41 protein-coding genes (2 of these 41 cut by a window edge) are annotated in these 57,671 nt (G+C 49.1%); 35 read left to right on the top strand and 6 right to left on the bottom strand.

Annotated elements, in window-relative coordinates; all coding sequences use genetic code 11:
- The 6 genes from H583_RS0124295 to H583_RS0124265 all read left to right on the top strand — a co-directional run.
- On the top strand, positions 1-415 hold the end of the coding sequence (locus H583_RS0124295) for a helix-turn-helix domain-containing protein (RefSeq protein ID WP_028562755.1). Its footprint begins 1,142 nt before the window's first position; 415 of the gene's 1,557 nt are visible here — the last part of the coding sequence; its start codon lies off the left edge, out of view; it ends in the stop codon at positions 413-415.
- Between the two features lie 6 nt (positions 416-421).
- Positions 422-2,170 (top strand): sensor histidine kinase, encoded by a 1,749-nt coding sequence (locus tag H583_RS34120; RefSeq protein WP_051236933.1) that lies wholly within the window; start codon positions 422-424, stop codon positions 2,168-2,170.
- A 583-nt stretch (positions 2,171-2,753) separates the two neighbouring features.
- Positions 2,754-4,001, top strand: a complete 1,248-nt coding sequence (locus H583_RS0124280; protein ID WP_028562754.1) for an RICIN domain-containing protein — start codon at positions 2,754-2,756, stop codon at positions 3,999-4,001.
- 382 nt (positions 4,002-4,383) lie between these two features.
- Positions 4,384-13,341, top strand: coding sequence for a hemoblobin-interacting domain-containing protein (locus H583_RS0124275; protein WP_028562753.1), 8,958 nt, complete (start codon positions 4,384-4,386; stop codon positions 13,339-13,341).
- Between the two features lie 113 nt (positions 13,342-13,454).
- Positions 13,455-17,162 (top strand): discoidin domain-containing protein, encoded by a 3,708-nt coding sequence (locus H583_RS0124270; protein WP_036710905.1) that lies wholly within the window; start codon positions 13,455-13,457, stop codon positions 17,160-17,162.
- Positions 17,163-17,443: 281 nt separating this feature from the next.
- Positions 17,444-18,361: an aminoglycoside phosphotransferase family protein gene (locus tag H583_RS0124265; RefSeq protein ID WP_028562751.1), complete on the top strand. Its 918-nt coding sequence runs from the start codon at positions 17,444-17,446 to the stop codon at positions 18,359-18,361.
- A gap of 130 nt (positions 18,362-18,491) precedes the next feature.
- Here the strand turns inward: H583_RS0124265 and H583_RS0124260 are convergent, their stop codons facing one another.
- Entirely contained in the window at positions 18,492-18,842 is a 351-nt protein-coding gene (locus H583_RS0124260) for a hypothetical protein (protein WP_028562750.1), read from the bottom strand.
- 198 nt (positions 18,843-19,040) lie between these two features.
- On the opposite strand from H583_RS0124260, the gene H583_RS0124255 reads away from it, so the two are divergent.
- The 16 genes from H583_RS0124255 to H583_RS0124180 all read left to right on the top strand — a co-directional run bounded on the left by H583_RS0124255 (position 19,041) and on the right by H583_RS0124180 (position 35,790).
- The gene (locus tag H583_RS0124255; RefSeq protein WP_028562749.1) at positions 19,041-19,532 is read left to right on the top strand and encodes an NUDIX hydrolase; all 492 of its coding nucleotides are present in this window, start codon (positions 19,041-19,043) and stop codon (positions 19,530-19,532) included.
- A gap of 343 nt (positions 19,533-19,875) precedes the next feature.
- Positions 19,876-20,874: a phosphotransferase gene (locus H583_RS0124250; RefSeq protein ID WP_028562748.1), complete on the top strand. Its 999-nt coding sequence runs from the start codon at positions 19,876-19,878 to the stop codon at positions 20,872-20,874.
- A 29-nt stretch (positions 20,875-20,903) separates the two neighbouring features.
- The gene (locus tag H583_RS0124245; RefSeq protein WP_028562747.1) at positions 20,904-21,311 is read left to right on the top strand and encodes a VOC family protein; all 408 of its coding nucleotides are present in this window, start codon (positions 20,904-20,906) and stop codon (positions 21,309-21,311) included.
- Positions 21,312-21,480: 169 nt separating this feature from the next.
- Complete coding sequence (locus H583_RS0124240; protein WP_051236931.1) at positions 21,481-21,909, top strand: hypothetical protein; 429 nt, start codon at positions 21,481-21,483, stop codon at positions 21,907-21,909.
- Between the two features lie 58 nt (positions 21,910-21,967).
- Entirely contained in the window at positions 21,968-22,987 is a 1,020-nt protein-coding gene (locus H583_RS0124235; protein WP_028562745.1) for an alpha/beta hydrolase, read from the top strand.
- Positions 22,988-23,121: 134 nt separating this feature from the next.
- Entirely contained in the window at positions 23,122-23,298 is a 177-nt protein-coding gene (locus H583_RS37690; protein WP_154665975.1) for a GNAT family N-acetyltransferase, read from the top strand.
- A 237-nt stretch (positions 23,299-23,535) separates the two neighbouring features.
- Positions 23,536-23,883, top strand: coding sequence for a Na-translocating system protein MpsC family protein (locus tag H583_RS0124230; RefSeq protein WP_028562744.1), 348 nt, complete (start codon positions 23,536-23,538; stop codon positions 23,881-23,883).
- Positions 23,884-24,153: 270 nt separating this feature from the next.
- Positions 24,154-25,233, top strand: a complete 1,080-nt coding sequence (locus H583_RS0124225) for an ABC transporter substrate-binding protein (RefSeq protein ID WP_028562743.1) — start codon at positions 24,154-24,156, stop codon at positions 25,231-25,233.
- A gap of 112 nt (positions 25,234-25,345) precedes the next feature.
- Entirely contained in the window at positions 25,346-26,275 is a 930-nt protein-coding gene (locus tag H583_RS0124220) for a nucleoside hydrolase (protein ID WP_028562742.1), read from the top strand.
- Positions 26,276-26,302: 27 nt separating this feature from the next.
- A complete protein-coding gene (locus H583_RS0124215) occupies positions 26,303-27,127 on the top strand; it encodes an ABC transporter permease (protein WP_028562741.1) in 825 nt (274 codons plus the stop codon).
- 2 nt (positions 27,128-27,129) lie between these two features.
- Positions 27,130-27,918: an ABC transporter permease gene (locus H583_RS0124210; RefSeq protein WP_028562740.1), complete on the top strand. Its 789-nt coding sequence runs from the start codon at positions 27,130-27,132 to the stop codon at positions 27,916-27,918.
- Positions 27,919-27,933: 15 nt separating this feature from the next.
- On the top strand, positions 27,934-28,995 hold the full coding sequence (locus H583_RS0124205; protein WP_028562739.1) for an ABC transporter ATP-binding protein: 1,062 nt from the start codon (positions 27,934-27,936) through the stop codon (positions 28,993-28,995).
- 28 nt (positions 28,996-29,023) lie between these two features.
- On the top strand, positions 29,024-30,739 hold the full coding sequence (locus tag H583_RS0124200; protein WP_028562738.1) for an adenine deaminase C-terminal domain-containing protein: 1,716 nt from the start codon (positions 29,024-29,026) through the stop codon (positions 30,737-30,739).
- Positions 30,740-31,385: 646 nt separating this feature from the next.
- Entirely contained in the window at positions 31,386-31,646 is a 261-nt protein-coding gene (locus tag H583_RS0124190) for a hypothetical protein (RefSeq protein ID WP_028562736.1), read from the top strand.
- Positions 31,647-31,757: 111 nt separating this feature from the next.
- The gene (locus tag H583_RS0124185; RefSeq protein WP_028562735.1) at positions 31,758-34,928 is read left to right on the top strand and encodes a GNAT family N-acetyltransferase; all 3,171 of its coding nucleotides are present in this window, start codon (positions 31,758-31,760) and stop codon (positions 34,926-34,928) included.
- Entirely contained in the window at positions 34,915-35,790 is an 876-nt protein-coding gene (locus tag H583_RS0124180) for an amidohydrolase family protein (protein ID WP_028562734.1), read from the top strand. Before H583_RS0124185 ends, H583_RS0124180 begins: the two co-directional genes overlap by 14 nt.
- A 273-nt stretch (positions 35,791-36,063) precedes the next feature.
- On the opposite strand, the gene H583_RS0124175 is transcribed toward H583_RS0124180, so the two are convergent.
- From H583_RS0124175 to H583_RS0124160, 4 genes are read right to left on the bottom strand one after another with little or no spacing between them, the layout of a single operon-like run.
- Positions 36,064-36,870 carry an ABC transporter ATP-binding protein gene (locus H583_RS0124175; protein ID WP_028562733.1) on the bottom strand — a complete coding sequence of 269 codons (807 nt, stop codon included), beginning with the start codon at positions 36,868-36,870 and terminating at the stop codon, positions 36,064-36,066.
- A complete protein-coding gene (locus tag H583_RS0124170) occupies positions 36,870-37,901 on the bottom strand; it encodes a FecCD family ABC transporter permease (RefSeq protein ID WP_028562732.1) in 1,032 nt (343 codons plus the stop codon). Before H583_RS0124170 ends, H583_RS0124175 begins: the two co-directional genes overlap by 1 nt.
- Complete coding sequence (locus tag H583_RS0124165; RefSeq protein ID WP_028562731.1) at positions 37,898-38,938, bottom strand: FecCD family ABC transporter permease; 1,041 nt, start codon at positions 38,936-38,938, stop codon at positions 37,898-37,900. The genes H583_RS0124170 and H583_RS0124165 overlap by 4 nt, the downstream gene beginning before the upstream one ends.
- On the bottom strand, positions 38,931-40,001 hold the full coding sequence (locus tag H583_RS0124160) for an iron-siderophore ABC transporter substrate-binding protein (RefSeq protein WP_028562730.1): 1,071 nt from the start codon (positions 39,999-40,001) through the stop codon (positions 38,931-38,933). Before H583_RS0124160 ends, H583_RS0124165 begins: the two co-directional genes overlap by 8 nt.
- A 325-nt stretch (positions 40,002-40,326) precedes the next feature.
- On the opposite strand from H583_RS0124160, the gene gpmA reads away from it, so the two are divergent.
- On the top strand, positions 40,327-41,052 hold the full coding sequence (gene gpmA / locus H583_RS0124155) for a 2,3-diphosphoglycerate-dependent phosphoglycerate mutase (protein WP_036710903.1): 726 nt from the start codon (positions 40,327-40,329) through the stop codon (positions 41,050-41,052).
- Positions 41,053-41,100: 48 nt separating this feature from the next.
- On the opposite strand, the gene H583_RS34115 is transcribed toward gpmA, so the two are convergent.
- Positions 41,101-41,619, bottom strand: coding sequence for an SMI1/KNR4 family protein (locus H583_RS34115; RefSeq protein WP_051236929.1), 519 nt, complete (start codon positions 41,617-41,619; stop codon positions 41,101-41,103).
- 146 nt (positions 41,620-41,765) lie between these two features.
- On the opposite strand from H583_RS34115, the gene H583_RS0124145 reads away from it, so the two are divergent.
- The 12 genes from H583_RS0124145 to H583_RS0124085 form a co-directional block, all read left to right on the top strand.
- On the top strand, positions 41,766-42,986 hold the full coding sequence (locus H583_RS0124145; RefSeq protein ID WP_028562728.1) for a GntR family transcriptional regulator: 1,221 nt from the start codon (positions 41,766-41,768) through the stop codon (positions 42,984-42,986).
- 295 nt (positions 42,987-43,281) lie between these two features.
- Entirely contained in the window at positions 43,282-46,371 is a 3,090-nt protein-coding gene (locus H583_RS0124135; RefSeq protein WP_028562727.1) for an alpha-mannosidase, read from the top strand.
- 119 nt (positions 46,372-46,490) lie between these two features.
- Entirely contained in the window at positions 46,491-47,402 is a 912-nt protein-coding gene (locus H583_RS0124130; RefSeq protein ID WP_154665974.1) for an ABC transporter permease, read from the top strand.
- A 7-nt stretch (positions 47,403-47,409) separates the two neighbouring features.
- Positions 47,410-48,309 (top strand): carbohydrate ABC transporter permease, encoded by a 900-nt coding sequence (locus H583_RS0124125; RefSeq protein WP_245585994.1) that lies wholly within the window; start codon positions 47,410-47,412, stop codon positions 48,307-48,309.
- A gap of 102 nt (positions 48,310-48,411) precedes the next feature.
- Positions 48,412-50,064: an extracellular solute-binding protein gene (locus tag H583_RS0124120; protein ID WP_028562724.1), complete on the top strand. Its 1,653-nt coding sequence runs from the start codon at positions 48,412-48,414 to the stop codon at positions 50,062-50,064.
- A gap of 500 nt (positions 50,065-50,564) precedes the next feature.
- Complete coding sequence (locus H583_RS0124115) at positions 50,565-51,110, top strand: SMI1/KNR4 family protein (RefSeq protein WP_161631214.1); 546 nt, start codon at positions 50,565-50,567, stop codon at positions 51,108-51,110.
- Positions 51,111-51,553: 443 nt separating this feature from the next.
- Positions 51,554-52,210: a hypothetical protein gene (locus H583_RS34110; RefSeq protein ID WP_051236926.1), complete on the top strand. Its 657-nt coding sequence runs from the start codon at positions 51,554-51,556 to the stop codon at positions 52,208-52,210.
- A 284-nt stretch (positions 52,211-52,494) separates the two neighbouring features.
- On the top strand, positions 52,495-54,327 hold the full coding sequence (locus H583_RS34105; RefSeq protein WP_036710900.1) for a sensor histidine kinase: 1,833 nt from the start codon (positions 52,495-52,497) through the stop codon (positions 54,325-54,327).
- Positions 54,320-55,120, top strand: a complete 801-nt coding sequence (locus tag H583_RS0124100; protein ID WP_028562722.1) for a response regulator transcription factor — start codon at positions 54,320-54,322, stop codon at positions 55,118-55,120. The genes H583_RS34105 and H583_RS0124100 overlap by 8 nt, the downstream gene beginning before the upstream one ends.
- 110 nt (positions 55,121-55,230) lie before the next feature.
- On the top strand, positions 55,231-56,529 hold the full coding sequence (locus tag H583_RS0124095) for an ABC transporter substrate-binding protein (RefSeq protein WP_028562721.1): 1,299 nt from the start codon (positions 55,231-55,233) through the stop codon (positions 56,527-56,529).
- Between the two features lie 299 nt (positions 56,530-56,828).
- A complete protein-coding gene (locus tag H583_RS0124090; protein WP_028562720.1) occupies positions 56,829-57,521 on the top strand; it encodes a hypothetical protein in 693 nt (230 codons plus the stop codon).
- A gap of 96 nt (positions 57,522-57,617) precedes the next feature.
- Positions 57,618-57,671 carry the start of a carbohydrate ABC transporter permease gene (locus H583_RS0124085; protein ID WP_081667572.1) on the top strand. The gene runs 780 nt beyond the window's last position, so only the first 54 of its 834 coding nucleotides appear in the window; the start codon lies at positions 57,618-57,620; the stop codon falls past the right edge of the window.

Genomic DNA, 57,671 nt, shown 5'->3' with positions numbered 1-57,671 from the left:
TGTGGAGCGGTTCGAGACCATTGATGATATCAAATCATGGCTGCGAAGAACTGCATTTGAGCTGTCTGAAATTATGTATATGAAAAAGCAAAAGCGGACGTGGAAGCTGCTTCCGGAAATTGAATGCTATGTCAGGACGCATCTATCCGGGGAGATTACGATCAAAAATGCGGCAGTCCGTTTTGCCTATTCGCCCAATCATTTTGGCGTGCTGTTCAAGGAGCAGGTCGGCATGAGCTTTAACGACTTTGTCGTAAAGGAAAGAATGAACCGCGCCAAGCAGTTGCTGGAATCCCCGCAGCTTAAAGTGTATGAGATAGCGGAAGAGGTTGGTTACAACAGTCTGACTTACTTCAGCAGAACGTTCAGGGAAATGTTCGGCATGACGCCGGGAGATTACAGAAAGCAGGGTTAGACGCTGATGAACAAGAGCCGGTTGAAATATTTGCCGATACGTTACAAATTGCTGATCTCCTACGCCTTGCTGATCATCGTGCCCGTTGTGATCATTGGCAGTTATGCCTACCTCTCGTCTGCGCGGGCGATTGAGCAGAATACCCGCAACAATCTGGAGGTCGCGGTCCACCAAATCGGCAATAATGTCCAGTACCGGATCGATGATATAAGCCGTACCTCGCGCGAGCTATATGATGATCAGCTGCTGGCGCGATACATGTCCGGCTATTATCTCAATTGGGAACGCTACCAGGTTACGACCCAGTATGTCTATCCGCGGCTGGAATCGGCTGTTCATCTGCCGAAGCAGCGGGTGCGTCTTGTTATCTACCTGAATGAACCGACGCTTGGCGAAAAGTATTATGAAGAAACCGAGCAGAATCTGGAGGCGGGGGAACGGCTTTATGAAATCCGCTATTTGGACCGGATTCGCAATGAAGCCTGGTTCCGCTCATTAAATATCCCTATTGACGGCTATGAGTGGAAGCGGGCAGGGATGGATGAACGGTATGGCTATATCTCTCTCCTGCAGCCGCTGATTAATTACGAAACCTTCGAGACAATTGGACTTGCCCGAGTATCGGTGAAACTGCATGATATATTTGAAGATGTAGACTTGAACCAGCTGGGAGACGGGACCCGAATATTTGTTATGGATCAGGAGCAGAAGCTGCTTTACTCCAGCGCAGATGATATGACGAACCTGGATGTGCCAAAGCTGCTTGGCGATGACAGCAGCTTTCTGAAAATAACGGCGGATATTAATCATTTGCCGGTGACGCTTGTCGCACTTATTCCAGTCGACTCGTTTAAAGAAAATTCCCGTCAGGTCCGTAACGTAACCATTCTCATTTGTATTCTCAGTGTTGTAGCGATGACATTTATCAGCTCTCTAATTGCCAATATGTTCTCCAAAAGGATGAGCAAGCTTACCCTGTCGCTGCAGGCGTTTAAGCAGGGAGAGTACAATCGCCGGATTTCTTACCGGGGGCGGGATGAATTTGCGGATATTGCAGAGTCATTTAATGATATGGCATCGACGACCCAGGCACTGATTGACGAAGTGTACATTAGCCGTCTTGGGAAGAAGGAGGCTGAACTGCAAATCCTGCATGCCCAGATCAACCCTCATTTCCTGTACAATACATTCTCATCCATTAGCCGGATGGCGAAGCTGGGTGAAATTGAGAAGCTGCATGAGATTATCCGGGAGCTGGCGAAATTCTACCGGCTGACACTTAACAAGGGTGAAATGCTGATTTCAATCGGTAAGGAACTGCAAATTATCAAGGCCTATCTGAATATTCAAAACATCAAACACGCTGGTCGCATCAAGAGCATGATCGAGGCAGAGCCGGAGACGGCAAATTGCCAGACGGTCAAATTTGTCCTTCAACCTTTCGTGGAAAACGTGCTGGAGCATGCCTGGTTTGACGATGAAATTGAGATCCGAATTCGCGTTTTCCAGAAGGGCACTGAGATTGTACTGGAGGTTGAGGATAACGGGCTGGGCATGAAGCCGGAGAGGATCCAGGCTATTTGGGGGCAGGGGCAGGAGAAGGTCGGCTACGGCATCAGTAATGTCGATCAGCGGATCAAGCTGCACTTCGGCAAAGAGTACGGGGTTGTAATTGAAAGCGAGGTCGGCAAGGGAACTGTAGTCCGCATTGTCATTCCCGCAAAAGAGCACAGAGAAGACGAGACTGCCGGATAAATCGGAGGTGGTCTTGTCTTTTTTTAATTTTTGTTTGGCTGGAAGGAGCGGCTGCTGCGGGATGAAGGGTTTCTTCCGACTGCTGTTAAAGACCGGTTTTTTTGAATGATCACTCTCATTAGGTATAAAACCGGTCTTTAAAGGCAGCCACTGCCGTTTCTCCATAAACCCTTCATCCCTCCGCTGGCCCTTCGCCGCGCTTACATTATAAAAAGACAAGAACGGGAGGGACAAAGGAAAACTGAGCATCATAATATGATTTATTCTGCTTTCAAGAACAATACCAACCTTGAAAACATTGCATGCGCATTTCCGGCGCCAAACAGAATAACGCCGCCAGAGCAAGCACTGGCGTAATGCACGACATGGAGAACACCTGCATTCGACAAGACTTGGCCCAAAACGACCTGTTAAACTGTTTAAATCAAGTCTTTTTAACTATTTTTAGAAAATGAATGTCATGATAAACTCATATTGTAAGCGCTTTAAAAAAATAGATGGGTAGTCAAGGAGGTGTGATTTAACGTTTTTTTGTCGTCGGAATGGATAATTTGCAGTCCAAAATTTTCGAGGAGGAATCAAGATGATTAGATGGTTCAAAAGCACGAAGTCATACGCCATGCTTCTCGTAGCTGCTCTTATTGTGACCTTGTTGCCAGCCCCTAGTGCGAACGCGGCCTATTCGCTTGTCTGGAGTGATGAATTCAACGGAACATCCATTAATACCAACAACTGGACTTTTGAGATCGGCACCGGATCGAACGGCTGGGGCAACAATGAGCTGCAATATTATACAAACCGCCCGGAAAATGCCCGGATCGAAAATGGCAACCTCGTCATTGAAGCAAGGCAGGAATCATACGGTGGCCGGAATTATACTTCGGCACGTCTGAAAACTCAGGGCAAACAAACCTTCAAGTATGGAAAAATTGAAGCGCGGATCAAAATGCCGAAAGGCCAGGGGATTTGGCCGGCATTCTGGACACTTGGCTCAGATATCACTACGGTCGGATGGCCGAGAAGCGGCGAGATCGACATTATGGAGCATGTCAATAATGAAAACAATACGTACGGGTATATCCATTGGTTTAACAACGGCAATGTATCTTATGGCGGAGCGAGCCATACGATCGATGTGACCGATTATCATGTCTACTCGATCGAATGGACACCGAGCTCAATCAAGTGGTTTGTGGATGGCATCCAATTCCGGGAAGCCAATATTGCGAATAATATAAATGGGACAGGGGCATTTCATAAAGAGCATTTCCTGCTGCTCAACATGGCGATTGGGGGCAACTGGCCGGGTTCTCCGAACAGCTCAACCGCGTTCCCTGCCAAGATGTATGTCGATTATGTCCGGGTCTATCAGGATATCGCTGCTCCTTCTCCCGGTATTGTATCGGGTGGAACATACAAACTGATTAACCCGAACAGCGGCAAAGCTTTGGATGTGGCCTCAGCCGGTACGGCGCCTGGCACGAACGTGCAGTTATGGACGGACAACGGAACAACAGCACAATTGTGGACAACTTACCGCAATGCCAACGGAACTTACAAATTAGTAAATGTAAATAGCGGCCTCGCTCTTGACGTGGCGGGGGCCGGAACTGCGGACGGCACGAATGTGAATGTCTGGACGGATAACGGGAGTGGAGCACAGACCTGGAACATCGTCCAGAATGCCGACGGAACATATAAGCTAGTTAACCCGAACAGTGGCAAAGCATTGGACGTAGCCTCAACAGGGACGGCCAACGGCACGAACGTGCAAATCTGGAACGATAATGGTTCCGCTGCTCAGAAGTGGAATCTGGTTCGCGTACAATAAGTTGTAACAAAAGGCTGGAGAAGCTGCGGCAAATGCGGCTTCTTCAGCCTTTATCCGTGCCTTTCAACTTGTCGCCTCTCCATCCGTTTTCGGCTGTTGTCGTAACTCGGACGAGAGGTATTTCTTCTTTCTCCAGTCGTTTTCAACACAATCAGGGCAAGAACGATAACGCCGCCTTGATTGAAACAGACTTTTTTTGCTTTGAGGGTTCATGCCTCTTGAGAGTGACGATCGGTATAATTTCATAATCCTATTTTAAAATGTGGATGTTCTTTAAATACTTACAACTTTCGTTGATTTATTCAGTCGGAATGAAAGCGTATCCATTTTATAATAAGGTAAAACTGGCGTACGATGCCATCAGGCAGGAGTTGAATATGGAATGAACAGGAAAGGGAAAAGGCTTGTGTCCGTAGCTTTATGCCTGCTGCTGAGTATTAGCAGCATGCCGGCGTTTGCATCTCCCCGGACAGATGATTTGCAGGGGCACTGGGCGGAAAAGCAAACAAGGAAATGGATTGAGAAGGGATTGGCAAGCGGAACGGGAGGAGGGAAATTTGAGCCTGACCGCGGAGTGGCGCGGGGAGAGTTTGCAAAGCTGGTGAACACTGTATTCGGTTTTAAGAGCAGCAAAAGCTCTGCTTTCACAGATGTAGATTCCAACGCCTGGTACGGACCACAGGCAGCGGCAGCGCTGGAAGCAGGCTTTATGAGCGGTTACCCGGACGGCAGCTTCAAGCCGCAGGCGGTTATCACGAGACAGGAAGCCGCCAAGGCGGTAGCTGGATTATTCCATGTACCGTCTGCTGGTGAGCAGGTGTTGGACAATTATCGGGATCAGGCAGATGTTCAGTCTTATGCCAGAGCTTCACTGGCAAGCTTGCTGTCCGCCGGTTATTTGAAGGGCTACGCGGATGGATCGCTGCAGCCGTCAAAAGCAATCACCAGGGCGGAAGCGGTTACACTTCTTGATCGTCTTGCGGGAGAGGTACTGAACACACACGGAACGGCTACGCTTGGAGAGACTGCGGGCAGCGTCCTCATCAATACTACAGGCGTAAGACTGAAAGATACCGTCATTAACGGAAATATACTGCTGACGGCCGGAATTGGCGAGGGGGATGCCTGGCTGGAAAAGGTAACGGTCAAGAAAGCTGTCTATGTCGGCGGCGGCGGGCCGAACAGCATACATATTGCCGACTCCCGCATCCAATCCCTTGTGGGCGATCATCCGAAATCCAAGGTGCGGGTTGTCATCTCCGGCGATTCCGAGATTCAAAATGCTTCTGTAGGCAGCAATATGCTCCTGGAACTGGATCAGAACGCCAAGATTGATAGCTTGGTTGTAGAGGAAGAATCAGAAGCTGCAGCAATTACTGCGAAAGGGACGATTGGCTCGCTTAAGGTGCTGTCAGCGTCTGTGCTGATCAATGACAGCCGCATCGAGAAAGGGGCGGAGCTTGCTGTCAAAGACGGTGTCGTTATGAAGGCCGACGGCACGCCTCTGAAGCCTCAAGGAAGCAGCAGCTCGGTATATGTTTCGGGCGGTGGAAGTTTGTCAATCCCTCCGCAGCTCACTCCGGCTGCATCAGGCAATATTGCGGGGAGCAGCATCGCAATTACATTCCCGGACAATGCAGCCTGGCGCGGAGCAATCCGCAGCATTACGGCGGGCGGCAAGGCAGTCTCTGCGGGCAACTACACGATCGCGCCCGGTGTTATCACTCTGCATGCACCGGTATTTGAAAGAAAGGGTGACTATGCGATAGAGGTAAATGCCTCAGGGTACAACAAGGCTTCTGTAACGCAAAAGATGGGCGAGTGGAAGCTGAGCTGGAACGATGAGTTTGACGGAAATGCTGCTCAGCCGGATACGAATGGCGTAGACTTGACGAAGTGGGGCTACCAGGAAGGGACAGGATCACAGTATGGTCTGGACGGCTGGGGCAACAATGAACAGCAGTATTACCGCAAGGAAAATATTAAGGTTGAAGGCGGCAAGCTGCTTCTCAATGCAAGGAAGGAAGCCGTCGGCGGCAAAAATTACACATCCGGACGTTTGTATACGGAACCAACCTTTTCTCAGACGTATGGCCGCTTTGAGGCGAAAATCAAGCTTCCGGCCGGACAGGGATTGTGGCCGGCGTTCTGGATGATGCCGAAGGACAGCGAGTATGGAACATGGGCATCGTCCGGTGAGCTGGACATTATGGAAGTAAGAGGGAGACTGCCGGGTGAGGTGGACGGTACGATTCATTTTGGCAAGCAATGGCCCAATAATAAATCTGCAGGAGCCAGTTATCATTTCAAGGCAGGAACAGATATTACGGATGAGCATGTCTACGCTGTAGAGTGGGAGCCTGGTGAAATCCGCTGGTATGTAGACGGCGAGCTGTACCAGACCCAGAATAATTGGGACAGCACGGGCGCAAATCAGCCTGCCAAGTTTGCCTATCCCGCACCATTTGATAAGCCCTTCTATATGATTCTGAATCTGGCAATCGGCGGAAATTACGATAATGGTGTCATGCCGACAGATGATCTGCTGCCGGCCACGATGGAAGTTGACTATGTACGGGTCTATGAGCTTGATGGTATTCCTTACCGTACGCCGCAGGAGCCGGTCGTTGTCAAGGAGCCGCTGCCTGAAGGTGTCAAACAGCCAATAGACGGAAATCTGGTCTATGATCCTTCATACAGCCGTGACCCGAAAGCCATCACACAGCCGAATGTTGGATTGGACCCGCAATATTGGAACTTTGTCACGATTGATACGTTTGGTGGAAGCGGCACAATCACCAAAGATCAAGTTGACGGCAAGCCGTTTGCTAAAATCGATATTAGCAATAGCGGCAATGCTGCGCATGCTATACAGCTTATTCAGAATGTGACGCTGGGCAAGGGCCGCTGGTATAAGCTGAGCTTCGATGCAAAATCGGACAGCAGCCGCAATCTTGCAGTTAAGCTGGGCGGGGGAGAGACGCGCGGATGGTCCTCTTACTCCGATACTCTGGAAGCCAAACTGGGTACAGCGGTGCAAAGCTATGAGCTGGTATTCCAGATGATGCCGGATACGGATGTGCTGGCACGGCTGGAATTTAACCTAGGGCTTAACCGGAGTCCGGTCTGGATCGGCAATGTGAAGCTGGTGGAGACAGAAGAGACAGACCCTTTCCGTGAAGATGCGCCTAAAGAGCCGCTCAACGGCAACCATGTCTATAACGGAAAATTCAATCTCGGCCGTATGGACCGGATGACCTATTGGAAATTGGAAACGGATACGGGCACAGCAGCAAGTGCTGCCGTGAAAGAAGGGCAGCTTCATATCGCGATCAACAAGAGCGGTTCAGAGCCTGGATCAATCAGGCTCGTTCAGAACGGCATTCAGCTCATTGAAGAAAATGACTATCAATTAACGTTCAAAGCAAAAGCGGATACACCGCGCAGTATTCGTGCCGCGCTTCAGCAAGAGGACGGTACTGCCGCTGCCGATATGCAAAAGCTTGCCTTGACTACAGAGTGGCAGGATGTGACAGCGAACTTTACAACAGCAGCCGGCGGTAATGATTCTGGCGGCAAGCTGGTCTTCCAGCTTGGCGGTGAGCAGGCAGGGCTTGCGATTGAAGATATTCGTCTTATCCGGCTGACGGATAACCATATAGGTGAGTTGCCGCTTGAGGAACAGTTCCCGCTCAAGAACGGAGATTTTTCAGCTGGCAAAACCAATTGGAGCGAGCATGTGCAGGGACGGTATGACGGCTATGGTTCCAAGGCGGAATTAAAAGCCGAAGACGGAGAAATGCGAATCGGCATTGATGACGAGGGCAACAATCCATGGGATATCATGCTCATGCAAAATGATTTCCCGCTGCATAAGGGGCAAGTTTATGTGGTATCGGCGGACTTGAAATCAACGGCGGAACGCGGCGCCGAAATCGTGGTTGATGCCGAAAATCACCGTTATGTATCTGAACATGTGAACCTGACAAAAGACTGGCAGACGTTCAGCTATGAACTGCCGGTAACAGCGGACTTGACAACCTCCTTCAAACTGCTGCTCGGCAAGCTGGAAGGTGCAGCCCAGCTGAATGCGCATGAAGTGTCAGTCAGACAGGTGCGCGTTGAGTTGAAAGATGCGCGGACCAAAGCATTTCCGCTGCGCAATGGTGATTTTACAGACGGAATGAACGGCTGGAGCAGGCATGTTCAAGGCGATTATGAAGGCGATTCTAGCGCAGTTATAGAAGTGGTCAACGGCGGGCTGAAGGCGGCTATTGAGAGCCACGGGGTTAACCCGTGGGATGTCATGCTCATTCAAGAGCCGGTTCAGCTGTACAAAGATAAAACCTATATCCTCTCCTTCGATGCCCGCTCGACAATGCCCAGAGATATTGAGGTGGCGGCAGAGAACAACAGCTATCATCGTTATTTGAACTGGAAGGTGCAGTTAGACAGCACAACACAGACGTATCATAGCGAGTTCACACCGGATAAGGATGATATCACCGGTCTGAAGTTTCTGCTTGGCAAACCGGCTGAAGGCGTACCGGGTGCGCATGATGTCTGGTTCGATAATATCCGCCTGGAGGTGAAGGGGGCGAAGGAAGCGGCAGGGGAGAAGGTGAAGCCGGGGAATGATATCAGCCTCCCGGCTGCTCCTTCCCTGACTTCTGATGCTGCTGACAATGCAGTTGGCTACGATATCGACATTACGTTCACAGATAATGCCGCCTGGAGGCAGGCCATTCGCAGCGTACTTGTTAATAATGAAGCTGTGGAACCTTCCTCCTATAAGTTGTCTTCAGGCAAGCTGACGCTGGACTACAGCCTGTTCCCGGAAGCGGGGAGTTATCGGATTATTGTTCGTGCCGATGGCTATGAACAGACAGAAGTCGCCCAGCAGATCGAAGAAAAGGTTATGTGGAGCCTGGTGTGGCAGGATGAATTCGACGGCAGCGGGGACAATCTGGATACAAATGGCGTAGACCTGGACAAATGGGGCTATCAGCAGGGGACCGGGTCCGATTACGGACTGGTCGATTGGGGAAATAACGAGCAGCAGTATTATCGGAAGGAAAATATCAAGGTACAGGATGGCAAGCTCATCCTTGAAGCCAAGGGCGACGGCTATGGCGGCAAAAGCTATACATCAGGACGGTTGTTCACCGCGGACACCTTTACGAAGGCCTACGGAAAATTCGAGGCGCGGATGAAGCTTCCGGCAGGACAGGGATTATGGCCGGCCTTCTGGATGATGCCGAAGGATAGTGAATACGGTGTTTGGGCCTCATCGGGTGAGTTGGATATTATGGAAGCCAGAGGGAGACTGCCGGGAGAGGTTGACGGCACGATACATTATGGAAAGCAATGGCCGAATAACAAGTCGACCGGAGCCTCCTACAAGTTCCCGGCAGGGGAGAGCTTCGAGACCTTTCATACGTATGGGGTAGAGTGGGAGCCGGGCGAAATCCGCTGGTATGTAGACGGGCAGCTCTATCAGACGGTGAATGACTGGTATAGCTGGGAGCAGGGGCAACCGGACAAATATGCATATCCGGCTCCATTTGACAGACCGTTCTATATGATTATGAATCTGGCGGTTGGCGGGATGTACGACGGTAACAGGCTGCCTGATCCATCTGTGCTCCCGGCCAGGATGGAAGTGGACTATGTGCGGGTATATGAGCTGACCGGGCGCGATTATCTGGAGCCAGCCGAGCCTGTCATCGTGAAGGAGCCGATTCCGGATAACGGGAAGCCGGAGGCAGATGGCAATCTGCTCTATGATCTGAATTTCGAGCATGGGATTACAGACATTGCTTCATTGGATACACCGCTGCATCCGCTCTATTGGAACTTCCTGCATACGAGCAATTTTGGTGGTGCAGGATCGGTTAATATCGATACGATTGAAGGCAAAAAATTTGCGAAGGCAACAATTACGAGTGGCGGCAACGCGGCTCATGCGCTTCAGCTTATTCAATATGCAACGCTGGTAAAGGGGCGCATCTATGAGCTGAGCTTTGATGCGAAGGCTGCTGCTGCCCGTTCCATCAGCGTTAAATTCGGCGGAGACGACGACAACGGCTGGGCTGCATATTCGGATAATTTTGATGTGCCGCTGAAAGATACGGTGCAGCGATACACCTACCGTTTTGTTATGGAGCAGGCTACCGACCTGACCGCCCGTCTGGAGTATAACCTTGGGCTGAATACAAATGCAGTCTGGATCGGAAATGCGGTGCTCAGGGAAGTGGATGTCCTGTCCGAACCAAATGCCGCCAAAGAGCCGCTCGATAACGGCAACCACATTTATAACGGTTCGTTCGATCTGGGGACAGTGGACCGGATGAAATATTGGGAGCTTGAGCAATCAGGCAGCGCTTCAGCACTGGCGGCTGTTGATCCGGTGAGAAGACAGCTGGAGCTCAACATTAAGGATGGCGGGAGTGCGATTGACTCGGTTCGTCTGATTCAGAAGGGCCTTCAATTGCTGCAAAATGATGAATACAAGCTGACCTTTGATGCGAAAGCACTGACACCCCGCACAATTGGCGTAAAGCTTCTGAACCGTGACGGCTCAGTCGTCTATCTGGCAAATGAGGCGGTCATGCTGGATACCAATATGTCACAGCGGGAGCTGGTCTTCACCGTACCGCCAAATGAAACTGAACGGCAAGCAGTGCTTGTGTTCGAGCTTGGAGGCGCCAATTCAACACTTACATTAGATAATGTAAAGCTGATTCGTACGACGAACCACAATGTTGATTATTCAGGGGTGGAGCTGTTCCCGCTGGATAATGGCGATTTCTCAGCAGGCCTCACGGGCTGGGTGCCGTTCACCCAGGGTGCTGCTGCTGCATTTACGGCAGAAGACGGCGTTGCGAAGATTGCCATTGCAAACGCAGGCTCCGAAGCCTGGAATGTCATGCTGATGCAGGAGAACCTGCCGCTTTCCAAGGGAATGACCTATGTGTTGTCCTTCCGTGCCAGATCAACGGCAGCCCGGGATATGGAGGCCGTACTGGAAAATGCGTCCTACACGCGCAGATTTGATTCCGGCTCTATACAGGTGACAGGGGATTGGAAGACCTATCATTATGAATTCAAAATGGCTGCCGATGACAGTGTGACCTTCAAACTGCTGCTCGGCAAAACGGCACATAGTCCGGCGGGTGCGCATGATCTGTTTATTGATGATGTTGTGCTGGAGGTCAAGAATGCGCCGGTCAAGCGCCCGCCCACCTTGATGACAAGTCCTGAAGGGGCGCTTGCAGGCCAAACGGTGGAGCTGCGATTTGCAGATCATCCGCAATGGCGTACAGCCGTCTCCGAAATATGGATTGACGGAAACAGGCTTGAATCCGGGCAGTTCGAGGTACTTTCCGGCATGATCCGCATCGCGCCAAGTGCAATGCCAGTCGACAAGCTCTACAGGATTACCGTAAAAGCAAGCGGCTTCGCGGATGTGACCATTCAGCAGCAGGTGCTTGCAAGTGACGGCAATCTGGTGTTGAACGGCGGATTTGCCCGCGGGACTGCAGATTGGGAGCATTGGATGGGAGAAGGCGGAGATTCCAAATTTGCTGTGGAAGATGGTGCCGCCCGAATGGATATTTACTATCACGGAGGCCTGCATCCACAATGGGGCGTACCGGTATCATGGTCGACGCAATTGATGCAAAGCGGCATTAAGCTGGAGGCAGGCAAGTCTTATGAGCTAAGCTTTCGTGCATGGTCGTCTGCGGACCGCCCGTTTCTCGTTGAACTGGGAGGCTACAACAGTAATCAGCAGGATGCATTCTCGCTAACAGGGGACGCATCGGCTGTATTCACGAAGAGCATGCAGCCTGCCCGGGCGACAACGCTGTCGCTTAAATTCCTGCTAGGCAATGTCATTGAGGGCGGGACGGTTACGCCGGATGAGCCGCATACGATCTTTATCGACGATGTCTCCATTAAGGAGGTCAAAGCGCCTCCAGTACTTGCAGCCGATCAATCCGATAACAAGCTTGGACAGCATATTGAACTTGAGTTTGCCGATCTGGAGGCTTGGCGGCAAGCAATTGAAGCGGTCATCTTGGACGGCGTCCCTGTCCCGGCCGACAAGATTCACATTGAAGCAGGGAAGATAACACTTGACTCCTCCTTGTTCAGCAAAGCGAAGAGCTATTCAATCTCTATCTTGGCATCCGGTTACGGGCCTGCCGAGATTACACAGGAGATTCGCACAGATGCGGCGAATGTGGCACTTCACAAGACAGCCAGCGCTTCAAGCGCCAGACAGGCAGCAGCAAATGCATTCGACGGCAACTCAGGCACGCGCTGGGAATCCGATCCATCCGATCCGCAGTGGATCGCGGTTGATCTTGGCCGGGTTCATGTCTTGGAAAGCGTGGTTCTTCATTGGGAAGGTGCGTTCGCTAAAGCTTATAACCTTCAGGTTTCTTCCGCTGCATCACCGTCCGAATCGGATTGGACCGATATTTATTCGGAAACAAACGGCAGCGCGGGACTGAAGCGAATTGAGCTTAATGGTGAAGAAGCCAGACATGTCCGCTTGCTCGGTACCGCCAGAGGCACGGAGTGGGGGTATTCCTTGTGGGAATTCGAAGTGTATGGGAAAGCAGCTGGTCCGGCGCTCAAGAGTCCGCCAGCATTGATTGCTGACGATTCCAATAACCGGATCGGGCAGCCGATGGAGCTTGTATTCCCGTCCGATACCGAATGGGAGCATGCCGTTCAGGCAGTATATGTGAATGGAAGCCAACTGACTGCTGAAGATCAGTACACACTCATTTCCGGCAAGCTGATCCTTTCAGCGGAGTTGTTTTTGACAGCCGGCAGCTACACGATTACTGTTGAAGCTGATGGATATGACCCGGCAGAAGTCATTCAGCCGGTGACAGAGCCGCAGAATTTGGCGCTCCGTAAGCCGGTTGCAGCTTCAAGCGGCCTTAACCCGCAATTTGTGACGGATGGCGATTCCGGGTCCCGCTGGGAAGCGGACTGGCAGCGTAACGAGCTGCCGCCTTTCCAGCCGGAATGGATATATATTGATTTGGAATCTACACAAACACTGGAGTCAATCCGGCTTGTATGGGAGACAGCCTATGCGCGGGCATTGCTGATTCAGACGGCTCCGGAAAGCAGTGACCTGTCAGCAGATAGTGCTGACTGGCAGACTGTACAATCGCTTGATCGTACCCTTGCTGTTAATGGCAAATTCACAGAGACTGTTCTACTTAACAATGCAGAGGGACGATATGTAAGAATTTATATGACAGCCAAAGGACTTGAACCGTATGGTCCCTCGCTGTATGAAGTGGAGTTGTTTTAAACCCAAACGAATAATCATACATGGATTCACGCAACCGCAGCTGCTTCTGCTGCCTCTGGGGGGAGGAGCGGCTGCTTGCGATAAATATCTTATATTTTAGAAGGAGGATTCTGATGGACTTGAGAAGGAAAATGAAAGGTAGAGGCTGGGTAAGAAAGGGAATGCTGTATACACTGATTGCGGCTTTGGTGGTGACGCTGGCTGCTGTGCCGGCGCCGGTGAAAACGTATGCGGCGGATTCGTATTTGCTGTCGTTGAATCGTACGGCGTATGCATCCTCATCAGAAGGCGGAAACACAGCTAATTTGGCGGTAGACGGCAATCCGGGATCCCGCTGGTCAAGTGAGTGGGGCAAGGATCTGCAGTGGATTTATGTTGATTTGGGAGCTCCGGCTGTCATTGACAGAGTGAAAATTCAATGGGAGGGCGCATACGCCACTTCTTATAAAGTACAGACGTCCAATGACGAAATGAACTGGACGGATATCTATTCCACTACAACCGGAAGTGGAGGTCTTGATGAGCTGACGGTGTCAGGCAATGGACGTTTCGTCCGTGTGCTTGGGCTTCAGCGGGCGCTTTCCCCTTACGGCTATTCCATCCATGAACTGGAGATTTACGGCACCGGGGGCGTCAATCAGCCGCCATTGAATTACGGGCCGAATGCAGCGCTTAACCGCCCGGTAACGGCATCCTCCTATGAGCAGTCCGACTATTTGCCGCCAGGCGCTACATTGCCTCAAAATGCAGTGGACGGCAATTCCGCGACCCGCTGGGGATCAAATCATACGAATAATGAGTGGATTTATGTGGACCTGGGCAGCAAGCGGACAATCGGCCGCATCGTGCTGAACTGGGAATCAGCAGGGCGTATCTTTGATCTGGATGTCTCTGATGACGCTTCCAATTGGACGACGGTCTACCGTGAGATGCTTGGCGATGGCGGCAAGCAGGATATTCCGGTCTATACTTCCGGCCGCTATGTCCGCATGAAGGGGATCAGTCGCGCATCGAGCTTTGGCTATTCCTTGTTTGATTTTGAAGTGTACGACTATGTGGAAGGCCATCCGAAGCCGGTTCATAGCATCCCTGCCTTGCCGACACCAGTTGTGGTTCAGGCAGGAGCAGGAAGTTACTTGACCAGGGACATCCAGATGCCGCAACCGAAATATCCGGCTAACAAGGCGGCGAGCGTAACGACGCCTATTGATTCTAACGGCTGGTGGCAATCTCTTATGGTGAAGAAGCTTGGTGATCCGATTATTACACTGCCGCTGAAATCAGAATTCACCCCGCAAGGGCTAGGTATACTTAATCCGGGAGCGGGGTGGCTCAGCAGTGACGGCCGTGCAGTCAATGCCGACGGCACTCCTGACTTGTACCTGATGTCCAGCAATATCAATACGTCCAAAATGTCTACTCGTGTAAACGGTTACGGGGATTTCTCCGTCCACGCTGCATTAAGCGACGACAACACAGACAAGATGGCGGTTACCTTCACAAAAGGCTCGCCATACCTGTTCAGCCGTTTCTCTGATCCGAATGCAGTAGAAATCTACGCTCCGGCAGTCAGCCAGGCCGTAGCCGGCAATGGCAACGCCATTCTGGCACAGGATGGCGCGACGTATACGGGAGACCATATCAGATTGACGATTGCCAATGTGGACGGCAGTCCGCAAGCGGTTCCGCAAACGCGTCATTATGGCATATTTGCTCCCCCGGGAACGGTGTTCCAGAAGGTAGGGGCGAAAATTAAAATCCGCCTTGGCAGCGGGCAGTCCTATCTGTCACTGGCTGCTTTGCCAGCACCTGCCGACCTGGCCTATTATCATCAGCATGCTTATGCTTTCATTACAGATACGAAGGTGAACTACAATTATAATGCAGCAACGGCCCAAGTGACGACGAACTTCGAGGTACAGACACAGCAGGTGCGCACCGGCTTCTCCAATCAGACCTTGCTGGCACTGTTCCCGCATCAATGGAAAACGACGACTTCTGCGCTGACTGCCCGGACCTACCCGTCCATTCGCGGCACGCTGAAAATCAGAGAGGGCAATGCCTTTACGACTGTCGACAGGTTCTATGGCATGGTGCCGCAATTTACCGAGCCGGACAATCCTGAATACTCCCGTCAGCAAATGCTGAATTATTTGAACATTCTGGATCAGGAGACGACAGGGAACCTGATGGCGGCAGATGCTTATTGGCAGGGCAAACGTCTTCATCCATTGGCGATGGGCGTACTGGCGGCCAATGAAATGGGTGAGACGCAATTGCGCGACCGGTTCCTGTCCCGTATCCGTACGATTTTGACGGACTGGTACACCTACACGAACGGCGAACCGGATTACTTCCTGTACTACAATGATGATTGGGGTACGATGTACTACAGAGTCAGTGAGTTCGGGGCGAACTATGGCCTGACGGATCATCACTTCACGTACGGTTATTATGTATTCGCTTCTGCGGTCCTGGCAACATTCGATAACCAGTTCCGCACGGACTATGAACCGATGATTGACCATCTGATCCGCGATTATGCGAATCCGTCCCGTACCGACTCGATGTATCCGCAGTTCCGCAGCTTTGACCCGTATGAAGGCCATTCCTGGGCTGGCGGTTACGCGGACAACAAGAACGGCAACAACCAGGAAGCAGCCGGAGAATCTCTCTTTGGCTGGGTTGGACAATACATGTGGGCGCTGCTGACAGGCAACCAGGCCTATCACGATGCGGCGGTCTACGGTTTCACGACCGAGTTGAAGTCGGTAGAGCAATACTGGTTCAACTATGACGGCGACAACTGGCTGCCGCAGTGGACGCACAAGTCCGTAGGGCAGGTGTATGGTTCCTCCTATTTCTTCGGGACGTTCTTCCATGGTGATCCTGTCTATGTATACGGCATTCACTGGCTGCCAACAGCAGAGTATTTGACGAGCTACGCCTTTAACAAGGCAAAAGCGGCCGATCTGTATGCAGGCTTTATTGCAGACAACGGCGGCGAGAAGAACGTGTGGCAGCATATTATTTGGCCTATTCAGGCGCTGAGCAATCCGCAGGCTGTTCTGAACAAATGGTCCGCAACAGATATGCAGCGCAATGAAATTTTCAATACGTATTGGTTCGTTAACAGCATGGCTTCTCTCGGGGAGCGTACGACAGATATATGGGCTACAGGTTATAGTGCGGCATCGGTCTACAAGAAAAATGGCCAATATTCCGCTGAAATCTGGAACCCGTCGAGCAATACAGTAACCGTGACATTCCGCAATGCTTCCGGTATTACCGGTACAGCTGTTGTAGGGCCGAAATCGCTCGTCAGAGTGAATCCGCAGCAAAATGTAACTGCCGGCGACAATTGGACGCCAATCGGTGACGGCGGCGGGGAGAATCCCGGTCCAGGCGGTCCGGAGACTCCAGGCGGTAATCCGGGCAGCAATCTGGCGTTAAACCGTCCAGTGACGGTATCTTCATCAGAAGATCCGTTTGCGGGAGTGAATGCAGTAGACGGAAGCACGGAGACCCGCTGGGCTTCGGTGTACAGTGCGGAGCCGCAATGGATTTATGTTGATCTGGGGAGCAGCAGGCAGCTCAGCAAGGTAAAATTGAACTGGGAGGCTGCATATGCCACCGCATACAAAGTGCAGGTATCCAATAATGCTTCTGATTGGACCGATCTGTACAGCACAACAACCGGAGATGGCGGAATTGATGAAATAACGGTCAATGGTTCAGGCCGTTATGTGAGAGTGTATGCAACGGAGCGGGCGACCATCTTCGGCTACTCACTCTATGAATTTGAAGTGTATGGTTCTTAATGATAGGGGATTAGCAAATTGACAGAATGAGTTTTAAGTTGAAGTGCAATTCATTAAGGCATGCAGTTTTAATGAAATATGCGAGAGCCGTTCCAGCGCCATGCAAGTTTGGCTGGAACGGCTCTTTTATTTTGCCATCATTAAATGCAAAAAGAGTCATGGAACCAAGATAGAAATCTCATTGTGATATATGAACTGGATGGGTAAAATGAAGAGATAGACAGTTGACCGCACGATTACAAGTACACCAATCTTCATAGAAACGGGGAAAATATTCATCTATGGAATTAAACTATCATTTCAAGCCGGATGAACAGGATAAGATCAGAAGACGATTTGGCAAGGATTTTTATGAAAAAGCCTTGAGAGATTTAGAGGTTTACAAAGCCAGTTGGCAGTTGGCCTCATTCCAGCTTATCCCCTCTTATTCGGCAAACCTGATATTTACTTGCGAATCAGAAAAGCATGGGGATGCGGTGCTCAAAATTGGGGGAGTCTCTTCCAAGGAGAGCTTGGCAGAATTTCACGCGCTGTCCGAATATAACGGGGGGCGGTTCTGCAAAATTTTTGATGCGGATATGGAGAATGGAATTATTCTCGAAGAACGCATACAGCCTGGAAACCCTTTGAGAGAAGAAGCTTCTCTGGAGAAGAGGCTGGAAGTCTTTTGCTCCCTGCATCACGATTTACACATAGCCCCGTCGAATCAGGATGTTTATCCGACATACGCAGAATGGGTCACCCGGATCACAGAATATATGAGCAGGCGGGAGGATTGCCCTCAACTGTACGCCTATATGAAGAAAGCGGAAGAACTGTGTTTGGCTTTATCTGAATTGTATCCTCAAAAGCTGCTGCTGCACGGTGATCTTCATCATGACAATATATTGCTTGGGGCAGAAGAGGAATATGTCATTATTGATCCGAAAGGTGTCATCGGCGATCCTATCTTTGATGTGCCGAGATTTATATTAAACGAATTTGATGAAGAGATAACAGACGAACTGGGAGAGAAAATAAATACGATTATCGCGATTTTGGAGAAACATCTGTATGTTCCGGGTAACGTTTTGCGTCAATGTCTCTATATCGAAACGGCAATGGGGGCTTGCTGGTCCGTAGAGAGTGGTGCAGCACCTGAGGAATTTCCGAGACTGATTGCAGAGGTGGCTTTTGCCGAAAGACTTATGGCGAACTAAATCCGGATTGCTTTTCAAGATTGAATTTTCGTTCTATGGCATGACAAAAATGGCGGGGAAACAGCTGCAGCTGTTTCAGCTCGCTGCAGTCGCCCCCATACCCGGCTTTCATCTTAATGAAACAGATGGATTAATTAAAAGAGGAAGGAGTTACGCTTACTGTCGGCCATGCTGCAGGATAAGTCAATTTGTATTTGTAAGTTCCGGCAGGCATATAGTAGTAATACCATGTTCCATATCTAAAATAGTCTTCTAAATGACCGCTGCCTGCATAGAAAGAATGGAATAAAACATCACCATTCGGCGTTTCTCTATAAAGTTCATATTCCAAAGCCCCATATACTCCATAAAAGAAAAAATAGTAGTCAACTTTAAAATGGCCTCCCGGATGTGTATAAACTCCTGTATACTCCTTTTTTTCTGCAAAGGCAGTTGCCGAAAAAGCAGAGAAAGCGAATACCAGTACAAAGATTAGCGACATGAGTCTTATTTTTTCATTTACTTCCTCCTTGAAATTATAGAAAATTGAACCTGAATTTTGTAAAGCCCGGCTTCCCTCCTCTCATAAATAACTCAATAAGCTAATTCTTTAGCCTAAAAAATATATATGAATGAGTATTCTTTTTATAACCCATAAAAAGTAATTTTTTCTATTATTATAAAGGCAGGTGTGCCAAACATGTTTTATGTCAATTCCCGTGCCATTATCGAACGGTCATTTGAAGGTCATACCGAAATCGTGATTCAGACGCGAAACAAGCCGGGCTGGCCGCAGCAAATAGAGCTTCCTGGCGGGAGAATCGAGATGTATGAATCATGGACAGCTGCGCTGGTCAGAGAAGTCAAGGAAGAGACCGGATTAGATGTTGTGGAAATCGAAGGCGAACATACCCGGATAGACACGGCTGGCATTGATCCTTCTATGGAAGTGGAGTGTATCCGTCCGTTTTCCGTCTACCAGACAATCAAAGGCCCAATTGATTCTGTTGGCGCGTATTTTCGCTGCAGGGCAGAAGGGGAGCTTGTTAAGACAGGCGATGAAACAAGTGACCCCAGATGGATAAAAGCCGTTGACCTGCGAAGGTTAATGGATGATAATCCGCTTTCCTTTTCGGATGTAGACAGGGCGGGAATTATGTTTTATCTCCAAAATCAGATGGAAGTTTCTTAGCGGTCGTGCAGCACAAACGAGAAATACGGCTGCGGTATTCCTTGCTTGTGCTCTGTAAATCTGCAATTCCATATATCCGCTTACCCTTGAATCATAATAACTTTTTCCGTTAGCCCAAGAAAATATATATGAATAACATTTACGTTATAACGGGGGAGAAATCTTTTTTTTACCAATAAATTGGGAGTAAGTCTATGAATCCATGTTTGATGTACATGTTCAAGCTTTTATCAAAATAAAGTTAACTTTAAACTATTAAATGCAGCACTGAATATATCCTTTTACAATGCAGGCATGACTCAGAAAGTTGTTAGGGCAGATATCAAATTGAGGAGGGATGTTATTGCAAAATTATTTCACCCGGTTGTTTCATCAATATTTCCACTCCACCAGTTATTGCATCGAACCAGTTCCGTTTGGTCTTACCAATCAGACCCGCATTCTAAATGTCGATGGCTCCAATTATGTGATGCGGATTTATAACAAGTATACGAAGGATGCGGAGAGCCTTCGTTTTGAAGCTCAGATTACTTCCTATTTATGTAATAGCGGAGCCTCATTTCAGGTACCGGAGTTTCTTCCGGCACGATCCGGGGATGATTACATCCAATTTGAAGATGGCAGGCTTGGCGTGGTTGTTACCTTTCTCGAAGGCAGTCCGCCAGATTTATCAGAGCGTGAACAAGCGGTTGATTTTGGCACAGTAGTTGGGGAAATTTCTTCGATACTTGCCGAATTTGATCTCTCCAGGACAGACTGCCGGGGAACTCCATTTACCGAAATTTATAGCATTCATCCGCTTGCTAGCCGGGAGGCTATTGCTTCTTTTTTTCGAAGCCCTCCATTCCATCTATCTAAATCGCAGATAAATTTTTACAGGGATATGGCAGCCCATGTGGAGCAATCTGTTCAAAAATTAAAAGAACTGCCTGCGCAGCTTGTTCATCATGATGTGCTGGCCTTTAATTTGTTGTCCCGGAACGGAAAAATCAGCGGGGTGCTGGATTTCGATTTTGCTTCGTATGATATTGCATTTATGGAGTTTGCAATCAGCTTCAATCATATTCTTCAAGTGTCAAATGGCTCGCTTTCGATGGCGGAAGCCTTCATTCAGGGCTATGCCCGGCATTGCAAAGCGTCCATGGAGGAAATTCGTCATTTGCTTCTCTTGACCAGGTTGTATCATATTGCAGTTCTTCATATTTACATTGGTCAGTATTATGCAGGCAGCAATATTGAAATTAACTTTAATTATATTCTTGATCAGTTCATGTCCCGGGATAATTGGTTTAATGAATATGATAGAATAGTGAAGGAAATGTTAGTCCGGTATTTGATTTGAGTACTTATTGTTAATTGGAGGGAATGAAGGTGAAAATTTCACGGCTGGATCATCTGGTTCTTACAGTCAAGGATGTCGAGAAATCATGCAAATTTTACAATGAAGTGCTGGGCATGGAAATTGTGACCTTCGGACAGGACCGCAAGGCAGCTTCGTTCGGTGAGCAAAAAATTAATTTTCAGGAAGTAGGCAAGGAAATCGATCCCAAAGCGAAGTATCCGACCCCGGGATCAGGCGATTTCTGCCTGATTACAATCGATCCGCCTGCAAGTGTTCTTGAGCATTTAAAGAAAAAGGGAGTGCCTGTTGAACTGGGACCTGTGCAGCGTACGGGTGCGCTCGGGCCGATCACATCTATTTATATCCGGGACCTCGATGAGAATTTGGTGGAAATCTCCAGCTATACGCAAGTACAGGTACGAGGAAAGCAAAGCTGAGTTCAGCATCATTTTTAACTTGCATAACCGAAAAGAATGGACAGGATTTGGATTCCTGTTCTTTTTTTGTGTCAAAAAATGATTAGTAAAGGTACAAAGAGGGAAAAATAAGTTTCAGACTTTTGCCATTTCGTGTGATTTTACATTAAGAGGATGCTTTCCGGATTCGATGCCTTCGCTTAAGAAGCATCCCGGCGAATTTACAGACAAAGGAGCGGGCAAAGCTATGGATGCATCGGGCAATGCCAAAAAGCCGTCTGCAATAACGGCGGTTCAGATATTATTGTATCTTGCTGCGTTAGTGAATGTTGTCAACGGTTTTCTGGCCATAGGAGATACAGGAATCGTGAAGAAAATCGTTTCTGCCGCAATGATTCTTATCGGCACCGCGGCACTATGGGCAGGGCTTCAGTTGAACACGCCAACTGCTGCCAGACGTAATGGCACTTTGGTGCTGTGCGTGCTCATGATTGTTTTGAGAGTAATTGAGTACGCAATTTGGAGCAGTGTCGGATTTTTGCTCGGTATAATCTTGCCTGTTCTTGTCATTTGGAGGCTGAGCAGTGCGGAGACCAGGCAATGGTTTGGAATCCGCTGATCCGGAAGAGAGGCCATCTTCAAAGACGGATTCAAATTGCTGGGAGGAAGATAAGGGAATGAGACTGTTGAAAAGGGTGCTGCTGGTTATCCTCTCGGTTATATGTGTAATTGTGGTTGGTATTCTGGCTTTTGCTGCTACGCCTCTTTCTGCCTGTAAATTTCCGGATATCGCATCGGATGTGTCATCGGTAGGAGAGGGAGAAGCAGGTGAAAATACGGCGAGCCGGCTTGTCACCGATCACGTCCGGTATACGGAAGCGAGCGATCATACTCAAATTGCTTATCGAAACTACTCGCCGGCCAACCCGAAAGCAGTTGTAATTTTTTATCACGGATCAGGCGCCAACAGCGGGGCAGGCTATCAGCCGGTCGGCATCGGATTAAGCGAGAAATATGGCATTGCCACGTATTTGCCGGATATCAGGGGGCATGGATTATCCGGGGGCGAACGCGGGGATGCCCCAAGTCTGCAGCAAATATATGATGATGTCACATTAATGATTGGGACGGCGCATAATGAATTTCCTTCCTTGCCGGTCTTTCTGGGCGGACATTCGGCCGGGGCCGGACTGATCGTCAACTACATTAATTCCCCGGGGCATGAGTTCGTCAATGGCTACCTGTTTGTCGCGCCGGATTTTGGACTGAAGTCGAATACCATTTATGAGGACAACGGGCATTTTGCAACAGTATGCCAGAAGGCATATATCGCCCACGCGCTGACCTTCGGTTTGCTTAAAGGCCATGCAATCGGGGTCAAGTACAACTATTCGGAAGAGCAGATGGAATCCGATATTGGTCTCGTGCAATATAACAGCGTCATTATGTCGCTGGCATTAAATCCGGGCAAGCCGTCTGAGGAGGTAGCGCGAATCGATCGTCCATTTGGCTTATGGGTTGGAGCGGGAGATGAGGTCATGGACCCGAACAAGGTTGTAAAATTTGCGGATCTGGCCAAGCAGGTCAGGGACGAGTCGACCGCCCAGATTGTTCCTGGAGAAAAGCACCTGACGATTCTGGAGGATACGGCCAGTCTGATCGGACCCTGGGTACAGAAATTTCTTGCTGAAAAATGACGGATACCATTCGGTTGTATCTTCCGCTTGCAACGTTGATGCCATTCGCTGAGTTACATGGAAGCTTACCAGCCAATCACAATGATTGGCTTTTTTGCTGTGCATGTCCTCAGCGAGACAGATGATCTCCTCAGGTGCGGGCACTGATTTATCTTACCGTAATCTCAAACAATACCGCAGCAAAGCGATTGTATGACAGTGGCGGATTTACAGTTTACGGGACGGAGCGGAATGCTTTGAAATATGGAGATCGATATTGGGATGAAGAACTGATGGTATTGCAATTGGACGAAGGCAGAAGAGACCACTAGCATTCATTACTTCATGGATGCGCCGGGGTGGGGCTATTTTGTTTAATATTCCTGACTCCAGAGACAGATAACGGAAGATATTTCGTAAATCACGTGTTGAAGAATGTATTACTGGGATTTTTCTCTTTTTCTTATGCAAAAATCCGAACTATTGCTTGATTTATTCAATAATCTTATGTATTATGAATACTAGCTTTTAAACTTGATTTAAACTATATCAGTAGGTGATTCTCTCACATGACCCTGATCGACTCGAGCGAGAACAGGAAGAAGCTCAGTCACATCTACAACGAAATTGCCAAAGAGCTGTTCGGAGTAGGAACGACGATGCTGAAGGTATCCATCGATCATTCGGTTATTACGATTCATGCCAAGCACCGCCGGTCGCCGCGCTCCAATGCGCTGGAGGACGAGGCTCCCGCGCTGAAGTATGAAGTGGATTATCATATGTCTGTGATTTATAAGCGGAAGATTCGCGAACGGCTGGAGCAAGAGCTGGGATTATCCATTGAAGTAGTGCTAAGGGATTATGACCCTCCGACTCAACGGGCTATCACGAATGTGATTCTTCACGAAACTGAATAACAAGCGTTGGCGTCACTCTTTTGATTTATCTTAAGAGGGAACCAAATTAAGCGAGGCGGATGTCTCTTTACGTTGTTTACAACGAAAAGTGCTCTTGTTTAGAAGAACTTTTTCTACAACAAGTGTGCTTTTCTTTTTTTGTTGGAAGACCTTGGGGTAAATGTATAGTTTCGGTGCCTGTACGAATAATACGGGTATCACACAGCAACACCGGCTAGGGGTTTAAGATTGACCACTATAGAGCTAGTACATTAAGGGAGGACTTTCAAGATGAAAAAGTGGGTAAAAGGATTGGCATCATTAACGATCCTAGGGGTGGTGCTTGCCGGCTGCGGCAATGCGGCAAAACCGGAAAATACAGGAGGAGCAGGCAACGCACCAAAGGGTGAAGCGACAAAGCTCGTGATCTCGACTTGGGGATTCTCCGCTGACTTCTTCAATAAAGAGCTGTATGAGCCATTTGAGAAGGAGCACAATGTCAAAATTGTAGTCGAGGCTGGCAACAATGCTGACCGTTTGAACAAAGTTAAAACTGGCGGTTCTGCTGTAGACCTGATTTATTTGTCTGACTACTATGCGCAACAAGGTATTGAAGCTGGCTTGTTCGAAAAAATCGACCGCAGCCGCATCCCGAACCTGAAGGACATCTATGAAGTTGCTCAAGCTCCGCTTGGCGAGGACTTCGGTCCGGCTTACACAATCGGCCAACTGGGTATTGCTTATAACCCTGAAGAGCTTGGCGGCAAGGAAATCAAATCCTGGAGCGATCTGTGGAGCCCTGAGCTGTCCAAGAAGCTGACGATTCCGAACATTACCTCAACAAGCGGCCCGATGATTCTGGATGCTGCTTCCCGCGTTGCCGGCAACAAAGATTTCAATGAAGATCAGGCGATGGCCAAGCTGAAAGAGCTGAGCCCAAGTGTTGTCAAATACTACGATAAAACTTCTGACTTTGTGAACATGTTTACCCAGGGCGAAATCGCTGCAGGTCCAATTATGGAGATGTATGTAAAGGATCTGAAAACTGCTGTTCCCGGTACAAAGTTTGTAACACCATCTGAAGGTGCTTATGCAATCATGAACACGGTGAACATCGTAAAAGGCAGCAAAAACAAAGAACTGGCTGAAGACTTCATCAACTGGCACCTGAGCCAGGAGTTCCAGGAGAAATCTGCGAAAGCGAAAATCGATTCTCCGGTAAACATGAAAGTAACATTGAGCGCTGAAGAGGCTGAAGGGATTACTTACGGTGCAGACACCATTCTGAAGCTGATCAAGCTCGATATGAAATCTGTAAACGAGAACCTTAAAAACTGGATCGACCGCTTCAACCGTGAAATAACCCAATAAGACGCAGCTTCATTAAACGGTGAACGACGAAATCTGCCGTTTATGCTTAACAACAAGGGTATATGTTGCGCATGTACCCTTGTTTTATTTCGGGCATAGGGAGGATCAATAAATGAACAAGAAGGTCATTCTCGATGTAGATACGGGGGTAGATGACGCGCTCGGGCTGCTGCTTGCTATCCGCAGCGGCGAGCTGGATATTCTCGGTATCACGACAGTTAACGGCAATGTATCCGTAGAACAGGCGACTTCCAATACATGCAAAATTTTGCAGCTGGCAGGAGCAGAGCATATACCTGTCGTGCAGGGAGCCGGAAAGCCGATTCTCCGCAGCACATATTTTGAACACCGGGTTCATGGCAAGGATGGCCTCGGCGGAGCCCTCAATGATATGACGCAACGCAAGCAGCCGGAAGATGGGCATGCGGTGGACTTCATCATCGATCAGGTCCGCAAGCATCCGGGTGAGATTACCCTGATTATGACGGCGCCGATGACGAATCTGGCACTTGCCATTATGAAATACCCGGAGCTTGTTCAGAAGGTGAAAGAAGTCATTGTAATGGGCGGCGTCGTCCAGGGCTTCGGCAATGTAACCCCGACTGCTGAGTACAATATCTATGTAGATCCGGAAGCGGCCAAGCATATATTCTGGGCCGGATTCGCTTCAATCAAGCTCGTTGGCCTGGATGTGACCCGCAAGGCGCTGCTGAGAGAAGAGCACATCGATTCTCTGGGAGATACAGAAATTGCCCGCTATGTACGGGCCAGCACGGCGGATTACCTGCAGCGCTATCAAGAGCGCAATGGTGTCAGAGCTTGTGCCATGCATGATCCGCTCGCAGTAGGCGTGGCGATCAATCCCGATCTGGTTAAGACCAGGCACTATTATGTAGATGTAGAAACGCGCAGCGAGCTGTGCGACGGGCAGACCGTGTGTGATTTCCAAAACCGGCTGTCTGTGAAGCCGAATGTGCATGTCTGCCTGGAGGTAGAGGCGGACGAATTTATCAATCTTTTCACCCGCGTCCTGCGAGGTTAGCGAACTAATGAACAGGAGAACAGTGACATGAAGAAATCGTACTTGGCTATACTGCTTCTGCCCGGACTCGTGTTCCTGGCTGCTTTCATGGTGATACCGATTCTCCTGACGGTAGGCTCGACCTTTTACCATGAGAGCCGTTTCACAGTTGAAGGCTATGTCCACTTTTTTAAAGACCCGTATTTCCTGAAAATTGTATGGACTACACTGCGTGTCAGCGTTATTACAACGTTATTGTGTATGGCGCTTGGGTTCCCGACCGCTTATTATATCTCCCGGCAAAACCCGCGGAGGAAGGGACTGCTGCTGGCGCTGGCCATTTTCCCGTTGCTCACCAGCTCCGTTGTCCGTTCATTCAGTTGGACGATTATTCTCGGAAAAAAGGGACTGCTCAATAACACGCTGCTCTCCCTTGGTGTCATTCAGGAGCCGCTGAACATTTTGTACACGCCGACAGCTATGATTATCGGTCTGATCCATCTGTTCTTGCCGCTCATCATTATTACCCTGGTCGGTGTTATGGAGAATATCGATTCTGATCTGGTTAAGGCTGCGGAAAGCCTTGGTGCAAGCCGGTTCAGCGCATTCTGCAAGATCATTATCCCGCTTAGCGTACCGGGACTGATTATCGGGGGCATTCTCGTATTTGTCGGCAGTCTGACGGCGTATACGACTCCTGCGCTCCTTGGAGGAAAGCAGCGGGTTATCTCGACATTCCTGTACCAGAATGCCATAACGCTCAATGACTGGTATCTGGCCTCGGTTATCGCCACAATCATGATGGTGATTACCTTCATCATTATCACACTGATGAACAAGCTGGCTGCCAAATTAAATCCGAAGGGGTCGTAAACATGAAAGAGAAGAACCGCGGGCTCGGCCTGTTTACACTTCTTATATATCTGTTCCTGCTTGGACCGCTGGTAATTATTGCGATTGCCTCATTTGAGCCGGGGGGTGCGCTGAAATTTCCCCCCACGGGCTTTTCACTCAAGTGGTATCAGAATATTTTTGAAGTTTCGATGTTCAAGACATCTTTTATCACGTCCATTCTTGTATCGCTTGCGGGCAACCTGCTTGCCCTGCTGCTGGGGCTTCCTGCTGCTTATGCGCTGAGCCGCTTCCAGTTCAAGGGCAAGAACGCGTTGAATGCGATTTTTATATCACCGATTCTGATTCCCGGTATCGTGCTTGGTTTTACAATGCTCAAGTACGTCATCATCACCTATAACCTGCCGGTGTATACGGCGCTTCTGCTCGGTCATACCGTCATCATGCTGCCGTTTATTATCCGGGTTATCGCCTCCAGCCTTGCAAACTTCGATTTTGCTGTGGAAGAGGCATCACTTAGCCTTGGAGCAGGCAGACTGAAGACATTCTTCACTGTCGTACTGCCGAATATCAAGTCGGGGATCATTGCTGCTGTACTGATTGCGTTCCTGGAGTCCTTTAACAATGTTGACATCTCGGTCTTCATGACCGGACCTGGAATCAGTACCTTCCCGATCCAAATGCTGCTTTATGTTGAAAACAACTTTGATCCGACGATCGCTGCAATCTCCGTATTGCTGATGCTCTTCACAGCAGTGCTGATGTTCCTGATCGAGCGTCTGATGGGGTTGTCCTACTTTACCAAACGATAATGGAGGCGTGCATCCATGGCCATGCTAACCCTGGAAAATATAGCTGTCGCCTATGACCAGCAATATATTTTGAAAGATTTTAACCTGTCCGTCGAAAAAGGAAGCCTAATCTCGCTGCTCGGCCCAAGCGGCTGCGGCAAGACGACGACATTGCGTCTGATCGCAGGCTTCCTCGAAGCCAAGGACGGCCGCTTCACGCTGAACGGCAAGGACTATACACGTGTGCCGGTCAACAAGCGCAACTTCGGCTTTGTATTCCAGAGCTATGCGCTGTTCCCGCATCTGTCTGTCTATGACAACGTCGCATTCGGGCTGCGTCTGCGCAAGGTGAGCAAGGCGGACATTGACCGCCGCGTCCGCAAAATGCTGGAGGTTGCCAACCTGACCGGCTTCGAGCAACGGTTCCCGAAGGAGCTCTCCGGCGGTCAGAGACAGCGTGTGGCGATTGCACGGGCACTCGTTATCGAGCCTGATCTGCTGCTGTTCGATGAGCCGCTCAGTAACCTTGATGCCAATCTGCGGGTGAACATGCGGGTGGAAATCCGCCGTATTCAGCAGGAGCTGGGTATAACGACTGTATATGTATCCCATGACCAGGAGGAATGTTTCTCAATCTCCGATCAGGTCGCGATTATGAACAAAGGGATTATCGAGCAGCTTGACGCGCCTTCTACAATCTTCAAATATCCGAAGACGGAATTCGTTGCGCGCTTCATCGGCTTTAACAATTTTATCTCCTTTGACAACAGGCAGGAGAACGGGCGTGAAATTCAGCTTCAAGCAGGCGGACATTCCTTCCTGGCGATTCAGGGCGAAGGACGCGGGGCGCAAAAGGGACTCAAAGGAGCTGTTCGTCCGGATGATCTCAAGCTTGGCACATCTGATGAAATCGATCTGGGTGCCAATGTGGTAACTGGGCGCGTGAAGGTGAGCACCTTCCTCGGACGGAGCTACCAGTACGTGGTGAATACAGAGCTTGGCGAGTTTACTGTCAATAAAGAAATGGAACAGCCTTATGTCAGCGGCCAAGAGGTTCGCGTGCTCTTTCCTGTAGAGAAACTGATTTTGGTGGAGTAGCCTAAGCTTACTTGGAGGTGCAGACAGCATGCGCGTGGATTTATTAATTGAAAACGTCCGGATTTATAACAGCTATTTCAAGCGTTTTGAGCAAGGCAATGCGGCTGTGCTGGACGGCAAATTTTTGTACATCGGGCAGCGGGGCCAGGAGAGCTTCGAGGCGGGTGAAATCATGGACGGTCAAGGCCGTTACATGATCCCCGGCCTGATTGACATTCATCTTCATATTGAAAGTACGATGATTACACCCGAAGCATTCTCTCACGGGCTCATCAAGAATGGCGTAACGACAATTGTACCGGAACCGCATGAGATGGCCAATGTGTTCGGCCTTGAAGGCGTGACTGAGATGATCAAGGCGAGCCGCAATTGCGTGGCAGATATGTTTTACGCGATTCCAAGTTCGGTACCAGCGACATCAATGGAGACGACAGGCGGATCGATCGAAATCGAGGATATGGATGAACTGCTGCGCACAGAGCGCATCATCTGCCTTGGGGAGATTATGAACTATGTCGATGTCATCACCGACCCGGACTGCAAGACCAACAAAATTCTAAAGCATATCCGTGATAATTACCCGCAGCTTATTATAGAGGGCCATGTACCGAAGCTGCTGGATCTGGATTTGCACAAGATGATATACAGCGGTGTCGATTCCGACCATACGCATCAGACGATTGAAGGTATGGTAGCACGGATCGGAGCAGGCATGTTCATTGAGCTGCAGGAGAAATCCATGACACAAGAAGTCATCGATTACCTGATCCGCCATGACGTGTCCGAGCATTTCTGCTTCGTCACAGATGATGTTATGCCGGATTCATTCCAGCGTCGCGGCCATCTGAACAGTATCGTTCGCAAAGCCATTCGTATGGGCATGCAGCCGGAGCAGGCGATTTATGCAAGCACATTTACACCGGCCAAGCGGATGCGCATGCATGACCGCGGAGCGATTGCTCCGGGCAAGATTGCCGACTTTGTCCTGCTGACCGAGCTGAACGAATTGACGATCGGCCAAGTGTACAAGGAGGGCCGCAAGGTCTATGACACGGCTGAGGCATATGAGCCGAAGAAGGCCGAGCGTGCATTCCCGGCGCACTTCTACGAAAGTGTGAAGCTGAATGAGCTGACAGAGGCTGACTTCCATGTAACGGCGGATGCCGAGGATGGACGTTACACCGCGCGCGTCATGATGGTCAAGGACGGTTCAACGTTCGTGGAGGAGCACCAGACTGAGGCAGAAGTCCGGAACGGACAACTGATGTGGCAGGAGAGCGGTTATGGTCTCATTGCAACATTTGAGCGTTACGGAAAAGGCGGAAGCCGCGCCTACGGCCTGATCGGCGGAGATACAATCAAGCGTGGGGCAGTCGCGACAACGTATTCCCATGACAATCACAATCTGCTTGTTGTCGGGCATAATCCGCAGGATATGCTGCTGGCAGCCAATGAAGTCATTTCCAAGCAGGGCGGCTTCTGTGCGGTGGAGAATGGCGAGGTTCTCGCAAGCCTGCATCTGCCGGTGGGCGGCATTCTGACCGAGGAACCGCTGGAGAAAACGGCTGAGGAAGTCGACCGTCTGATTGGTGCGATGAAATCGCTCGGCTACCGCCATTACAATCCGATTATGTCGATCAGCACCCATTCCCTGCCGGTAAGCCCGGCACTTAAAATCACCGACCACGGCCTGATTGATGTGAACAAAGGGAAGGTTATTCCTTTGCTTGTGGGGATGAAGTAATAGGATTCGGGAGCTTAGTAAACAGAAATGAATAATGGCCTACAGCACCGTCCCGGTATTGGGACGGTGTTTTTTTCTATGCGAAGCAGCTGCGGTTCAAAACTTTTGATTAATATAGGGCCATATACTTATGAATAAAAATGCCAGGACGTACAAAATCGTAAGCTGTCGGGGCAGCTTTCTTTTGGGAATTTCTTTTACATAAGAGAGGCGGAACTGAGCGTTGTTCCGATAGCATGTAAATACAAATAGAGAGTTACCTATGAACAGAAGCCATATGAAGGGCGTCTGATCAATATCAAGGAGACGATAGAAAAAAAGTTGGATCTCCCAGAGAAGTCCAAATGTCAGCACATAGAAAACCAGAGCAGCAGTAAATTCCAACAGAAAACCAAGACCCATTCCGATCCATTTCTTAATCACTGAATCAAGATGCCCTCCTTCAAAATCAAGTTTTTGCATCCTATTATACAATAAAATCCTATTTTATTAACGGCCCTGAATCAAGAGCAGGAAATAAAAGGAAGCATTTTAGAAATAACTGGTCTACTGACGGCTATAAAGACTATTATTTGAAATCAGCAGCTTGGACAAACAGTAAAATATAAAAGTATGTTTCATGATTTCTATGAAAGGGGGAGGATTTATGAAAAGAATGTTCATTATAGTCATAGCCTTTTTTGTTAGCAGATGCTCATTCAATCATAACGGGGAAATTCCATTTCAGTTGATTTATAAAGGTGATTTAACTGATGTTCATAGAATATGGCTTCTTGATCTGGCGGGTAGCGGCCAAGAAATCAGTGTAAAGAACAAAGATTCAATTCATACTATTATTCAAGCGCTAAGCAACGGCAAATATAGAAAAAAACCAGAAGGAGCTGTCCTCGAATCTGCTTCCAATTAATAGTATAATAGCATTATGCTTATATGTTAGGACAAAGATGATTAGAGTATCGTGGTGACCCCAAATCACTATGAATGTACGTTCAATAGATGCTTTGAAGGAGATGAATGCATGACCGTAAATACCGTCGGGGAACAAATTCGCATTATCGAATACGAGGCTTCCTATGCGGGAGCATTGGCTGAAATGTGGAACCGCAGCAGTGAAAGCTGGGGAGGCGGCACCAATAAGAAAACGGAGGACAGTGTACGGCGGGAAATGGAAATTTCGTCCCATCTGCACAACTTCCTTGCCGTCGATGGCGATGAGGTTGCCGGGTTCTGCAGCTTTGCGCACTACCGTCAGGATGAAGGAGCTTTATATGTACCGCTGTTGAATGTGCGGCCTGACTATCATGGCCAAAAGGTCGGCCGCAACCTGATTTTGAACGCTGTCCGCAAAACGGTAGAGGCAGGCTGGCCGCGGCTCGACCTGTTCACCTGGCCGGGGAACACTAAGGCTGTTCCGATGTATAAGAAATGCGGATTTTTCTGGGAAAAGAATGACGATTATGTTCACCTGATGAACTTCATTCCGACTATTTTGCAAACCGAAGCGGTTGCCCCATATTTCGAGGAGCTGGATTGGTATGCCGACAGTACGCGAGAGCTCGCCATCGAGCCGGATGGCCGCCAGGAGCGAGGCTTCGATTTCTTTGACTATACCTGGCGCAAGGGAGAGCTCTTCTTGCGGGCGGAATTCGAAAAGTCCGGCCGCGGGCTGACCGCTCTCGACACGCCTGATTACGCCATCTCCACCGAGATCGGCAATCATGATCTCGTGTTTGGTGCCGCCTACAAGGTCTGCTACCGCATCGAGAATCGCTCGGCGTCCGGGCTGAAGATCGAGATCAAAGGGCAGGATGACAAGAATATCCGTTTTGCCCTGAACGCTGCACATACGATTGCCCCTGGGGAAACTGTCATTGTAGAGGGAACATTCGAGCTTGATCCGATTGAAGAGGAGCAAAACGCAAAAAAGACGCATCCCGTTGTCATAAGCAAATGGATGATCGCTGGCAAGAGAGCTGAGTTCCGCAGCGGCATTGCTGCAAAGTTCCCGGTCAAGATGAAGGCGGAGCTCCCGGCAGGGGAGCTTTATCCGGAAATTCCGGCCGAGCTGTATCTGAACGTGGAAAATAATTATGTCTCGGAAGCAGAGTTTGCTTTTGAATGGCCAGAGGATGAATGTGTCGAATGGGCGGAGCGTGCGGTGAAGTGCATCGTTCCTGCCAAGGGAAAGGCCTCAATCCCGGTACCCTTCATTTTGCGTTCCTACGGGCTGTTTTCAAGAGAGGTTGAGGTAACGGCGGTTCCGGCCGGGGGGAAGGCGGTTGCCTTCACATCCAAGCTTTCCGTTTTGTTGAAGGGAACGAGCGGCCGTTATGGCGGGGAGACCGGGGAACAGTGGATTGCCGTGAACGGAGCATTTTCCCTTCATCTCAACAAGCTCGATAACAACATAACGATCGACTATCCGGGCTCAAGGCACAGCTTCTGGTGGACGTATCCGAAGCTGGGCAAGCCGTTTGCGGAAGAGTTCTCCAAGAAGCAGGCGAGAGAAGTGAAAAGTTATCCGGAAGGAGAAAGTCAGGTTCTCGAAGCCATTTACGAATCGGAAAGCTTTCCGGGCCTGGAGGTGAAGTCGGTAGCCAGGCTTCTGGCAAACGGAATCGCCGAATTTCATCACGAAATCTGTAACACTGGCAGTGAAGGGCTGGATGAGGGGATATATCTGCTGACGAATTTCGGTTTCTTCGGCAACCGGCTTATTCTGCCTTACCAGGGACAATATGTGGACATGGGCGACGCCTACTCCAGCGATCCGGATCATTGGGACAGCGCGGGTATCACCGAGAACTGGTTGTTCAACCAGGGAGAAGCCTTTGGTTACGGCATTTGCTGGGACCCTTCGCTGAAGCTGCTTCGCCCGGAATATACAGTCGGGCTGGAGCATGATCTGGGCCCGCTTTCCCCTGGAGCCGTGGTGCGGACGAAGAAGACTGTGTTTGCCCTGAACGCCTTCGCCAATTGGTGGGATTTCCGCTCTTTTGCCCAGAAAAGGCGGGAGCTGGTTGTGCCGGTTCTTGACGATCATCTTGGGTTGGCAATCGGCGGCGGCAATCCGTTCAAATCGGGTGAACTTAACGCAGAACTGATTGAACGAAAGTTGATTCCGCTCGCAGGCAGCATGGATCTGTATGTGCAAAATGGCGAAGAAGAGGAGCGCAAAGCTGTCAGTATTGAGCTGCGACGGGAGGAGGACCTTCGCTCCGCGCTCTTCGAGTTCTTTCCTGGGGAAAAGGGAGCGCGGGAAAAAGGCGAATCTGCCTGGAAGGTCCGGGCCGTCTATCACGGTGAGGATCGGATCCAGGAAAGGGCGGCACTCTGGTTCCCGCAGTCGGAAGCGGACATCGTTTGCCGGATCGAGGAGGGGCTGTCAGGGCCTGTCTACACGGTAAGCAACGACGTGCTTTCGTTGGCGTCTGCCCCCGGATTTGGCAGTGTTGTGCATTCGCTAAAATACCAAGGCGAAGAATGGCTGGACAGCTCTTACCCGGAAGCGGTCCCGCACTCCTGGTGGAATCCCTGGTACGGTGGGCTGGGTGTAGAGATCCCCGGCATGAGCGGTTTCAGCCGGCAGCAGGAGCCGAGAAGTGCTGACTGGGCAGAACGGACAGATGTCCATGGAAACGTTTGGAGGGGACTCAGGTTAACCACTAGTATCGAAAAGCAGGAAGCGAACCAGGGAATTACGATTAACCAGCATTACCTTATGCTGCCCGGAGTGCCTGTGCTATGTATACTGCATTCGGTGACCAACGGGAGCGGTCTGGTACTGCCGCATTATTCGCTTACAGCCAACAACTTCTTCAAGCCTTCGGCTGCCTTCTCAGAAGGATACATGGAAATTCCAGGGGAAGGGAGATTCCTTCTCGGGAAGCTGGAAGCGCATCTGAATACTAAGGGGCTCTTGCGAATGGGCGCGGTTTCCCGTCAGGACATGCTGCATGTTGTATCTCATTATCCCCACCAGAGCTCATCGGCATATGCAAATAACAAGGTATTCAATAACAGTGTACATCACCCTGTTTCGCTTCTGAATAGGAAGACATTCTGGACACAGCCGGTTTTTCTCATCCTTGGCCGAATCGCTCTGAATCCGGAGGATATCCGAAGCCTGCTTAAACTAACCTTTGCCAATACTGTCGACGGGGAGGAGGTCTCACATGCCGATCATTGACATTCATATTCATCTGTCGGATATCGACAGCTTTCATCAAACCGCGATTCATAAATCCAAAGTTGATTATTCCGCTGCTGGCCTCAAGGCGGAGTTTGACAAGAACGACGTCATTCTCGGCATTGGAATGGGGGTGACGGAGCAGACGAAGGGAGCCTTTCCTGATCCGGGATCACCCAATCCGATGGGGCTCAATCTGGAAGAGCGTATTCCACCGTTCCTGATGGAATGCGTCGGAATCAATCCGAATTTGCTTGCCGGGAAGCATGCCCAGGATGAACTGGACCGGATTGAAGCACGTCTGCAAGCCCCTGATGTAGCCGGAATCAAGCTGTACGCCGGATACTATCATTATTTTGTCCATGATAAAATTTACACACCAGTTTATGAGCTGGCTGCCTGGTATGGCCTGCCCGTGGTCATTCATACTGGGGATACGTACTCAATGAACGGGCTGCTCAAGTATGCCCATCCGCTTACCGTAGATGAGTTAGCCTATCAGCAGCGCGGCGTGAACTTCATGATTTGCCATCTGGGCGATCCCTGGGTGATGGATGCCGCGGAAGTAGTAGCCAAGAACCCAAACGTCTACGCCGATTTATCCGGCCTTGTTGTTGGGGACCGCCCCCACTTTGAACGGTTCATGAATGAAGCGCTGTTTATGGATCATTTTCGCCGTGCATTGGTGTACGCAGATCATTATGACAAGATGTTGTTCGGAACCGACTGGCCGCTGGCTCCGATTGACTTGTATGCGGAATTTATCCGCCGGCTCGTGCCGGAGCAGCATCATGAGAAGGTGTTCTACGAGAATGCGTTCGGACTGTTTCCGCGCATCCGGCAAAGGATTGAAACTCTCTAAGGGATCAGGGACAGCAGTCTTTTGAGCCTGTAGAGACGGGCAGTTGTTGGATGCGAAAAGATACCTGATCCGCTTGCATTTCAACGCACGGAAAAAAGGATATTATTTCGGCATGGATTAAGAAGATTCATGTGGGAGTTGACCACAAGAGAATTAAAAAAATCGTCTTCTGGTTACAGAAGACGATGGCTCAAACGCTTTATAAAAAAGTGGGCGATATCAGAGGTTGAGAGGAATGCTTTTGTAGTTGGGATTGAGTCCTGACTTACGAGGCTAATCCTCTTTAACATGATATCGTCCTTTTGGTATGACCAACGGAGATCCCGAAATGGGGTCTTCGATTACATTGCAATCCAGTCCGAAAATGTCTTTAACGAGTGAGCTTGTAACAACCTCAGCGGGCCCCCCCTCAGCGACAAGGTTTCCGTTATGCAGCGCAAATATATGGTCTGCATAACGCGCGGACAAGTTGATATCATGAAGCACCATGACAATCGTAGTTCCGTGTTTCCGGTTAAGGTCGGTGAGCAGGTCAAGAATCTCCACTTGATAGGTGATATCCAAAAAGGTTGTCGGTTCATCGAGAAACAGGATGTCGGTTTGTTGTGCCAAAGCCATTGCAATCCAGACGCGCTGCCGTTGGCCGCCTGACAGCTCGTCAATGTTATGATTGGCAAACTCGGTGATATTCATAATGCTCATGGCTTCGTCAACGGCTTCATAATCCTTTTTGGTCCACCCGCCGAGCAAGGATTGATGCGGAAATCTTCCGCGCCCAACCAAATCCGCTACAGAAATCCCTTCCGGCACAATGGGGGACTGCGGCAGCAGTCCGATCACCCGGGCCAATGGTTTGGGCGGGAATTTGGAGAGCGGCTTGCCGTCCAGCGTGATATTGCCGGATTCCGGTTTTATGAGCCTGGCCATTGTTTTGAGAAGCGTAGACTTTCCGCACCCGTTTGATCCAATAATAACACTGATTTTATTGTCCGGTATAACAAGGTCGACACCGTGGATAACCGTTTTATTCTCATAGCCCGCTATGATTTGTTCGGCTTGAAAAATATGTTTCGGTTTCATTATAATTCTCCCTTTCGATTCATTCGGATTAACAAGAAGATCAAATAAGGCGCTCCGAGCAATCCGGTAATGATGCCTACGGGGAATCTGTACTCAAAAGCAAATTGTCCGATTAGATCTGCTGCCAGGACCAAATTAACGCCAACGAGGCCGGCAGGAATGACATTGGAGGAGCCAACCCCGACCAGTCTTTTCGCGATCGGTCCCGAAAGGAAGGAGACAAACGCAATCGGACCCGTGGTAGCAGTAGCCATAGCAACCATACAGACTGAACTCACAATAAGCGCAATTCTTGTCCTGTCCGTGTTCAAGCCCAATGTAGAAGCCGATTGTTCTCCAAGCTCCAATATACTCAAATGTTTGCCCAGCACAATTACGATAGGCGAACAAATAATGACGACGATCACAAGCGGCGGCAGCTGCTGCATTTGAGAGCCGTTAAGGCTGCCAGCGAGCCATCTGATCGCAGCTGCGATATCCTGTTCGGCGCTAATTAGCAGAAGATAGGAAATTACAGCGTCAAGCATAGCCTGAATGCCGATCCCGATCAGGATTAATCGTCCAATCGAAAATGCCTTTCCTCTGGATAAAATATAAATAAACAGCACCGTGGCAAGGCCGGCAGTCACCGAAGCAACGGAAACAATTGCCGCGCTTGTATGAAGCACAATGATGCAAAAAACAGCTGCCGCGCTTGAACCGGATGTAATCCCGATAACATTCGGGTTCGCAAGGGGGTTCCGTAGCATGGTCTGAAAGGTATACCCTGCAAGGCCAAAAGCAAATCCGGCAAAAAGACCTGCCAGCATTCTTGGAAGGCGCACCGTATTCACGGCAAAAGAGACACCCTTGAGCTGTTCTCCCGAAAGCGCCCGGATCACATCTTTAACCGGATAGATTGTATTCCCGAGCAATAGCATCGCGCAGCAAAGAATACACGCAAGTGCTGCAAGGAGGCTGGTAACAAGTATCCATCGGCGGCGTCTCTGACGTCTGCCCGCCATAATAAATGCAATAGATTGATTTCTCATAATGAACGCACTTTCGATCGCATAGCTAGTATGATTAGTATTGGAGCGCCTATAAATGCGGTAACTACACCGACTTCAAGCTCCCCGGGGTTGCTGACGAGCCTGCCGCCCACATCGGATACCGTCAGAATGATAGCTCCGGCAATTGCCGACATCGGGATAACAAAACGCAAGTCAGGTCCAAGAATAAGCCGTATGACATGAGTGGATAACAATCCGACAAAACCAATAGGTCCAGCCAAAGCAGTAGTGGCGCCGCACAATAAAACACCCGCGAGAGCCGCAATAAGCCTCAATGTTCCTGTTCGAACCCCCAGTCCTGTCGCTGCATCATCTCCCAGCGCAAGTGCGTTCAGTGCCGGGGCGGCAATGAAACCTATTAATATTCCAATGACCAGAAACGGGATGAAAGTAGATATAGCGCTCCAGGTTCCGGCTCCGACACTTCCAACTTGCCAAAACCTGAACTGATCCATAACATAGGAGCGTGGAATCAAGATGGCAGTGACGAGAGATGAAAGAGCAGCGCTTGTGGCGGCTCCGGCCAAAACAAGCTTAATGGGCGTGGCACCGCCACGCCCCATAGAGCCGATTCCGAATACGAACACTGCAGTAATTGCAGCCCCGGCCAAAGCTAACCATATATATTGATTCGCAGTGCTTATGTTCAAGAACGCAATGCCGCAAACCACAAACAAAGATGCACCTGTATTCACTCCCAATATGCTCGGGTCAGCAATTGGGTTGCGAGTGACGGCTTGCATAAGCGCTCCGGAAACTCCGAGCGCGGACCCGCATAACAAACTGAAGATGGTACGGGAAATTCGCTTGCGGACCACGTTTGCTCCGTAGGAGTCTATATCCTGGTGAAACAAACCGTCTAGTAATTCATGAAACCTCACCGGCCGGGAGCCAAAGACCAGAGAGGCAAACACGCTTGCGCTTAGCAAGATCACACAAATGACCAGAACCAAGGTGAAATTTTTCGGGATATGAGAGTTTGGCCGGTTGTTGTTCGATACCGTTGAACTATTCATTTATTTTGTCAATAGCTCCACCGATTAATTCCAGGTATTCGTCGATGGTATAAGAAATCGATAGCGGATTTGGAGTTCCGGCAGCTACTAAAGGTGTATCGCTCTTAATGAACACCACAGAGCCTCTCTGGATGGCAGGGATTTTGCCAAGCAGGGGATCGGCCTTAACCGCCTCATACAACTCATCATTGCCATATCCGATTAATAGATCCGCATCGTAAAGAGCTTCAGCATTCTCAGCGCTTAAACTTAGCGAATAGCTGGCAGGGTCTGTAATCTGTTTCGTAATACTTTCAGGATACTCCATCCCCAGCTCATGCAGGAAAGAGACACGGGAGTCAGCAGGGGTGTAAAGATGTAATTTAGACATATCTTTAGCGGAGAAGTTAACCCAGACCACTTTCTTCCCTTTAATCTGCGGATAGTTGCTCAGCTTTTCATTAATCATGTCCTCAGTATCTTTAATGAGCTGTTCGCCTTGCGCTTTCATGCCCATGCCGGTTGCATTAAAGATAACTTGCTCACGCCATGTAGTTGACCAAGGAGCGGTCGGATAGGCCACAACCGGAGCAATTTTGCTAAGAATATCATAGTCTTCCTGGGTTATGCCGGAATAAGCAGCAAGAATGACATCCGGATTTGCATCTGAAAGAGCTTCAAAATCAAGGCCGTCGGTATCCTGAAAAACATTCGGGTCCTTTGCGCCAAGTTCCTCCAGCTTTTTAGCTGTCCAAGGCAACAGTCCGCTGCCATCCTGAACGCCGAAATTCGCCGCCGAGAAGCCAACAGGTACAACTCCAAGAGCGAGAACGACATCGTGGTTCGCCCATTGAATAGTAGCTACACGTTCAGGCTTGCTTTTAATTACAGTCTCACCAAAAGCATGTTTGATGACGACCGGATATTCAGCATTTGCATCTTGGGAGGCTGATGTTTCTTTATTTGCCGGATCATTCTCAGCGGGTGGCGGACTTGATTGCTGGCTTGAACATCCGACTAGCGCTAATATAAGCACAACCGAGATGAATAATGTTTTTAATGAGAGTTTTTGTTTTGGGTCCATGTGTGCCCTTCCTTCCGAAAAACAATATATTTTTTGGTGCTGATAACCTTTAATGGGTAAAAAACGCCTACTAAAACTTCGATAATGATTATCAACATCATTTAATATATCTTTTATTTGGAAGAGGTGTCAATGAAAAATTGTCAATCGTTTTTTTAGTACAGATAAAATCCCTGAACAGATAGCAAAGAAAGACCTAAGCCGGGGCTTTGATAAGCCCCTTTGGCAGACAATCTGCCGCTTTTCTAATGGAAGTGACTATTTGCTGCCGCATTGAGGCAAAATAAGAAAAATTTCCAATTGAAATATACTGGAGGTTCAAAGCATGGTTAAAAAAATAGTACTCATCCGTCATGGGCAAAGTGTATGGAATCTGGAAAATCGTTTCACAGGCTGGACCGATGTCGACCTGTCGGAACGCGGGCTCGAAGAGGCCAGACAGGCAGGAAGGATTTTGCATGCGAATGGCTATAGATTTGACCAGGCCTATACCTCTGTGCTGAAAAGGGCTATACGCACACTGTGGATTGCACTTCATGAAATGGATTTAATGTGGATTCCGATCGAAAAATCGTGGATGGTCAACGAGCGGCACTACGGTGCACTGCAAGGGCTGAACAAAGCGGAGACCGCCCGGAAGTATGGGGAGGAGCAGGTATGGCTATGGCGCAGATCGGCGGATACCAGGCCGCCGGCTCTTGATCCGTCGGATGAGCGATATGAGGCTGCGAGCCCCAAATATAAGGGGGTACAGGTTCCGCTGACAGAAAGTCTGCTCGATACTGAAGACCGGATGGTAAAATACTGGAACGATCACATTGTGCCCGCAATCCGGGCTGACAAGAAAATTATGATTTCGGCTCATGGTAACACGATTCGGGCGCTTATCAAATATTTGGACGGGCTGCCCGCCGATGGAGTGGTGGAGCTGAACATTCCTACCGGTATTCCGCTTGTTTACGAACTGGATGACAATCTCAAGCCAATCCGGCATTATTACCTGGGGATGGACGGAGAGATTGAAGAGGGAAACATTCCGGACAAAATCTAGTGGTTTTTATCCTGACACAAAATGAGCATGATGTATCAAAAGACCAAGCTACTTCCAATTCCAAAACTCCTGCCCCTGGCAAATAGTGAGCCGCTCCAGCCACTCTGTGAAGGTTAACGCTATAGGTATTGCATCTTCCATTTGATCCATTGCGTCCAGAAAGAATAGATAAGATTGATCCCTTTGCTGGTATTTCACAGAGTCCACACATATAGCTCCGATCCGATGGTCTGTCCAGGCAATGGGATAACAGTGCTGCGGCAGTTGCTCAAGTGTTCCTGCAATAGCAGTAATTTTATCCAGGCTTAACAGCTCCGTTCCTCCGCCATAATAAGGCTGTTTAAACAGAACGGCTCCATTATGCTGTTGTAAAAACCGTTTATAATCATCCGGAAAGCACCAATTATTTTTATCTGTAAATATATGTATTTCTGATTCTGTTATTGATTCATTCCAGGAGCATACTAACGGACCTGAACCCAAACCTGGGATAAGCCTAGAAAAGGGTATGTCCGTGGTGTGATGTTTTAAGAATTCGATAATTTCCAATACGTTGGTGGTTTGCATTGTTTGCTCCTTTTGATAGTGTCTTTGTTGCTATTATACGCTTTTTTTCGTCTTAATTCTTAATTACTTCCCCACAATGGTTGACAAACCCATACCAAAATATATATTGTATATATAAAATAAGCGTTAGGATAAATGGTGACAGAATGAATTCAACGAACCGCACGCCGTTGTATAAGAAGGTCCAGGATTATATCCGTGAGTTGATTCGCACCGAGAATCTGGTAGAAGGTGACCGGATACCTACGGAAAAAGAACTCATGGAACGTTTTCAAGTGAGTAAAATTACTGTCGTAAATGCCATGACGGGGTTGGCAAGTGAAAATGTCATTACCCGGGTGCCGGGCAGAGGCAGCTTCGTTGGTGTAACGAGTTCTCAGACAGAAAGCCAAATAGAAGAGCAAGAAGAAGAGAGCGCCGCGGTAGATGATTCTAGTGAAAAAGCGGAGAAGGCGAACAAGCAGCCGCAAGCAAGCATCATCAAAAGCACGAATAAAATTATCGGCGTCATTATGCCGTTCATTCATGATTATTTTTCAATTCGTCTCATAAATGGCATTCAGCAGGCCTTGGCCGAAAAGGGCTACAAAAGCATGATTATGCTTTCTGAAGGGCATCTGCAGCAGGAGAAGGATGCGATTCGAACATTAAAAGATACCGGGGTAGAGGGATTGTTGATCTTCCCGCTCGATGACCAGCAATACAACGATGAAATATTAAGCATGAAGCTGGACAGCTTTCCTTTTGTGCTCATTGACCGCTATTTGCCAGGGATTGAGACCAATTTTATCGGTTCAGACGGGCGGCTCGGGACGCAGCTTGCTGTCGATCATTTGTGGCAGCTCGGGCACCGGGAAATTGCCATTTGCTCAGACTCCCCGCTTCAAACGGTAACTGTGCAGGAGCGGATCGATGGCTACATGAATGCCATGAAGGAGAAGGGTGCGCTCATTAACCCGGCTCATATCATTACCGGTTTTCGGCTGAACAATGCCATTGATTCGGCTGATCATCCGCTCTATCGTTATATCCGCAACCGGATGGCGACAGCGTATATTACGCTTAACGGCGAATTGAGCGTGCATATTTATCAGATGGCCGAACGTGCAGGGCTTAAGGTGCCGGAGGATCTGTCTATTATTTCATTTGATGATCCGACGTCTATCGTTGAGGATTTCAGTATTTTTACACACATCAAGCAGTTTGAACACTCTATTGGCAAGCAGGCTGTTATCAGATTGGTTGACGCGATACAAGAGCGGCAGTCTGAGGAAGGTGCCCAACCGAAATACAGCAAGCATCTCATGGAGCCGAAGCTCATTATCCGCAAAACAACCGGCCCGGTGGGGACCAACTTTTATTTATAATCCAAGGCATTCGTTCATCACTGGAAGCAATCTCTTGAATCAACAATTGCAGGAATTTTCCAATTGGATTCAAAGAGGGCTTCCGTGATGCGGCGGATGCCTTTTTTCTGTTCAGCAGTGCAGGTTTCAAAGCATTCTTTATATATAATCCTTGTGGATATTCATATTTATTATGTATTATTAATATGTTTGATATTGACATATTATATATATTATATTAAAGTGATTTCAAGACATTGACGATGGACCCGCTTATAGGCAGCATGAATTTGGAATACGAAGAAGGAGACTAGCGATGCCATACGAAACCGTGAAGCCGGAGCAGTTGAGGGCGTTTTTAAGAGATATTGAACAGCATATTTACAAGCCGATTGCTGAACTGGAGGTCGCCGCATGGGTAACCAGCGAGCCGGTGCCTTATAATGAACGCAAGTCCGGCAAGATGCTGGAGCTGAAGCCGGGAGACAGATGGGGAAATTTATGGGATTGCGCCTGGTTTCATTTTAGAGGAAGCGTCCCCGCAGCAGGACTTGGTGAAAAGGTTGTGCTCCTGATCGATGTGAACGGAGAAGTATGCCTTGTGGATGAAGATGGCTCTCCAGTGCAGGGCTTGACCAATATAAATTCCGAGTTCGACTATTCGCTCGGGCTGCCGGGCAAGCGTGTCGTGCATGTAAGCGATTGCTCGAAGGGAGGGGAAATCATTGACCTGTGGGGAGATGCGGGCTGTAATGATCTGTTTGGACGGTACCGCAGCGGAACGCTGAAGGAAGCCGTAATAGCGGTTTGCCGGGAAGAGGTCAGAGGGCTGTATTACGATGTTGAGGTCCTGCTGGAAACCGCAGAGAAGCTGCCGGAAGGAAGCGCGCGCAAGTCCCGCATCTTCAAAACGCTGTATGATGTATCGTTGTCACTTCGTGAAATGAGTGCGCAGCTTGTTGCGGAAGCGCGACAGACTTTGGGCAAGCAGCTTGCAATGAAAGGCGGAGACTCCGTACTCACGGTTAGTGCAATCGGTCATGCGCATATTGATCTCGCATGGTTATGGCCGATCCGGGAGACAATCCGCAAGGGCGCCCGGACTTTCTCTACCGCACTCCGGATGATGGAACGCTACCCGGACTACATATTCGGTGCCAGCCAGCCACAGTTATACGATTGGATCAAACAGCATTATCCAAAGCTGTATGATCAGGTCAAGGAGCGAATCCGGGAAGGCCGCTGGGAACCGCAGGGTGCGATGTGGGTAGAATCCGATACGAATGTTCCCGGGGGCGAAGCGCTTGTAAGGCAGGTTCTATATGGCAAACGGTTCTTCGAACAGGAATTCGGCATGGAGATGAAATCGCTGTGGATGCCGGATGTGTTCGGCTACTCGGCCAGTCTGCCACAGATATTGAAGCTCTCCGGTGTCGATTATATGATGACCCAGAAGTTGTCTTGGAGCGTGTACAACAAGCATCCCCATCATACGTTCATGTGGGAGGGCATCGACGGTTCGCAGGTGCTGACCCATATGCCGCCGGAGGATACGTACAACAGTCCTGCTGCACCGCGGTCGGTTATCAAGCTGGAGACGGATTATTTGGATAAAAATATTTCGGAACACGCCCTCATGCTGTTCGGCATTGGCGACGGCGGAGGCGGCCCGGGAGAGGAGCATCTGGAGCGCCTGTCACGGGAGAAAAATCTGCTGGGCCTGAGCCCGGTTGTGCAGGAGCCTTCACATGTATTCTTTGAAAAGCTCAGTGCAGACTCCAAGCGGTACCAAACATGGCGGGGCGAGCTGTATCTTGAGAAGCATCAGGGGACATTGACCAGCCAGGCGCGGAACAAACGTTACAACCGCAAGCTGGAGAAGGCGCTAAGGGAGCTGGAGTATGCCGCAGTCCTAGCAGCTCTGCCGCCAGCGGGTAACGATCAGCCTTTGCTCCCTTATCCGGCAGAAGAGCTGGAGGCCATCTGGAAGGAAGTTTTGCTCTATCAGTTCCATGATATTTTGCCGGGATCTTCAATCAAGCGTGTCTATGATGAATCACTGGAGCGATATGAGATTCTGCTGAACAGGGTAGAGCAGCTTATTGCGGAGCGGTACGATGCGCTTGCCAGCCGGATGGCTGCAACGAAAGCGGATGCCGGCGATCAGATTGCTGTGTTCAACTCCTTGCCGTGGGAGCGTGAGGAATGGCTTAGAACAGACGATGGACATTGGCTTCATGTTCATGTTCCGGCAATGGGGAGTGCCGTTGCAGGCAAAGCGGATATCACAGGTGAAGCGAGCGCGGACGAGTCCAATGTACGCACTGATTCATCAGTAGTTCAAATAACGATTCCAGCTTCTTCATCTGTGCAGCAACTTGACAACGGTTTACTCACGGTCACTTTTGCAGCAGATGGAACCATTCTTTCTATCTATGATAAAGAATGCGAGCGTGAGGTCATCGCAAAGGGCATGTTTGCAAACGATCTGCGGATTTATGATGACCGGGGTGACGCCTGGGATTTCCGGCACGATTACAGACAGACAACAGGAACGAAGCCCGAACTGGTCGAAGCATCGTACTTTCAGAATGGACCTCAAACAGGTATCATTCATCATTACAGGTTCGGTGATTCAACCTTCTCCCAGAAAGTTGTGCTCACGCAGGGCAGCCGAAGAATCGACTTTGTGACGAAGGCCGACTGGCGGGAATCGGAGAAAATGCTTCGCACCTCGTTCCCGGTCGATATTCGCACGGATGCGGCGGCTTGTGAAATTCAGTTCGGCTATTTGAAACGTCCGACGCACCGCAATACGATGTGGGACTATGCCAAGGATGAAATTTGTGCCCATCACTGGATCGATCTGTCCGAGCCGGATTACGGGGTGGCTCTGCTCAATGATTGTAAATACGGGCATCGTGCAGAGGGCAATATACTCGATCTGAATTTATTGCGCAGTCCGAACTATCCCGATCCGGAAGCAGACCGCGCCGAGCATGAATTTACGTACTCGCTGTACCCGCATCAGGGAGACCATGTACAGGCGGAAGTTTACAAGCGAGGTTATGAGCTGAATGTTCCGCTGCGGACAGCAGATGTAAAACATGATCCTGAAGCAGCCGGTCAAGCTCCAACTCAGCCTGTGTTCAGTCTTGATCATCCCAATATAATGATCGAGGCAATCAAGAAAGCGGAGGCGGACGGCGATATCATTGTCCGGCTGTACGAGACAGCGGGCTCGAAGGCATCTGCGGCAGTGCATACAGCGCTTCCGGTGTCAGAGGCCTGGCTGGCTGACTTAATGGAGAATAAACTGGATAGCATCGATATTGAGGATGGCAAGGTACAGCTAAGCTTCAAACCATTTGAAATTCGGACACTCCGTTTCTCTTTGCAAGGATAATGGTCTAACCTCTTGGGTTAATGAATCCAGTTTACACGGTGAATCCAAACATAGCTTCAGGAAAGGGAAGACAGTCTTCCCTTTCCTGGATAACTACTTCAATGTCAGGAGGTTTGGCTATGAGCTCATCCCCGCTGTTCAAGCGGATTTGGAAACATAAGATTTTCTATTTGTTCATGCTTCCCGGCATTATCTGGTTTCTTATTTTTTCGTATGTTCCTTTATACGGTGTGCAGGTGGCATTTCGGGATTTTAATTTCTCCGGAGGCTTTACAGGGAGTCCGTGGGCAGGGTTCAAATATTTTAATCAGTTCTTTGATTATTATCAATCTGCGGACATCATCCGCAACACGATTGTTATCAGTCTGATGAAGCTGCTTATCGGCTTTCCGATGCCAATTTTATTGGCGATATTATTGAATGAAGTTCGGGTGATTAAATTCAAGAAAGTTGTGCAAACGCTTTCTTATCTGCCTTATTTCGTTTCCTGGATTGTGGTTGTCACCTTGATGCAGCGGCTTTTGACCCCATACGGCGGTCCGGTAAATGATTTGCTTGGATTGTTTGGCATGGAGCCGATTCAATTTCTCAACAATACGTCCTGGTTTTATCAGATTATTCTCGGTTCAGATATCTGGAAGAACATCGGCTGGAACTCCATCATTTACATGGCGGCCGTTGCGGGGATCGACCAACAGCTTTATGAAGCGGCCAAAATGGATGGCGCCGGACGTTTTCGTCAAATCTGGCATATTACATTGCCGGGCATCCGCAATATTGCGGTGATTCTGTTCATTTTGTCGGTCGGGAGCCTGATGAGTGCCGGATATGAGCAATTGCTGCTTCTGAATGGACCGGCCACAGCCGGGATCGGCAGTGTGCTGGATGTGCATGTCATTACCTCGGGAATAAGTCAAGGACGGTTGAGTTATGCAGCCGCTGTGGGTCTTTTTCAAAGCCTGATTGCCCTTATTCTGATCGTGACCGTTAACCGGATTGCCCGCAAGGTTAGCGATGTATCTCTTTTCTAAGGAAGTGATGCGTTTGAAACGTCAGTTTTCTCTATTTGATATTGCCAATACGATTTTTCTGGCACTAGTCGGCTTTTCGATGATCTATCCGTTCATTTACATTTTGGCCTATTCGCTCAATGACGGCAAGGACTCCATGATGGGTGCAATCTATTTCCTGCCCCGTCAATTTACACTGGAGAACTATGCCCAGGTGTTCGAGAATGCGAAAATCTGGCAGGCTTATAAAATTACCATTTTTCGCACGCTTATCGGCACCTTCCTTCATGTGCTGCTCTGCACCTTGATGGCGTATGCGCTGTCCAAGAAGACGTTGCCAGGCAGAACCTTTTTCACCTTCTATATCTTCCTGCCAACGATTTTCAGCGCCGGGTTCATTCCGTTCTTCATTACTTTGCAGAAGCTGAATCTGATTAATAACTTTTGGGTGTATGTCATTCCGATGCTGTTCAACTTTATGCATATTGTCATCATCCGCACCTTCCTTCAAGGCATTCCGGAGGAGCTGGAGGAATCGGCGAAGATTGACGGGTATAACGATTTTCAAATCTTTACGAGAATCATTCTGCCGCTGTCCGGTCCGGTGCTGGCTACAATATCGTTGTTTATTGGGGTTGCGCATTGGAACGACTGGTTTGCCGGAGCTTATTATGTGTCCAACAAGGATCTGATACCGGTACAGACACTCCTTCAGCAGATGCTGACAGAGGCCGAAGCCTTGTCATCCTCCATGCAGCGTGCAGCCCAGCAGGGCGGACAGACGATTAACGTCAGTTCGGCAGGGGCGACGCCGGAATCACTGCGGATGGCGCTGCTTGTCATTACCGTATTCCCGATTTTATGCATATATCCGTTCTTGCAGCGCTATTTTGTAAAGGGTGTCATGATCGGTTCGGTCAAAGGTTGATTGCACCCGTCGCATCATAAATTATGGTTGACGTATTGGATAACGGCCGCTTTTACAAGCGGCTTTATCATACCATTTCATAGATATAATGGAGGGTTGGTTATGGGGAAAAAGGGATTTCGTTTTGCTTCAATTATGCTGGCTGCTGTGCTGATGAGCGGATCGCTGTATGGCTGCAGTACCAGCAATTCCGGGCAAGGCTCCTCATCTGAGGGACAGGATGGCGAGGTCGTCACACTGAAGGTGCTTCATAACTGGAATGGGTCATCCGGGGCGGACACGGATATGACGCCAATTACCCGGCTTATTGAGGAGAAAACAGGGGTCCGGGTCGAGTGGGAATATACGAAGGGGAGTGAGGCAGAGAAGGTTAACCAGATCTTTACGACACAGGACTTGCCGGATATATACACGGGCCCGGCTTGGGGCGGCGAGTTGGACAGCATCATCAAGGCGGCGAAGGAGGATCAGCTCGTCGATCTGTCCGATAAGCTGGATAAGTATCCGAATCTCGCGAATTTGATAGCCCAGGAGAACGTACCGCCAGCGCTCTATGAGAAGGCGATTGATGCTTACGGGGGCAAAAAATATTTGCTGTTCCAGAACCAGCCTGCAACAGACAAGGACGGAATCGACTGGCTCTATGGCTTTTATGTGCGCAAGGATCTTGCAGAAGAAGTTGGTGTAGACCCGCAATCTGTCAAGACAAAGGATGATCTGTATCAATTGATGAAAAGGATCAAGGATGCCAATCTGAAGGCGGCAGGCTTGCCAGTCATTCCGTTCGGCGGCTTTCACAACGGCTGGGCAGTGGGAATAGGCAACAATATGTTCTACCCGACCGAATATTTGGACAGTGGCAATGGCGAACTGAAATATGTCTTCATGGATAACGCGTATGATAATTATGTGCTGTACTATCGCAAGCTGATCTCTGAAGGTCTCCTTGATCCGGAAGCTTTCACCCAGACCGACCCGATTGCACAGGAAAAAATCAAGCAGGGACGCGTCGCCATATTGGCAGCTCATTACCCGGCTATTCTGGATGCTTCCAAGGATTATGTCAAAGCGAATCCGGGCAGCGACTATGTGCCGGTCGGCCCGCTGGAGCGTGCAGGCGCTGAGCCGGACCGTCCGGCTGATCTCCGCATACAGGGCAACAATGTGACCGTAATTCCTAAAAAATCCAAAAACGTCGAAGCCGCATTGCGCTTGCTGGACTTCCTGGCTTCTGACGAAGGTTTCCTGCTGACACGCTACGGCATTGAAGGCACGCATTGGGAAATGAAAGACGGCAAGCCTGTGGCAAAGCAGGAATTTTTCGATAAGTTTACAGAGGATGCAACAGGCAAGGCTCGTAAAAATGAAGGGATTGGCATCGGGTTTGAGTCCATCTCGGGCCAGGATCGGCTGAATTCCTTGGGCAGCGGCGATATCTGGGCCGATCAGGACCGCAATGCAGCGATGGATTTCGCACGCCAGATTCTGCGGCCGAACGGTACGAAGATTATAACCGCCTTTAGCCCTGGCGATGTCATTACCAAGTCGCCACAGTGGGAAAATCTCAAGCCTTCGATGGATAAGGTCGGCGATGCATGGAAAGAAGCGGTATATGCCAAATCCGATGAGGCAGCACTGAAAATCATCAACGACCTGCGCGGCCAGTTGAACAAAACAGGCTTGCCAGAGGCCATGCAGTTCGTGAACGAGCAGCTAAAGGGGAAAGAGGTTGTGAAGTTTGGGATGACGAATTGATGCGAACTCATAGGTGGAAACCATAGGAAATCGTATTCTTCATGGATTGTCACAGCCGGTGATTTCTTAATGCATCAATCGCTCCATAATAACCACGAACGTACTTTGCTTTATTGTTTTCTATCATAGAATCAACTTCTGATAAAATGGATTTTGTTACAGGATGTAGCAGCCTGCATTTTACCAGATGGAGGAAATATGGCAATCTATTTCTTGTCGGTATATTCTGTTTATGATATGCTTACAATAGAAATAAGGGAGGCGCTACCCTCCCCCGTCAGTGTAGGCTTGATGCCGGTACGCTGGTCTTAAATTAGATCGCAGCAGAAACCCACCGAAGGTCTTCAGCCTTTAGCGGTGGGTTTTTGTTTTGAACCCGGACCATTTGCGGCATTATGGTGATTTATTAGGTGTAAAAGTTGAGTTATTAACTTATGTGTTACCATTTTATAATGGAAGGGTTTATATATATTATCTGCAGAGAGGGTAAGTGGAAATTTATGAATGAAGAAGATTTATTCCCGCCATTAACTATCGAATCATTAGTTGAAATGGTGCGAAGATTCAGCGACAGTAAATCAGAAATCTATCACATGGGAGCCGTAGTTAATTATTTCTTTAAGATGAATCCGCCTGCTCAAAGCTCCGATATAGCTTTAATTGAAAGTGAATGTGAAGTGAATTTACCTTGTGAGTATAAAAGCTTCTTAACGCTCGTTAATGGGCTGCAATTTGGAAATGCGGAATGTGAAATTTGTTCTGTTGAGAGTGTAATTGATTATTATTATGCATTTGGAGATTTCTACCCGCCTAACATGCTTGTCATCGCTACTGCCGCAGGAGCTTCTATTCATATTTTGCTTCAAATTAATGAGGACGGATACAAACTATACGCAACATCTGCTATTGGAGATGACTACATTTGGTTACTAAGTGATGATAACCTGCTGAGCTTTTTCGATAAGTTTATTAGCACCTACGGTTTTCCTTTTTGGAAAATGTACAAAGATGAAAGCACTGCGGTCATAAAATTAAATGTAGATTGAAGCACGGAGCGCTCAGGCGCTCCCTTTTTATTTTCCTGTGTGATGCGATGAACAAAAACAATAAACAAATCAGCCTTTTTTCCGGAAATGCATTTTACCAATAGGGAAGAAGAACTCTTATATTACATAGCCGCTGGATATTCAAATGATGAGTTCGCCGGTCAGTTATCGGTTATGAGACAAAGCCTTAAAAGGCTGAAAAACTTACAAAGGGGGTAGCAGTTCACAACTTCATTTACGTCAACGAAATTTTTCCAATTGTCGAAGGATTTTAGCGAAAAAAGAAGAATTATACGATAATAAGCCGGATTTGTGTTAATATAAGGAATTTATAAATTATTTCTTTATAAATGCTTTATATTTCACGCAAAAATTTTCTGTCATAAGACGGCGAAGCTGTTGCGCTTAGGAATGCCGCAAATAAGGAAAATAAAGGAGATTGAATGAAAATTACTAAAAAGTTTATTGTATTTTTGCTGCTTGCTATCCTTGCAAGTATCACACTCAGTTGGCATGAGGTAAGCCTGAAACTTGTTCTTTTAAGCACGGGTATCGTCTTTTTTGTGATAATTGCCCCGACACTCTACACGATTCTGTGGGAGAGAAATCCTGATAAGATTGAACGTTTTTTAAAGTCCCAGCAAGGCCAACCCTACTACCAGCTTGTTTACGCAATAGCCAATGAGCAGGAGAAGGAGACGCAGCAGATGATGGATATTTTGCTGCAAAAATCCAAACAACGCCATACGCAGGCTTTATACGCATCGATGTACGCTTTTTACAAAAAGGATTTGAATGCTTTAAGGCATGAGGCAGAGCTGATCAGACAGCCGGATTACCGCCGTTATTATCAGACGTATGTATTCCTGGAGGAAGGACGGTTCAGCGAAGCGGAAACCGTAATCCCCACGATCTCCAAGACATGGATGAGGACCGCGCTGCAATCACACAGTGAAAACAAGCAGGGGAATATGGAAGAGGCGATGAAGCTCGCAGTGCAAGCCATTGCACAGACGCGAGGCCTGCAACTGTACGTTATGGTTAAAACGTATCAGCGTGAATACCCGGAGTTGAGATTTCAAGAAATGACCGCCAGTTAGAGGTTTACGTTGACCAAGCTATTCGGTAACCATTTATGCCTGGCTTGAATTCGCAGGCCAACAAGCGTTGTTTCTAGTCTTTCCGACAACATAATGAACATGCGTCTAAGGGAGCTGTTCCGGCCGGGACAGCTCATTTGCTGTTTTCCGAATATACAGCTGAATCTAAAGATCACGTACCTTTTCTAAATTTGGCAGGATAGGAATCAAACGGTGAAACGGGTACGATAAACCTCGATTATAGACATGTAAACGATTTAAAAAGCGAATGAGGAGAACTGTTTATGATGGAGCGGATCAGCGCTTGCTTAAGAAATTTAAATCTGCATACGAAGCTGCTGCTGCTGTTTCTTGTGTTGATACTGCTGCCTCTGGGCATGCAGGGGGTGGTCACCTACCGGCATTTCTCGCAGACCATCGATCGCAAGACGGAGCAGTTTACGATTGATATTGTCCGGCAGGTTAATGCGAACCTGAACCGGATGCTCAAAGACTTGGAGCGGTTATCGCTTTTGCCGCTCTATGACCAGATGGTATTGAACATTTTGGGTAAATATGATGCTCCCATGGGTTCGGCAGCCTGGGCATTGTCTGACGATTATTTGAAGATGAAGCTGTATACATCCGGACAGGCTTATGACCGCCCGGAAATTCGCGGCATTCATCTGATCAGCAATAGCGGCATTCTTTTCTCCAATGTGGATTCGCTGGCCATTGAGGCCGTATGGGACAGCAGGAGGGACCCGTGGTTTAAAGAACTCAGCGCTTCTGACGGACAATGGCTGCTGATCCCGCCTCATGAACCAAGCTATTATACCGGACAGAATGCGGAGCCGTACATTTCTGTCGCCAGAGCGATCAGAGATCCGGGCACGCTCAGGCGGCTTGGCTATATTCTGATTGATATCAAGCTGGAGGCGTTTCGTCAATTAATATCCAATTTGAACTTTGAGCAATATGCCAGTCTGATGATTGTGGACAGCCAGCAGCGTCTGTTGTTTGAACAGGCCTCGGCAGCCGGATTGTCTGCTTATGACAAGCTGTTCAAAAATGGAAGACTTCAGCAATTTGAGAATAACCAGAGGGTTGTGCTGGATGGAAAGGACTATCTGTATGTGCAGCATTACTCCGGTTACTCTGGTCTGTCGGTCGTAAGTCTAACGCCGATTGCCATTATTCAGAAGGAATCTGGCGAGATCATGACCTTCACCTTCTGGTTTGCTGTTGTCTGTATGCTGGTCGTAACGGTATTGGCAGCTATATTGTCTTACCGGATTACGCATCCGCTGATCAAGCTGAAGCAAAATATGGTGCGGGTGGAGCAGGGGGATTTCAGCCAGCGAGTTGCCAGCTTCAGCAATGATGAATTTGGCCAGCTTAGCCGGGGCTTCAACCGGATGATGGAGGAAATTGACCGGCTGTTCAACGAGGTGTTTATTCTTGGCATCCGGGAGAAAGAAGCGGAGCTGTCCGCCCTGCAAAGCCAGATTAACCCTCATTTTATTTATAACACGCTGGAATCCGTCAACATGATGGCCGTTAGGCAGAAGCATGCAGAAGTATCCGTGATGGTCACGGCTCTAGGTAAGCTGCTGAGATATACGATTGACAAGGTGGACCGTCTGGTTCCGCTGCAGGAGGAAGTCGCCTTTGTGGAATCCTATGTGCGCATTCAACAGGTGCGTTATGGCGGGAAGCTTCAAGTTATTTATGAAATCGATGAAAATGTAACTACTTGCCAGATTCCCAAGCTGATTTTGCAGCCGCTGGTAGAAAACGCTGTCTATCACGGGCTTGACGGCCGGGAGGAAGGAGGCATGATTTGGATTTTGGCCATGAGGTTTGGGGATGAATTGCTGCTCACGGTCCGGGATAATGGCCGGGGCTTGAATGACGGAGAGATTGAGGCACTCAATAAGTCGATCCATGAGCAGCCTTCTTATCAATCGTTAAAGAGCAATGATGGCGACAAGCTGGGGCTGAACAATATTTATCAACGGATCAGGTTCATTTATGGCGAGGCGGGCAGTCTGATTGTGGATGGCAGTCCTGGTCAGGGGCTAGCGGTTACCATTTCAATACGAATTCAGGATATGGGGGATGATCGGCATGTATAAGGTATTGCTGGTAGAGGACGAGATTGAGATTCGTCAAGGCATGCGGGAACTGATCCGGCAAGCGGCCCCGCAATTCGGAGTAACAGGCGAAGCAGCCAGCGGAATTGAAGCGCTGGCCTATCTGAAATGCGAGATGCCCGATTTGCTCATCACTGATATCCGGATGCGGGAGATGGATGGACTGACCATGGTATCGAAGGCGAAGGAAATGTACCCCGAGCTGCTGATCATTATAATTAGCGGCTACGGGGAATTTGAATATGCGCGCAAAGCAATCGAGTACGGGGTGTTCCATTATTTGCTCAAACCGATTGAGCGTCATGAGCTGGTCCTGGCCATACAGAAAGTTCAGGTACTGCTCGATCGCCGGTATGGCGTTTCTGCTTTGCAGCAATCTGCGGCTGTGCCGGAAGCGTCTCCCGGCAGCAACGGCGGTGATACGCGCAAAATCATCCGTGACGTGAAGGAGTATGTCAAGCTGCACATTGACGGCGATTTGCGTTTGCAGACCGTAGCCGCATGTGTGAGTCTGAATGCCGCTTATTTGAGCCAATTGTTCAAGAGCGAGACGGGCATCAATTATTCGGACTATATATCTGAAGCGCGGATGGAGAGGGCGAAGTGGCTGCTGGCCCATACCCGGTTGAAAATTTATGATGTAGCCCGGCTGTCCGGCCATCAAAGCCCGAAGCATTTTATGCTGGTATTCAAGCAGCAATTTGGAGTAACCGCCGGAGAGTTCAGGGACCGCTTCAGCGGTGAGGGCGGGCAGTCAGATGGCGATTCCGGGTAAGACATAAAAATTCCGTACTATTTCTGCAGCTGGCGTGATTTAAGTGAAGACAGCGCTTCCGCTATACTCAAGTTGTCGTTCAATCAACCAGCTAATAAGGGGGAAGTTCAATGAAAAAGGCCGGACTGATGCTTATCTTCGCATTAATGGTCGCGTTGTCATTCGGCTGCAGCAGCTCGAATTCTGGCAGCGGCAGCAATCCGAAAGAGACCTCGAAGGAAAAGGATGAAATTGAACTAAAGTTCATGATGTGGGGCAACCAGGCCCATATGGACATGTACAACAAGCTGATTGAAGGTTTCACGCAAGAAAACCCGGGTATTAAGGTGACGATGGAATCTGTGCCGTTTGCAGATTATCAACAAAAAATCTCTGTACTGGCTGCCGGCCGCTCGCTGCCGGATATTGCCTGGGTATCTGAACGCATGGTGCCGCAATTCAAGGCCAATGGCATTTTGGCGGATGTCTCGAAATTCAAGGAGGATGCGGAGTTCAAGCTGGACGACTACATTCCAAGCACGCTTGATCTGTTTCGTGATGGTGACCAGTTGCTTGGCCTGCCGTTCTCGACACCTCCAGTCGTCATGTTCTACAACAAGACGCTATTCGACAAGGCTGGTCTGACTGATCCGAATACGCTTGCCGCAGAGGGTAAATGGAGCTGGGAGCAATTCGAGAATTCAGCCAAAGCAATCTCCAGTAAAGATGCCAAAAATCGGGTGTATGGCGCGAATTTCTTCCGCGACTGGAAGACGTGGGCGATTTTGTCTGCGTATTCCTGGTCGTACGGCAGTGGCCCTTTTAATAACGATATGACGGCATTCACCTGGAATGACCAGTACGGGATTGAAACGTTCAAGCTGCTGGAACGCATGATGTTTACGGATGAATCCCACCCGAAGGCAGGGGAGCAGGTCAGCTTTGATGCGGGAAATGTCGGCATGTTCTTTGATAATTACAGCTATGTATCCAAAGCTAGAGAGATTACAGATTTTGAGTGGAGCATTGCGCCAATGCCGGCCGGTTCACAGGGCAGTGTATCGATGCTGGGTCAGGCTGGCTACACCATGTTCAAGGATAGCAAACATCCGGAGGAGGCGATGAAGCTGCTCAAGTATTTTGCCAGTGAGCAGGGCATTCAGGCGACTGCCACCTACTTCGTGCCGCCGCGTACATCGGTGCTGAACTCGGATGCATTTATTAATCAGCCGAACAACCCAAGCAAGGAGCATATCATTCAGGCGGTTATTGATGAGATGCCAAAATCACGCATTATACCGGGTCATACCCGCTGGCAGGACATCGATAATGCTGTTTTGCAAGGTTTTGACCGGCTGTTCGGCCAAGCAGGAACCCCGGAAGACAATCTGGCTCATATAGAAGCCGAGCTGAAAAATATTTTTCAATAAAAGTAAATTCCGTAAAAGGGACTCAATTTAAAATAAGTGCTTGAGGGCCTAACGTCGCAAGAGCGGAGAGAAAGAGGGAGGCTGGAGAAGCGCAGCGGTCGCCTTTGTTCGCGGATTTCAACCACGTACAGGGAGGAATACAGGAAATCCGGGAACAACAGCGATCGGAAGTCCCCTCTTTCTCGGAGCGCTCCCCCAAGTTGGTGTTAAGCACTGATTTCTGTGTAGAGCCGTAAATAGAGAATGAAAGCATGCGGTTCGAAATATGAACCGCTTCTTTTATAGAGGAGGCAATCAGGATGGCACGATTGAAGGAAGCATTAAGCAAGTGTGAGCTGTCATTAGTTGTCAGTCTGCCCGCCAATGACGCGGCACTGGCCAAGGCGGCGCTGGAGGAGGGAGCAGACGGGCTGAAGGTGCACTATAATGTAGGGCATCGGGCAAGCGGCAATCATTTTGGCCCGCTGGATGAATATATAGAAATCTTTCGCGAGATTCGGAAACAATTCGACGGCCCGCTTGGCGTAGTGCCATCCGGCAGCGTGGAAGGGGCACGGCGCGAGGATATCGGGCGGCTCGCAGAGCTTGGCTTTGATTTCTTTTCCATATATGCGCATCATCTGCCTTCCTTCATGCTTGGGGAGCTGGGGATGGACAGAACCTTTGCCATCAATGAACAGTATGACCTGTCTATCGTAAAGTCGGCCCGTTATTATGGATTCACGGCGCTGGAGGCTTCGATTATTCCCGGCACAGAGTACGGGACGCCGCTTTGCTTCGCGGATGTGCTGAAATACCGTTATCTCGTTGAGCAGGCCCAAGTGCCTGTAATGGTTCCTTCCCAGCGCAAGCTGATACCGGAGGATGTAGAGCCTTTGCGGGATACGGGTGTCAAGGCGATCATGCTGGGGGCAATCGTGACGGGGAAGACGGAGCAGCAGCTCCGCAAGGCAGTAAGCGGATTTCGCAACGCGATCGACAGATTGAGCTAGAGGGCGGTGAATCTTGTGAAGAAAGCAGGCAAGCGCCAAAGAAGAGGCCCGCTAGCCAGAGAGGCACAAATTACGGGCTGGCTGTTCGTATCGCCAATGGTGCTAGGGTTTATACTGCTGCTGCTGTTTCCGCTTGGCTTGGCACTCTAT

Source organism: Paenibacillus pinihumi DSM 23905 = JCM 16419 (assembly GCF_000422505.1).
GTDB classification, from domain to species: domain Bacteria; phylum Bacillota; class Bacilli; order Paenibacillales; family Paenibacillaceae; genus Paenibacillus_D; species Paenibacillus_D pinihumi.
The sequence above is the reverse complement of the archived record's forward strand: the minus strand, read 5'-3'. Positions and strand labels throughout refer to the sequence as shown.

Coding starts and splice junctions, on each gene's coding strand:
- H583_RS0124090 (WP_028562720.1), top strand. CDS start 56,829: ATGGCACGATTGAAGGAAGCATTAAGCAAGTGTGAGCTGTCATTAGTT.
- H583_RS0124180 (WP_028562734.1), top strand. CDS start 34,915: ATGCCGATCATTGACATTCATATTCATCTGTCGGATATCGACAGCTTT.
- H583_RS0124125 (WP_245585994.1), top strand. CDS start 47,410: ATGCGTTTGAAACGTCAGTTTTCTCTATTTGATATTGCCAATACGATT.
- H583_RS0124190 (WP_028562736.1), top strand. CDS start 31,386: ATGAAAAGAATGTTCATTATAGTCATAGCCTTTTTTGTTAGCAGATGC.
- H583_RS0124165 (WP_028562731.1), bottom strand. CDS start 38,938: ATGAATAGTTCAACGGTATCGAACAACAACCGGCCAAACTCTCATATC.
- H583_RS0124225 (WP_028562743.1), top strand. CDS start 24,154: ATGAAAAAGTGGGTAAAAGGATTGGCATCATTAACGATCCTAGGGGTG.
- H583_RS0124100 (WP_028562722.1), top strand. CDS start 54,320: ATGTATAAGGTATTGCTGGTAGAGGACGAGATTGAGATTCGTCAAGGC.
- H583_RS0124235 (WP_028562745.1), top strand. CDS start 21,968: ATGAGACTGTTGAAAAGGGTGCTGCTGGTTATCCTCTCGGTTATATGT.
- H583_RS0124260 (WP_028562750.1), bottom strand. CDS start 18,842: ATGTCGCTAATCTTTGTACTGGTATTCGCTTTCTCTGCTTTTTCGGCA.
- H583_RS0124280 (WP_028562754.1), top strand. CDS start 2,754: ATGATTAGATGGTTCAAAAGCACGAAGTCATACGCCATGCTTCTCGTA.
- H583_RS0124215 (WP_028562741.1), top strand. CDS start 26,303: ATGAAGAAATCGTACTTGGCTATACTGCTTCTGCCCGGACTCGTGTTC.
- H583_RS0124230 (WP_028562744.1), top strand. CDS start 23,536: ATGACCCTGATCGACTCGAGCGAGAACAGGAAGAAGCTCAGTCACATC.
- H583_RS34120 (WP_051236933.1), top strand. CDS start 422: ATGAACAAGAGCCGGTTGAAATATTTGCCGATACGTTACAAATTGCTG.
- H583_RS0124220 (WP_028562742.1), top strand. CDS start 25,346: ATGAACAAGAAGGTCATTCTCGATGTAGATACGGGGGTAGATGACGCG.
- H583_RS0124095 (WP_028562721.1), top strand. CDS start 55,231: ATGAAAAAGGCCGGACTGATGCTTATCTTCGCATTAATGGTCGCGTTG.
- H583_RS0124120 (WP_028562724.1), top strand. CDS start 48,412: ATGGGGAAAAAGGGATTTCGTTTTGCTTCAATTATGCTGGCTGCTGTG.
- H583_RS0124160 (WP_028562730.1), bottom strand. CDS start 40,001: ATGGACCCAAAACAAAAACTCTCATTAAAAACATTATTCATCTCGGTT.
- H583_RS0124115 (WP_161631214.1), top strand. CDS start 50,565: ATGAATGAAGAAGATTTATTCCCGCCATTAACTATCGAATCATTAGTT.
- H583_RS0124130 (WP_154665974.1), top strand. CDS start 46,491: ATGAGCTCATCCCCGCTGTTCAAGCGGATTTGGAAACATAAGATTTTC.
- H583_RS0124240 (WP_051236931.1), top strand. CDS start 21,481: ATGCCTTCGCTTAAGAAGCATCCCGGCGAATTTACAGACAAAGGAGCG.
- H583_RS0124200 (WP_028562738.1), top strand. CDS start 29,024: ATGCGCGTGGATTTATTAATTGAAAACGTCCGGATTTATAACAGCTAT.
- H583_RS0124170 (WP_028562732.1), bottom strand. CDS start 37,901: ATGAGAAATCAATCTATTGCATTTATTATGGCGGGCAGACGTCAGAGA.
- H583_RS0124270 (WP_036710905.1), top strand. CDS start 13,455: ATGGACTTGAGAAGGAAAATGAAAGGTAGAGGCTGGGTAAGAAAGGGA.
- H583_RS0124205 (WP_028562739.1), top strand. CDS start 27,934: ATGGCCATGCTAACCCTGGAAAATATAGCTGTCGCCTATGACCAGCAA.
- H583_RS0124175 (WP_028562733.1), bottom strand. CDS start 36,870: ATGAAACCGAAACATATTTTTCAAGCCGAACAAATCATAGCGGGCTAT.
- H583_RS0124185 (WP_028562735.1), top strand. CDS start 31,758: ATGACCGTAAATACCGTCGGGGAACAAATTCGCATTATCGAATACGAG.
- H583_RS0124275 (WP_028562753.1), top strand. CDS start 4,384: ATGAACAGGAAAGGGAAAAGGCTTGTGTCCGTAGCTTTATGCCTGCTG.
- H583_RS0124145 (WP_028562728.1), top strand. CDS start 41,766: ATGAATTCAACGAACCGCACGCCGTTGTATAAGAAGGTCCAGGATTAT.
- H583_RS0124210 (WP_028562740.1), top strand. CDS start 27,130: ATGAAAGAGAAGAACCGCGGGCTCGGCCTGTTTACACTTCTTATATAT.
- H583_RS34115 (WP_051236929.1), bottom strand. CDS start 41,619: ATGCAAACCACCAACGTATTGGAAATTATCGAATTCTTAAAACATCAC.
- H583_RS0124135 (WP_028562727.1), top strand. CDS start 43,282: ATGCCATACGAAACCGTGAAGCCGGAGCAGTTGAGGGCGTTTTTAAGA.
- H583_RS34110 (WP_051236926.1), top strand. CDS start 51,554: ATGAAAATTACTAAAAAGTTTATTGTATTTTTGCTGCTTGCTATCCTT.
- gpmA (WP_036710903.1), top strand. CDS start 40,327: ATGGTTAAAAAAATAGTACTCATCCGTCATGGGCAAAGTGTATGGAAT.
- H583_RS0124255 (WP_028562749.1), top strand. CDS start 19,041: ATGTTTTATGTCAATTCCCGTGCCATTATCGAACGGTCATTTGAAGGT.
- H583_RS34105 (WP_036710900.1), top strand. CDS start 52,495: ATGATGGAGCGGATCAGCGCTTGCTTAAGAAATTTAAATCTGCATACG.
- H583_RS0124265 (WP_028562751.1), top strand. CDS start 17,444: ATGGAATTAAACTATCATTTCAAGCCGGATGAACAGGATAAGATCAGA.